The sequence below is a fragment of the Nocardia sp. GCM10030253 genome, assembly GCF_042675075.1.
Lineage (GTDB): Bacteria > Actinomycetota > Actinomycetes > Mycobacteriales > Mycobacteriaceae > Nocardia.
Window position 1 is genome coordinate 172,390 of the sequence record NZ_JBHTDL010000003.1, and the last position, 54,982, is coordinate 227,371.

55 protein-coding genes and 1 pseudogene (2 of these 56 running past the window's edge) are annotated in these 54,982 nt (G+C 66.0%); 32 read left to right on the forward strand and 24 right to left on the reverse strand.

Annotation, left to right across the window (positions count from 1 at the left end):
• Both ACFQZZ_RS03195 and ACFQZZ_RS03200 read left to right on the forward strand, forming a co-directional pair.
• On the forward strand, positions 1-158 hold the 3' portion of the coding sequence (locus tag ACFQZZ_RS03195) for an MBL fold metallo-hydrolase (protein WP_378673593.1). The gene continues 796 nt to the left of window position 1, outside the view; the window shows 158 of its 954 coding nt (coding positions 797-954); its start codon lies beyond the left edge, outside the window; it ends in the stop codon at positions 156-158.
• A gap of 42 nt (positions 159-200) precedes the next feature.
• On the forward strand, positions 201-2,885 hold the full coding sequence (locus ACFQZZ_RS03200; RefSeq protein ID WP_378673596.1) for a LuxR C-terminal-related transcriptional regulator: 2,685 nt from the start codon (positions 201-203) through the stop codon (positions 2,883-2,885).
• A 39-nt stretch (positions 2,886-2,924) separates the two neighbouring features.
• On the opposite strand, the gene ACFQZZ_RS03205 is transcribed toward ACFQZZ_RS03200, so the two are convergent.
• Entirely contained in the window at positions 2,925-4,016 is a 1,092-nt protein-coding gene (locus ACFQZZ_RS03205; RefSeq protein ID WP_378673598.1) for an RNA ligase (ATP), read from the reverse strand.
• A 105-nt stretch (positions 4,017-4,121) separates the two neighbouring features.
• Positions 4,122-5,099, reverse strand: coding sequence for an NAD(P)H-dependent flavin oxidoreductase (locus ACFQZZ_RS03210; protein WP_378673601.1), 978 nt, complete (start codon positions 5,097-5,099; stop codon positions 4,122-4,124).
• A gap of 391 nt (positions 5,100-5,490) precedes the next feature.
• Between ACFQZZ_RS03210 and fadD5 the strand changes: the two genes are divergently transcribed.
• Together fadD5 and ACFQZZ_RS03220 are read left to right on the forward strand one after the other, a co-directional pair.
• Entirely contained in the window at positions 5,491-7,062 is a 1,572-nt protein-coding gene (gene fadD5, locus ACFQZZ_RS03215) for a fatty-acid--CoA ligase FadD5 (RefSeq protein ID WP_378673604.1), read from the forward strand.
• A 55-nt stretch (positions 7,063-7,117) separates the two neighbouring features.
• The gene (locus ACFQZZ_RS03220; protein WP_378673607.1) at positions 7,118-7,723 is read left to right on the forward strand and encodes a cysteine hydrolase; all 606 of its coding nucleotides are present in this window, start codon (positions 7,118-7,120) and stop codon (positions 7,721-7,723) included.
• Between the two features lie 39 nt (positions 7,724-7,762).
• Here ACFQZZ_RS03220 and ACFQZZ_RS03225 read toward each other — a convergent pair whose 3' ends face one another.
• On the reverse strand, positions 7,763-9,187 hold the full coding sequence (locus ACFQZZ_RS03225) for a PLP-dependent aminotransferase family protein (protein ID WP_378673609.1): 1,425 nt from the start codon (positions 9,185-9,187) through the stop codon (positions 7,763-7,765).
• A gap of 64 nt (positions 9,188-9,251) precedes the next feature.
• Between ACFQZZ_RS03225 and ACFQZZ_RS03230 the strand changes: the two genes are divergently transcribed.
• Positions 9,252-9,590 (forward strand): cupin domain-containing protein, encoded by a 339-nt coding sequence (locus ACFQZZ_RS03230; protein WP_378673612.1) that lies wholly within the window; start codon positions 9,252-9,254, stop codon positions 9,588-9,590.
• Here ACFQZZ_RS03230 and ACFQZZ_RS03235 read toward each other — a convergent pair.
• Complete coding sequence (locus ACFQZZ_RS03235; protein WP_378673615.1) at positions 9,549-10,190, reverse strand: TetR/AcrR family transcriptional regulator; 642 nt, start codon at positions 10,188-10,190, stop codon at positions 9,549-9,551. The two genes, ACFQZZ_RS03230 and ACFQZZ_RS03235, sit on opposite strands and share 42 nt — an antisense overlap.
• 132 nt (positions 10,191-10,322) lie before the next feature.
• Between ACFQZZ_RS03235 and ACFQZZ_RS03240 the strand changes: the two genes are divergently transcribed.
• Positions 10,323-11,033, forward strand: coding sequence for a methyltransferase domain-containing protein (locus ACFQZZ_RS03240; RefSeq protein ID WP_378673618.1), 711 nt, complete (start codon positions 10,323-10,325; stop codon positions 11,031-11,033).
• A 7-nt stretch (positions 11,034-11,040) separates the two neighbouring features.
• On the opposite strand, the gene ACFQZZ_RS03245 is transcribed toward ACFQZZ_RS03240, so the two are convergent.
• Positions 11,041-13,413, reverse strand: a complete 2,373-nt coding sequence (locus tag ACFQZZ_RS03245; RefSeq protein WP_378673621.1) for a flippase-like domain-containing protein — start codon at positions 13,411-13,413, stop codon at positions 11,041-11,043.
• A gap of 298 nt (positions 13,414-13,711) precedes the next feature.
• Between ACFQZZ_RS03245 and ACFQZZ_RS03250 the strand changes: the two genes are divergently transcribed.
• On the forward strand, positions 13,712-14,611 hold the full coding sequence (locus tag ACFQZZ_RS03250) for a polysaccharide deacetylase family protein (RefSeq protein WP_378673624.1): 900 nt from the start codon (positions 13,712-13,714) through the stop codon (positions 14,609-14,611).
• 54 nt (positions 14,612-14,665) lie between these two features.
• Positions 14,666-15,529 (forward strand): SDR family NAD(P)-dependent oxidoreductase, encoded by an 864-nt coding sequence (locus ACFQZZ_RS03255; protein ID WP_378673627.1) that lies wholly within the window; start codon positions 14,666-14,668, stop codon positions 15,527-15,529.
• 15 nt (positions 15,530-15,544) lie between these two features.
• Here ACFQZZ_RS03255 and ACFQZZ_RS03260 read toward each other — a convergent pair whose 3' ends face one another.
• Positions 15,545-16,336, reverse strand: coding sequence for an SDR family NAD(P)-dependent oxidoreductase (locus tag ACFQZZ_RS03260; RefSeq protein WP_378673630.1), 792 nt, complete (start codon positions 16,334-16,336; stop codon positions 15,545-15,547).
• Complete coding sequence (locus tag ACFQZZ_RS03265) at positions 16,323-17,114, reverse strand: 2OG-Fe(II) oxygenase (RefSeq protein ID WP_378673633.1); 792 nt, start codon at positions 17,112-17,114, stop codon at positions 16,323-16,325. The genes ACFQZZ_RS03260 and ACFQZZ_RS03265 overlap by 14 nt, the downstream gene beginning before the upstream one ends.
• A gap of 87 nt (positions 17,115-17,201) precedes the next feature.
• On the opposite strand from ACFQZZ_RS03265, the gene ACFQZZ_RS03270 reads away from it, so the two are divergent.
• Positions 17,202-17,801 (forward strand): GDSL-type esterase/lipase family protein, encoded by a 600-nt coding sequence (locus ACFQZZ_RS03270; protein ID WP_378673636.1) that lies wholly within the window; start codon positions 17,202-17,204, stop codon positions 17,799-17,801.
• On the opposite strand, the gene ACFQZZ_RS03275 is transcribed toward ACFQZZ_RS03270, so the two are convergent.
• Positions 17,744-19,306 carry an ABC1 kinase family protein gene (locus ACFQZZ_RS03275; RefSeq protein ID WP_378673638.1) on the reverse strand — a complete coding sequence of 521 codons (1,563 nt, stop codon included), beginning with the start codon at positions 19,304-19,306 and terminating at the stop codon, positions 17,744-17,746. The two genes, ACFQZZ_RS03270 and ACFQZZ_RS03275, sit on opposite strands and share 58 nt — an antisense overlap.
• 107 nt (positions 19,307-19,413) lie before the next feature.
• Between ACFQZZ_RS03275 and ACFQZZ_RS03280 the strand changes: the two genes are divergently transcribed.
• On the forward strand, positions 19,414-20,199 hold the full coding sequence (locus ACFQZZ_RS03280; protein WP_378673641.1) for a GntR family transcriptional regulator: 786 nt from the start codon (positions 19,414-19,416) through the stop codon (positions 20,197-20,199).
• A gap of 153 nt (positions 20,200-20,352) precedes the next feature.
• On the forward strand, positions 20,353-21,324 hold the full coding sequence (locus ACFQZZ_RS03285) for an oxidoreductase (RefSeq protein ID WP_378673644.1): 972 nt from the start codon (positions 20,353-20,355) through the stop codon (positions 21,322-21,324).
• A gap of 117 nt (positions 21,325-21,441) precedes the next feature.
• Here the strand turns inward: ACFQZZ_RS03285 and ACFQZZ_RS03290 are convergent, their stop codons facing one another.
• The gene (locus ACFQZZ_RS03290; RefSeq protein ID WP_378673646.1) at positions 21,442-21,615 is read right to left on the reverse strand and encodes a hypothetical protein; all 174 of its coding nucleotides are present in this window, start codon (positions 21,613-21,615) and stop codon (positions 21,442-21,444) included.
• Between the two features lie 357 nt (positions 21,616-21,972).
• Between ACFQZZ_RS03290 and ACFQZZ_RS03295 the strand changes: the two genes are divergently transcribed.
• Positions 21,973-22,941, forward strand: coding sequence for a DUF5996 family protein (locus ACFQZZ_RS03295; protein WP_378673648.1), 969 nt, complete (start codon positions 21,973-21,975; stop codon positions 22,939-22,941).
• A gap of 82 nt (positions 22,942-23,023) precedes the next feature.
• Here ACFQZZ_RS03295 and ACFQZZ_RS03300 read toward each other — a convergent pair whose 3' ends face one another.
• Positions 23,024-23,455: a DUF4254 domain-containing protein gene (locus ACFQZZ_RS03300; protein ID WP_378673651.1), complete on the reverse strand. Its 432-nt coding sequence runs from the start codon at positions 23,453-23,455 to the stop codon at positions 23,024-23,026.
• Between the two features lie 880 nt (positions 23,456-24,335).
• On the opposite strand from ACFQZZ_RS03300, the gene ACFQZZ_RS03305 reads away from it, so the two are divergent.
• From ACFQZZ_RS03305 to ACFQZZ_RS03320, 4 genes are all read left to right on the forward strand, one after another.
• Complete coding sequence (locus ACFQZZ_RS03305) at positions 24,336-25,223, forward strand: helix-turn-helix domain-containing protein (RefSeq protein ID WP_378673653.1); 888 nt, start codon at positions 24,336-24,338, stop codon at positions 25,221-25,223.
• Entirely contained in the window at positions 25,213-25,425 is a 213-nt protein-coding gene (locus ACFQZZ_RS03310; protein WP_378673655.1) for a DUF397 domain-containing protein, read from the forward strand. Before ACFQZZ_RS03305 ends, ACFQZZ_RS03310 begins: the two co-directional genes overlap by 11 nt.
• A gap of 160 nt (positions 25,426-25,585) precedes the next feature.
• A complete protein-coding gene (locus tag ACFQZZ_RS03315; protein WP_378674066.1) occupies positions 25,586-25,816 on the forward strand; it encodes a DUF397 domain-containing protein in 231 nt (76 codons plus the stop codon).
• 38 nt (positions 25,817-25,854) lie between these two features.
• On the forward strand, positions 25,855-26,067 hold the full coding sequence (locus tag ACFQZZ_RS03320) for a DUF397 domain-containing protein (protein WP_378673658.1): 213 nt from the start codon (positions 25,855-25,857) through the stop codon (positions 26,065-26,067).
• A 196-nt stretch (positions 26,068-26,263) separates the two neighbouring features.
• Here ACFQZZ_RS03320 and ACFQZZ_RS03325 read toward each other — a convergent pair whose 3' ends face one another.
• The 7 genes from ACFQZZ_RS03325 to ACFQZZ_RS03355 all read right to left on the reverse strand — a co-directional run bounded on the left by ACFQZZ_RS03325 (position 26,264) and on the right by ACFQZZ_RS03355 (position 32,758).
• Positions 26,264-26,665 (reverse strand): hypothetical protein, encoded by a 402-nt coding sequence (locus ACFQZZ_RS03325; RefSeq protein WP_378673661.1) that lies wholly within the window; start codon positions 26,663-26,665, stop codon positions 26,264-26,266.
• 258 nt (positions 26,666-26,923) lie between these two features.
• Positions 26,924-27,304, reverse strand: coding sequence for a hypothetical protein (locus ACFQZZ_RS03330; RefSeq protein ID WP_378673664.1), 381 nt, complete (start codon positions 27,302-27,304; stop codon positions 26,924-26,926).
• 8 nt (positions 27,305-27,312) lie between these two features.
• Complete coding sequence (locus ACFQZZ_RS03335) at positions 27,313-27,876, reverse strand: DUF3558 domain-containing protein (protein ID WP_378673666.1); 564 nt, start codon at positions 27,874-27,876, stop codon at positions 27,313-27,315.
• 403 nt (positions 27,877-28,279) lie between these two features.
• Positions 28,280-29,404: an NAD(P)H-dependent flavin oxidoreductase gene (locus ACFQZZ_RS03340; RefSeq protein WP_378673669.1), complete on the reverse strand. Its 1,125-nt coding sequence runs from the start codon at positions 29,402-29,404 to the stop codon at positions 28,280-28,282.
• Positions 29,405-29,605: 201 nt separating this feature from the next.
• Positions 29,606-30,967, reverse strand: coding sequence for a wax ester/triacylglycerol synthase family O-acyltransferase (locus ACFQZZ_RS03345; protein WP_378673672.1), 1,362 nt, complete (start codon positions 30,965-30,967; stop codon positions 29,606-29,608).
• 134 nt (positions 30,968-31,101) lie between these two features.
• On the reverse strand, positions 31,102-31,746 hold the full coding sequence (locus tag ACFQZZ_RS03350; RefSeq protein ID WP_378673674.1) for a class I SAM-dependent methyltransferase: 645 nt from the start codon (positions 31,744-31,746) through the stop codon (positions 31,102-31,104).
• A 115-nt stretch (positions 31,747-31,861) separates the two neighbouring features.
• On the reverse strand, positions 31,862-32,758 hold the full coding sequence (locus ACFQZZ_RS03355; RefSeq protein ID WP_378673676.1) for a DMT family transporter: 897 nt from the start codon (positions 32,756-32,758) through the stop codon (positions 31,862-31,864).
• 470 nt (positions 32,759-33,228) lie between these two features.
• On the opposite strand from ACFQZZ_RS03355, the gene ACFQZZ_RS03360 reads away from it, so the two are divergent.
• The 4 genes from ACFQZZ_RS03360 (at position 33,229) to ACFQZZ_RS03375 (ending at position 37,834) form a co-directional block, all read left to right on the forward strand.
• Complete coding sequence (locus ACFQZZ_RS03360) at positions 33,229-34,266, forward strand: alpha/beta hydrolase (RefSeq protein WP_378673679.1); 1,038 nt, start codon at positions 33,229-33,231, stop codon at positions 34,264-34,266.
• Between the two features lie 220 nt (positions 34,267-34,486).
• Entirely contained in the window at positions 34,487-35,758 is a 1,272-nt protein-coding gene (locus tag ACFQZZ_RS03365; protein WP_378673682.1) for an SGNH/GDSL hydrolase family protein, read from the forward strand.
• Positions 35,759-35,952: 194 nt separating this feature from the next.
• Positions 35,953-37,095, forward strand: coding sequence for a N(5)-(carboxyethyl)ornithine synthase (locus tag ACFQZZ_RS03370; protein WP_378673685.1), 1,143 nt, complete (start codon positions 35,953-35,955; stop codon positions 37,093-37,095).
• 229 nt (positions 37,096-37,324) lie between these two features.
• Positions 37,325-37,834, forward strand: a complete 510-nt coding sequence (locus ACFQZZ_RS03375; RefSeq protein ID WP_378673688.1) for a hypothetical protein — start codon at positions 37,325-37,327, stop codon at positions 37,832-37,834.
• Between the two features lie 300 nt (positions 37,835-38,134).
• Here ACFQZZ_RS03375 and ACFQZZ_RS03380 read toward each other — a convergent pair whose 3' ends face one another.
• Entirely contained in the window at positions 38,135-39,847 is a 1,713-nt protein-coding gene (locus ACFQZZ_RS03380; RefSeq protein WP_378673691.1) for a cutinase family protein, read from the reverse strand.
• A gap of 159 nt (positions 39,848-40,006) precedes the next feature.
• Complete coding sequence (locus ACFQZZ_RS03385) at positions 40,007-40,573, reverse strand: PadR family transcriptional regulator (protein WP_378673694.1); 567 nt, start codon at positions 40,571-40,573, stop codon at positions 40,007-40,009.
• A 120-nt stretch (positions 40,574-40,693) separates the two neighbouring features.
• On the opposite strand from ACFQZZ_RS03385, the gene ACFQZZ_RS03390 reads away from it, so the two are divergent.
• From ACFQZZ_RS03390 to ACFQZZ_RS03415, 6 genes are all read left to right on the forward strand, one after another.
• Positions 40,694-40,846 (forward strand): hypothetical protein, encoded by a 153-nt coding sequence (locus ACFQZZ_RS03390; protein WP_378673697.1) that lies wholly within the window; start codon positions 40,694-40,696, stop codon positions 40,844-40,846.
• On the forward strand, positions 40,843-42,324 hold the full coding sequence (locus ACFQZZ_RS03395; protein WP_378673700.1) for a phytoene desaturase family protein: 1,482 nt from the start codon (positions 40,843-40,845) through the stop codon (positions 42,322-42,324). The genes ACFQZZ_RS03390 and ACFQZZ_RS03395 overlap by 4 nt, the downstream gene beginning before the upstream one ends.
• A gap of 12 nt (positions 42,325-42,336) precedes the next feature.
• Complete coding sequence (locus ACFQZZ_RS03400) at positions 42,337-43,473, forward strand: 2Fe-2S iron-sulfur cluster-binding protein (protein ID WP_378673702.1); 1,137 nt, start codon at positions 42,337-42,339, stop codon at positions 43,471-43,473.
• 46 nt (positions 43,474-43,519) lie between these two features.
• Positions 43,520-44,296, forward strand: a complete 777-nt coding sequence (locus ACFQZZ_RS03405; protein WP_378673705.1) for an SGNH/GDSL hydrolase family protein — start codon at positions 43,520-43,522, stop codon at positions 44,294-44,296.
• Positions 44,297-44,524: 228 nt separating this feature from the next.
• Positions 44,525-44,989 (forward strand): MarR family winged helix-turn-helix transcriptional regulator, encoded by a 465-nt coding sequence (locus ACFQZZ_RS03410; RefSeq protein ID WP_378673708.1) that lies wholly within the window; start codon positions 44,525-44,527, stop codon positions 44,987-44,989.
• A 24-nt stretch (positions 44,990-45,013) separates the two neighbouring features.
• Entirely contained in the window at positions 45,014-45,496 is a 483-nt protein-coding gene (locus tag ACFQZZ_RS03415; RefSeq protein ID WP_378673711.1) for a hypothetical protein, read from the forward strand.
• 94 nt (positions 45,497-45,590) lie between these two features.
• Here ACFQZZ_RS03415 and ACFQZZ_RS03420 read toward each other — a convergent pair whose 3' ends face one another.
• On the reverse strand, positions 45,591-46,001 hold the full coding sequence (locus ACFQZZ_RS03420; RefSeq protein WP_378673714.1) for a DUF6223 family protein: 411 nt from the start codon (positions 45,999-46,001) through the stop codon (positions 45,591-45,593).
• A 216-nt stretch (positions 46,002-46,217) separates the two neighbouring features.
• Here ACFQZZ_RS03420 and ACFQZZ_RS03425 point away from each other — a divergent pair, with 216 nt between their 5' ends.
• Together ACFQZZ_RS03425 and ACFQZZ_RS03430 are read left to right on the forward strand one after the other, a co-directional pair.
• The gene (locus ACFQZZ_RS03425; protein WP_378673717.1) at positions 46,218-47,324 is read left to right on the forward strand and encodes a sensor histidine kinase; all 1,107 of its coding nucleotides are present in this window, start codon (positions 46,218-46,220) and stop codon (positions 47,322-47,324) included.
• Positions 47,321-47,977 carry a response regulator gene (locus tag ACFQZZ_RS03430; protein ID WP_378673720.1) on the forward strand — a complete coding sequence of 219 codons (657 nt, stop codon included), beginning with the start codon at positions 47,321-47,323 and terminating at the stop codon, positions 47,975-47,977. The genes ACFQZZ_RS03425 and ACFQZZ_RS03430 overlap by 4 nt, the downstream gene beginning before the upstream one ends.
• A 139-nt stretch (positions 47,978-48,116) precedes the next feature.
• Here the strand turns inward: ACFQZZ_RS03430 and ACFQZZ_RS03435 are convergent, their stop codons facing one another.
• Positions 48,117-49,115: a helix-turn-helix transcriptional regulator gene (locus ACFQZZ_RS03435; RefSeq protein WP_378673723.1), complete on the reverse strand. Its 999-nt coding sequence runs from the start codon at positions 49,113-49,115 to the stop codon at positions 48,117-48,119.
• 62 nt (positions 49,116-49,177) lie between these two features.
• Between ACFQZZ_RS03435 and ACFQZZ_RS03440 the strand changes: the two are divergent.
• Positions 49,178-49,726, forward strand: a pseudogene (locus ACFQZZ_RS03440) (DinB family protein); the annotation flags it as partial.
• A gap of 30 nt (positions 49,727-49,756) precedes the next feature.
• Positions 49,757-50,149, forward strand: a complete 393-nt coding sequence (locus ACFQZZ_RS03445) for a RidA family protein (RefSeq protein WP_378674070.1) — start codon at positions 49,757-49,759, stop codon at positions 50,147-50,149.
• A gap of 46 nt (positions 50,150-50,195) precedes the next feature.
• Here the strand turns inward: ACFQZZ_RS03445 and ACFQZZ_RS03450 are convergent, their stop codons facing one another.
• The 3 genes from ACFQZZ_RS03450 to ACFQZZ_RS03460 all read right to left on the reverse strand — a co-directional run bounded on the left by ACFQZZ_RS03450 (position 50,196) and on the right by ACFQZZ_RS03460 (position 53,584).
• Entirely contained in the window at positions 50,196-51,374 is a 1,179-nt protein-coding gene (locus ACFQZZ_RS03450; RefSeq protein ID WP_378673726.1) for a serine hydrolase domain-containing protein, read from the reverse strand.
• A gap of 315 nt (positions 51,375-51,689) precedes the next feature.
• On the reverse strand, positions 51,690-52,367 hold the full coding sequence (locus ACFQZZ_RS03455; RefSeq protein ID WP_378673729.1) for a response regulator: 678 nt from the start codon (positions 52,365-52,367) through the stop codon (positions 51,690-51,692).
• The gene (locus ACFQZZ_RS03460) at positions 52,364-53,584 is read right to left on the reverse strand and encodes a sensor histidine kinase (protein ID WP_378673732.1); all 1,221 of its coding nucleotides are present in this window, start codon (positions 53,582-53,584) and stop codon (positions 52,364-52,366) included. The genes ACFQZZ_RS03455 and ACFQZZ_RS03460 overlap by 4 nt, the downstream gene beginning before the upstream one ends.
• 164 nt (positions 53,585-53,748) lie before the next feature.
• Here ACFQZZ_RS03460 and ACFQZZ_RS03465 point away from each other — a divergent pair, with 164 nt between their 5' ends.
• Both ACFQZZ_RS03465 and ACFQZZ_RS03470 read left to right on the forward strand, forming a co-directional pair.
• On the forward strand, positions 53,749-54,165 hold the full coding sequence (locus tag ACFQZZ_RS03465) for a DUF6220 domain-containing protein (RefSeq protein ID WP_378673735.1): 417 nt from the start codon (positions 53,749-53,751) through the stop codon (positions 54,163-54,165).
• On the forward strand, positions 54,162-54,982 hold the 5' end (the start) of the coding sequence (locus ACFQZZ_RS03470) for a multicopper oxidase family protein (protein WP_378673738.1). The gene runs 1,147 nt beyond the window's last position; only the first 821 of its 1,968 coding nucleotides appear in the window; it begins with the start codon at positions 54,162-54,164; the stop codon falls past the right edge of the window. The genes ACFQZZ_RS03465 and ACFQZZ_RS03470 overlap by 4 nt, the downstream gene beginning before the upstream one ends.

Sequence of the window (54,982 nt, forward strand, 5' to 3'; positions counted from 1 at the left end):
AGCTGATTCGAGAGAAGGCGCCGATGCCGGGGCAGTTGTTCGACGCCGACCGCGATGCCGCTTTCGCCACCATCCACCGGTTGCACGCGTTGCCCGACGGCGTCGAAATCATCGCGGCCCACGACTACACGGCCGTCGCCGCGCTGGCGGCCGAATAGTCCCGTTTGCTGATTTTCCGCAAGCCGCTTAGGTTGACGTACATGCTTTACGGTCGCGCTGGAGAAATACAGCAGATCGGGAGCTTGCTGGACGGGGCACGCCACTCCCGTAGCGGCGCGATGGCCATCATCGCGGAGGCGGGTGAGGGCAAGTCGGCGCTGCTGCACCATGCCGAGGAATTGTCCGGGGCCGGTTGGCGGGTGCTGCGCTGCACCGGTATCGAAAGCGAATCCGAGCTCCCCTTCGCCGGCCTGCACTTGTTGCTCAACCCGACGCTGGACCGGATCGAGGCCGTGCCGAGCCCGCAGCGCGACGCCCTACGCGGTGCGCTGGGTTTGGGTCCGGCCGAGCAGGCCGACCGGTTTCTCGTCGGAGTCGCCACGCTGTCGCTGTTGGCCGAATTGTCCGCCGAGGGCCCGGTGCTGTGTTTGATCGACGACGCGCAGTGGCTCGATCGACCATCGGCCGACGCACTGCTGTTCGCGGCCCGGCGGCTCGGCGCCGAAGGCATCGTGATGCTGTTCGCGGGGCGCACCGAATTCACCGCACCCGGTCTGCCGGAATTGCGGCCGACACCCTTGGACGGAACCGACGCGGGCACCCTGCTCGCGGACTTCTGGCCGGACCTGGCCCCGGCGGTGCGTCGCCGGGTGCTCACCGAGGCATCGGGCAATCCACTGGCGCTGCTCGAATTGCCGCGCATGGATCTCGATTCGCCGCATCTCGGACCTTTGCCCCTGCCGTCACGCCTGCAGACCGGCTATGAGCAGTACATCGCGAATCAGTCCGAGGACGCCCGCACCGCCATGCTGGTGGTCGCCGCCGAGGAGACCGGCGACCTCGGTTTGGTGCTGCGAGTGCTGACCGAAATGGGGCTCACCGCAGACGCGCTCGCCGAGGCAGAGCGCTCCGGCATGGTCGGCGTCATCGCACCTTCGGTGTCGTTTCGGCACCCGTTGAAGCGTGCCGCGGCCTATCACAGTGCGTCTTTCACCCAGCGGCTCGCCGTGCATGTCGCCATCGCCGCGGCACTCGCCGACGATCCGGACCGCAGTGCTTGGCACCGTGCCGCGGCCGCGACGGGACCGGATGAAACCGTCGCCGCCGCTTTGGAAGTCGCCGCCGATCGGGCCCGCGAACGAACCGGTCATGCCACGGCCGCGGCGGCGCTCGAGCGCGCGGCGTCGCTCACTCCGGACCCGGTCGTGCGCGCTCGACGGCTGATGTCCGCGGTCGAAACCGCCGCGGAGGCCGGCCGGACCGACCGTGCCCTCCGCCTTGCCGAGCAGGCCGAGCGATTGCATCTCGAGCCGAGCCAACGCGGCAGGATCGTCGGGGTGCGTGGGCTCATCGAGTTCGAGCACGGCTCATTGCGCAAGGCGCACAACCTGTTCATGGAGGCCGCCGAGCACCTCGCGGAGGTCGATCCCGAGCGTGCCGCCTGGAGTTTGATCGAAGCGGGGCGCGCGTCGTGGACCGCGGGTGACCTCAACGGGGTCTATCGGGCTCGGGACCGGATGGCGGCATTGCCGCTCGGTGAGCAGGGCACGGTGCTGGTTTCCTCGGTGGACGGGCCGCTCTTGCTGCATTCCGGCGATCGGGCACGCGGCGTGGCGCAGATCCGCCAGAGTGTGGCCTTCAGCCGCATGATCCCGCTCGAGATGATCTCCATCCGGCTGGCGTACGCGCTGCAGGCGGCACTGATCGGCGATATGCAGGACGCGCGAGACCTATTGGCGGAGTTGGCCGAGTTACTCCGCAACCGGGGCATGGTCGGCTGGTTGCCCGCGGTCGGCTGCACGCTCGCGACGACGGAGATGATTCTCGGTCGCTTCCGCGAGGCGGAGCTGAACTCGACACAGTACGGGCGGATCGCCGCCGATATCGGCCAGCCGAACCGAGTCACCCACGCGGAAGGAAATCTGGCGATCATCGCGGCTGTCCGCGGCGACGAGCAGCGCTGCCGCGAACTCGCCGCACGCAATTTGCGCGAGTCGACGGGCGACTACAGTGCCATCGATGCCGCGCATTTCGAATGGGCGCTCGCATTGCTCGATCTGGGTTTCGGGCGCTACGAGCTCGCGCTCGATCGACTGGAGGGGCAGTACCACTCGCCGCATCGAGCGCGGGGCCAGTGGATCGATCTGCTGTCGGACCTGGTGGAAGCGGCCGCACGGATGCGGAGTCCGGAGCGTGCTTTCGAGGCATTGGCCGACATCGAGGAGTGGTCGGCAGCCATCGGTTCGCCGTGGGCCGAAGCGTTGATGCTGCGCTGCCAGGCGCTGCTGAGGGGCGACGGCGAGCTGTTCGCCAAGGCGCTGAAATTGCATGCCTCCGCGGAGCGTTGGTACGACTACGCGCGCACCGGCCTGCACTACGGCGAATGGTTGCGCCGTGAACGCCGCGCGGGCGAGGCTCGTACCCACCTGCGCAAGGCGCTGGAGATCTTCGATCGCCTCGGCGCGGCGCCGTGGGCCGAACGTGCCCGTACCGAACTGCGGGCGGCGGGGGAGGGCGCGGTCCCGGAGCCGGAAACGGATCTGGCCGTGGTGCTAACTCCTCAGGAATTCCAGGTGGTCCGGCTGGCGGCCGCCGGAGGGACGAACAAGGAGATCGCCGCCCAGCTGTTCCTGAGCCCGAAAACCGTCGGTCACCACCTATATCGAGCATTTCCCAAGCTGGGTGTAGCCAGCCGCGTCGAACTCGCCCGCCTCAACCTCCACTGACCCGCCCGCGCTCGGCCCGAGCGCGGGCGAGGCCACCGGTTACTCGTACTCGGTGCCGCCGTCGCGCAGCAGGTACGCGTTCGACACGATCTTGCCGATAGCGCGCCCACCGAGTACCGCCGAATAGCGTTCCACCGCAGGCCGAACCACGAGGCCCTCGCGAATATTGGCCCCGGTATCGGTGACGGTCTCGGTGCCCTCCGCGAGTCCAAGCAGCAGATCGACGTCGTAGGGGCCGTCGTAGAGCACCGGAACCCGCGGCAGTGTGATCCCGAGTTCACCGAGCAGCGAACCGATTTCGTCGTGTGCTAGCCAACGCAGCGGCGTGCCCGCCGCCTCGACCGCGATATCGAACAACGCGTATCCCAACGTCTCGTCCCGGCTCGCCGCGGCACCGTAGTGCAAGTCCTGCACCCCAGCGCCGAACACCTCGCCGAACATACCGATCCGCGAAAGATCGAGCGCCTCCGAGATTTTCCGTGCCGCCTCGACCAGCTCGAACCGCCGCACCGCCCGCCAGTACAGGTTGCTGTCGGCGACGGTCAGCGCCAACGACTGTCCGCCGATCCCCTTGGACGAGACATGAACTCGGTCATCGCCCTGGACATAGGTCATCAGGCACGCGCTGCCGTGGATCTTTTCGGTCGCGACAATCACCTCGCCCGCCGCGAAGATATCCGGGTACCGCTTGATGTTCTCGACATCAATCCACCGAATCAGATCCGGCGCCGATTCCACCTGCCCCGACATCGAAACCGGGACCGGCGGAACCCACTTGGTCACCCCGAGTAGCTCCGCGAAATCGGTCCGCTCGGCCTCGGCCCGCGCGAGGTCCGCCTTGCCCACCAGCCCGGGCAGGCAAACGATCCCCTGCGAAACTTCGCCGCGCAACCGCACAGTCTTCACCCGATTGCGGGCGCTACCGGCCAACTTCCCGGTCAGCCCGAGCTCCTCGATCAGCCCATCGGGCAGAATCGCCTGCTCGGGGATGTACAGCGCGTAATCCCCGGTCGCGAACTGCCCCTTGGCGATTACCGCCCGATAGAGCCCGACCTGGGCAAGCTCGAGTCGATCGGCATTCGGATGCGGATGAACAACAAGCCGTTCCGCCGTAACCTGCAAGGTAGACATCGCCGACCCCCTTCTTCGACCGCCGAGCTTACGTTCCGAGAACGCCGACAGTCGAAGGGTTTTCGTGCTCGGGGCCGGAGGCTCGGCTCGAACGGGGTGCGGGGGTCAGCCGACGACGACGGCTCCGGCCAGGCGGGCGGTGATGAGCTCTTCGGCTTCGGCGACCATGCGGGAGATGAGTTCCGCACAGGTGGGGATGTCGTGGATCAGACCCTGGCAGAGGCCTGCCGACCAGATGCCCGCGTCGAGGTCGCCCTCTTCGAAGACGCGGCGGCCACGCGCGCCGGAGACGAGGTCGCGGACATCGTCGAAAGTGCCACCTGCCTTTTCGATTTCGACGACCTTGCGGCTGATCTCGTTGTCGGCGACGCGGGCGGTGTTGTGCATGGTGCGGAAGATGAGCTGGGTATCGCGCTCGGAATTGGCGACGATCTGCTCTTTGACTTTCTGCGCGATCGAGGATTCCTGGGTGCACAGGAAGCGGGTGCCCATGTTGACGCCGTCGGCGCCGAGCGCCAGTGCGGCGACCAGGCCGCGCGCGTCGGCGATGCCGCCGGAGGCGACCATCGGAATGCGCAGTTCGCGGGCGGCGGCGGGGATCAGTACCAGGCCTGGGATGTCGTCCTCACCGGGGTGGCCCGCGCACTCGAAGCCGTCGATGCTGACGCCGTCGACGCCGATGCGCTCGGCCTTGAGCGCATGCCGCACGCTGGTGCACTTGTGCAGCACCTTGATGCCCGCGTCCTTGTAGTACGGCAGGAACGGCTCGGGGTTGCTGCCCGCGGTCTCGACGATCTTGATGCCGCTGTCGATGATGGCCTGCACGTATTCGGCGTACGGCGGCGGGTTGATCGACGGCAGGATCGTGACGTTCACACCGAACGGCTTGTCGGTGAGCTCCCTGGTGCGCTCGATCTCGCGGCGCAGGTCGTCCGGAGTCGGCTGGGTCAGCGCGGTGATGAAGCCGAGCCCGCCGGCGTTGGCGACGGCCGCGACGAGTTCGGCCCGGCCGACCCACATCATGCCGCCCTGCACGATCGGATGCTCGACGCCGAAGGTCTCGGTGAACCTGGTACGCAGCATTGCGTTTCTCCTATGCCTTGCGCGGGCGCGGTGCTCGCCTGAAACGGGTGGACGCCGTCGTCCGGGGGCCGACGGCTGGAGCCATCCGCCCTTCGGCATTGATGGTGACACGGGAATCACCTCGCATTCAACTCTTAAGTGAGCCGACATTCGCATCATCACTACCCATTCGTGCGATCCATGGTCTTGTCTAAGGCTCGCTGGAGCCGATGAATATGCAGTTAGAAGACGTTTTGTTGCGTGGAGGCTTGCGCTGAGGTGATTAACGATGATTCATATCTTGGTCTCTTGATCGATCGGTAAGTTAGTTGTTATTCTGATCTCAGTTCAGCCCGTCAGCGCTGTCGGACACCCCCGGCGGACATCTGACGGTCCGAGAGGAGTTCGTGGCATGACCACTGGTGTACAGCCGCTCGACGAGCCGATCAGGTCGCGGCGAAACCACTGGAACAACCAGATCGCGTCGCATGCGCAGATGCGGCCGGACGCGGTCGCGATTCGGTTCCGTGGGGTGGACACCACGTGGCAGCAGCTCAACGAGCGTTCGCTGAAGTTCGCCGACGCGCTCGCCCGACGCGGCGTCGGTTTCGGCGATCGCGTGCTCATTCTCGCGCTGAACTACCCCGAGTACCTCGAAGCGGTCTTCGGTATCAACGCCATCGGCGCCATCGCGGTGCCGGTGAACTTCCGCCTCACCCCACCCGAGGTCGCCTACATAGTCGGCGACAGCGGCGCCAAGGCGATCGTCACCGACACCATGCTGCAGCCGCTGGCCGCGGCCGTGCGTGGACAGACGCCCGCGTTGGAGACCTGCATCGTGATCGGTGGCAAGACCGCCGACGGTGTGTTCGGCTATGACGACGTGCTGGCCGAAGGCGGTACTGCGCACACTCCGCTCGACGTCCCCGAGGACACCCCGGCGCTGATCATGTACACCTCGGGCACCACGGGCAGCCCCAAGGGTGCGGTGCTCTCGCACGCCAACATGAACGCCCAGTCACTGACCTGCATCCGAGCCATGGACCTCGGTCCCGAATCGGTCGGCTTCTGTACCTCGCCGTTGTTCCACATCGCCGGAATCGGCAGCCTCGCTCCGTATTTCCTGCTCGGCGGCAAGACCGTCCTGCACCCGCTCGGCGCCTTCGATGCGACCGACTTCCTCGACGCGGTCGAGCGCGAGCAGGCAACCGCGGCTTTCTGCGTGCCCGCCCAATGGCAGCTGATCTGTGCGGAGCCGACGGTCAAGGACCGCAAGCTCGCGCTGACGATGCTCAGCTGGGGTGCGGCCCCGGCCTCCGACACGGTGCTGCGGGCAATGGCGGACTGCTTTCCCAACGCCGCCAACGTCGCCGTGTTCGGCCAGACCGAAATGTCTCCTATCACTTGCGTACTCGAAGGCAAGGACGCGATTCGCAAGCTCGGCTCGGTCGGCAAGCCCATCCCGACCATTCAGGCCCGCATCGTCGACGACGAGATGAACGATGTCGCGCCCGGTGCGATCGGCGAAATCGTCTACCGCGGACCGACTCTCATGTCGGGCTACTGGAACAAGCCGGAGGCGACGGCGGACGCCTTCGCGGGCGGCTGGTTCCACTCCGGTGACCTGGTCCGCGCCGACGAAGAGGGCTTTCTCTACGTCGTGGACCGCAAGAAGGACATGATCATCTCCGGCGGCGAGAACATCTACTGCGCCGAGGTGGAGAACGTGCTTTTCGCGCATCCGAAGATCCGCGAGGCCGCGGTGGTCGGGCGGGCGCACGAGAAGTGGGGCGAGGTCCCGGTCGCCATCGTCGCCCTTGTCGATGCGGCCGCGGAGCTCACGCTGGCAGAGCTGGAGCCCTTCCTCAACGAGAACCTGGCGCGCTACAAGCACCCGAAGGATCTGGTCGTGGTGGCCGAGCTGCCTCGCAACGCCAGTGGCAAAGTCGTGAAAGTCCAACTGCGCAAGGATTATTCGTCCTGACGGTTAGGACGATAATCGGGTAGACATCCGTTGGGCGGGTGCGTAAGGATCAGTCATGGCTACTCCCCGCATCCGCGCGGCTGTTCTCGCGTTGCACTGGCAAGTGAATGTCATTCGGCCCGAAGGGTTTTTCGGACCGATGCTGGCTGGCCCCGTCGCGGCCAGCGGTGTCGTGCCGCGCGCGACGAACTTCCATAACGTGGCGGCCGAGCGCGACGTGCCGGTGGTCTTCACCCGCTTCACCATTCCGATCGGCGAAGGCGAACTGGTGCGCAATACCGGGTTCATGCGCACCGTCGGTGCGGCCCAGACCGATTTCCGCCCGGATTCCCCGGCCAACCAGCTCATTCCGGAGATGATCGAACAGCCGACGATCGTCTTCGACAACCAGAAGCTCTCCGGCCTCGCGGGCAGCAAGCTCGCGGACTGGCTCGCCGACCAAGGCATCGACACCCTGTTCCTGACCGGCGTCGCCACCAATCTCACGGTCGAGCAAACCGCCCGCCACGGCACCGATCTCGGCTTCACCGTCCATCCGATCGCGGACTGTGTCGCCGCGCCGACCGCCGAGGCAGCCGAGGCCTCGCTGGCGAACCTCGAATTGACCACGGCAGGCTGCCTCACGGCCGACCAGGCGCTGGCTCTGATCGATCGCCGCTGATCTTCCTGCCACCTCCTTCGAAAAGCGAACGAGCTGGTCCTACATCGCGAGAACGGGTGGTGCGGTGACGGGCCGCCGCGGCGGACGGTAGGTGCGCCAGGCCTCGGCGAGGCGATCGACGGCCGTGCTGAGCGTCTCCGGTGGATGCAGGAAGTGGATCCGCAGGTGGCTTTCGGAGCCGCCTGTCGGATCGAGTCCGCTGCCTGCCAGGATCGAAACCCGGTGGCGTAGTGCGGCTTGCGCGAAGGAGACGCCGTCACCGTGTGGTAGCCGGACCCACAGGGTCTGGCCGCCTTCCACCGGCGGCACCTCCCAGTCGGGGAGACGACGTGCCAGCTCCGCGCGCAGATGGTCGTGACGCATTTTGCGCTCGGGTGCCTGTTGGTGCAGCAGGCCATCGAGGCGGGGCAGCAGTTCGGCGGCGGCGAGTTGGGCGGGCAGGTTGCCGCCGAGGTCGTGTACGGCACGCAGTCGAGCCAGCTTGGTGATGACGGGGGCGGCCGCGCGTATCCATCCGACGCGCAGTCCGCCCCAGACGCTCTTGCTCAACGAACCGATGGTGATCACGGCGTCCGAGAAGGCGGCCAGCGGCGGCGGTGTCTCGTGGCCCGGAAAGCCGAGCGCGGCGAGAACTTCATCGTCGATCAGCGGTATCCCTTCGTCGGCAGCGGCTTGCGCGAGGCGGCGACGAGCGAGCGCGGACAGGACCGAACCGGTCGGGTTCTGAAAGGTGGGGATCACATAGGCCATAGCCGGACGGTCGTCGCGTACCGCGGCCGCGAAACCGCCCAGCCCGGGTGGCAGCCCGGACAGTACCGCCGCTTCCTCTCGGAATGCCTCCATGGCGCCGGGGTAGGTGGGTGCTTCCACGAGCACTCGATCACCCGGCCGGAGATAGGCCCGCGCGAGCAGCGAAAGCGCCTGCTGGCCACCGGTGGTCACGAGGATTTGCGCGGGATCGGTCGGCACGCCGCGACCGCGGTAGTACTCGGCGACAGCGTGACGCAGGACAGGATGCCCGGAGGGGTAGTAGCCGATGTCGTCGGTGGTCGCGGCCAGCGCGGGCAGCATCGCCGCATAGGACTCGGCCAGCTCCGGAGGGGGACGGTCCGGCGCCGCACAGGCAAGCGAGATCACGTCGGATCGTGGTTCGAGCAGGTCGAGAAACATCGGCTCGCTCGTGGTTCCCGGCGTGTCCACCCGAGGGGTACCCGCCACCCTGGTGCCGCTGCCCTGTCGTCGCACGATCCGGCCCTCGTCGGCCAGCAGGTCGTAGGCCGAGACCACGGTGCTACGTCCGACCGCCAAGGCGTTGGCGAGTACACGGTCCGGTGGCAGCAGTGCGCCAGCGGGCAGTTCGCCGTCGTCGATCAGTCGTCGCAGCCCCGTGGCAAGCAAGGCATACAACGGGCCGCGGCCTGCCGACCAGCGGCCGAGGCGTTCTATCACGTTGATTGGATCCATAGGCAAACCAATTATGCTCGATTGGCGCTGGATCGGCGGTCCGCACGGCCCGACGATGGTTCGCATGACAGCAGCAAGCACCACCGGACCCGTTTCGATCACGGCGGCCATCGCGGGACTGCCTGGGCCGTTCCAGCAGCGCGAATTGGCCGTCGTCAACGACACCGTGGTCCGCGTCGCTCAGTTGGCGGGTGAATTCCCCTGGCACCACCACGACGAGGACGAACTCTTCCTGTGCTGGGACGGGTCCTTCCGTATCGAGTTGGCGGGCCGGGATTCCGTCACGCTCCATGCCGGCGAGCTGTTCGTGGTGCCAAGGGGAATTCGGCACCGCCCAGTCGCCGAGGGGATCGCGCACACGCTATTGATCGAGCGCCCCGAGACTGCGCAGTACGGCAACTGACTCCACCGCGTCGGCTTTCGAGTCATCGACGGGTGCCACCACCCGCACCCGGCCGACGAGGCCGGGGCCGATCAGCTGCTCGAAGCGCTGATAGGCCTCGGTCGCCGACAGTGGCGACTCGGTATCGGCAATCGCACCGAGCAGGCCGACCACGCCCCAGGACATGAAGGTCACGGTGGTGGTGAGCTCCCTTTCGTCCATGTCCAGCCGTTTGGACAGCTGCTCGGTGAGGATTGCCGCGACCATGCGCCGGGTCGCGTGCAGCAGCACCGCGCTGCTCTTTCGTCCGAGCATCGCCTCGTACACCTCGGGATTTTCGGCAGCGAGACGGAAGAGCGTGAAGACCGGCGCCAGCGGCGCGGTATCGCGTCCGGTACGGCACGCGGCCACTGCGGCACGTAGGTACTCGGTGCTGCTCACCAGCAGCAGATCGTCCTTGTCGCGGAAGTGTGCGTAGAAAGTCGATCGCCCGACGTCGGCGCGCTGCAAGATGTCCCGCACGGTGATCCGGTCGTAGCCGTGTTCCAGCATCAGCTCGATCAGGGCGCGATGCAGCTGGCTCTTGGTACGCCTGACCCGGCGATCCTTGCTGTCGCTCATAGCTTCATTCCGTGCATAGGGCCTCCCGAAAGCCTTGGCCTTCCGAACAGAAGGCTGGAATCCGTTCCGAACGGAACAGATTCCGCCGTTTTGCCTCTGGTCGATCTGGCAGTTCCTCCAGATCATGAACATATGACCCGAAACGAACAACAGTCTGCCATTACCCGTTTCGATGACGACAATGAAGTCGGCGTCCTACTGACGAAGCCGCGCGGTTATCGCGCTTTCAAGACCGCCTTCCTGCTCGGCAGGAGCAGTGCACTCAACGCTCGTCTCATCGCGCTGATCGGCGCGCTTCCCGGCGAGCACGCGCTCGATATCGGCAGCGGGCCAGGTGATCTCGCTCGCGCGCTTGCGGTGCGGGTCGGCCCGAGCGGCCGAGTGATCGGCGTCGACCCGTCGCCGCAGATGGTCGCCTACGCGACCGAACGCACTCGCGGACAGTCGAACTGCCGATTCGAACTCGGTCCCGCCCAGTCACTACAGCTGGCTGACGCTTCGGTCGACGTGGTGACCTGTACCTTCGTGATGCACCACATCCCGGAGGCGCAACGTGCCACGGCGATCGCGCACATGTTCCGCGTCCTACGGCCCGGCGGCCGACTGCTGCTTGCCGATACGCACCCGACCGGCCGGGTGCTGCCCGCCGTGATCAAGGGTATGGCTCGGTACGCAGGGCGTCGTACCCACGATGGCGCCGCGGTCGGTCGTCGCGCAGATCCGTTGGCGGCCATCGATATTCGACGTTACCGAGAAACCCTGGTGGAGGCCGGATTCCGGACCGTGGATTTCACCGAGGTCAAACCCGCGACGGGAGCGATACTCGCCATCAAAGACTCGTGAGCGGCCACTAGATCATGTTTTTCTTGGCCAGCCACCGCATGGTCGGCCAGCCGCAGAACACCGGCAGCCAGCAGGTGAGCACGCGGTAGAGCAGCACCGAGGGTATGGCGATGTTCACGGGGAGGCCGAAGGCGCCGAGGCCACCGATCAGGGCGGCCTCGACGGCGCCGACGCCGCCCGGAGTCGGCGCCGCGGAGGCCAGCGTGCCGCCGATCATGGTGACGATGGTGACGGTGATGAACGTGGTGCCGCCACCGAATGCCTCGACGCTGGCCCACAGCGCCCCGGCCTGGCCCAACGTGATCGCCGCGCAGCCGAGGATGATGATCAGGAACCGCTTCGGATCGCGGGCGAGTTCGCCGAGTTCGCCGAGCACCTCCTGCAATTGCGGTCGGACCGAATTGTTCAGCCAGCTCCGCAGTTTCGGCACGAACATGAAGGTGCCGATGATGCCGACACCGACGCCGGCGGCCAGATAGAGCACGGTGGCGTCCGGCACGAAATGCGACAGATCCGCCGAAGTGCCCGCCGCGATGCTGAAGACGACCAGCAGGCTCAGGTGCGTGATGATCTGCACGGCCTGCTGCAACGCCACCGCGGCGGTGGCGCGCACCGCGCCGAGCCCGCCCTTCTGCAGGAATCGCACGCTGAGCGCGAGCCCGCCGACCCGGGCCGGCGTTGTCGTCGCGGCGAAGGTGTTGGCAACCTGCATGATGACCAGATTGCGGAAGCTGACCAGTCCCGAAGCGCAGGCCCACAGCGCCGCCGCCGCACCGACATACGTCAGTGCCGACACCGCCAGACCCAGCAGTGCCCACCACCAATTCGCGGTTTTCAGCTGGGTGAAGAAGGTCGGCACCGCGCTGATGAAGGGGTAGGCGACGTAGACGAGTGCGAGCAGCAGCACCAACTGGATGATCTGGTTGCGGGAGAACCGGGTGATCTGCTCGGCCTGAATCTTTTCGTGCCCGGTCTGCTTGCGCACCTCGTCGCGCGCCGAGGACAGCACCTCGTTCCAGTCCGGGATCGCCTTGCGGATCCCGGAAGGCATGGCGGACTTGGTCAATCGACTGGCCGCGGTCACCACCGCGTGTTCGCCGAGAGTGTCGATGGCGGCACGCACCGCGGGTTCCTTGCCGAAGATCGCCGTCGTCGACACCAGCAGCTGCGCGACATCCGATTGCAGCTGCGCCGCGGACGCGCCGTATTCGGCGACGGCGAAGCCACTGAACAGTGTGGTGCCGTCGTCGATTCGGATCTCGCTCGGCCGGAGATCGCCGTGCGAGACCTGGGCACGATGCAGTGTGTCGAGCGACTTCCACACGCCGGTCAGCACGTCGCCCGACAGCTCGGCGATCGGTTTGCCGCGCGGAACCGTGTGCGCGTAGAGCATCCAGCCGCGTTCGAGCGACGCGACGGCGACCGGGGTTTGCGCGGCCAGCCCCAACTCGCCGATGGCGATCGTCATCAGGGCGCGATGCTCGACCGCGCGGTGCATGGATCCGTGCAGCGCCGCGGTTTCGCTGGCGCGGAAGGTGATCCACCGCCACAACTGACGCAGTGCCCCGAAGCTGCGCTGATTCTTGCCGAACATCTCGACCATCAACTCGCGCTCGGGACCGTCGACAGCGGCGGCGAGCACCAGCGGACCCCGGCCTGCCGGATGCACGACGGTGAACGCGGTAACGGTGTGCCCGCGCTTGGCAAGCACCCGCACCGCGGCATCGAGCGGAACCTCCAGCGCGGGAGTACCGACCACCAGCACGATCACCGCGCCGACGAGCCAGCCGACCGCGAGCCCGAACATCGCCCTCGCGGGCACCACCGCGCTGACGACCAGATGGATCGGCGCGAATGCCAGCAGCAGGAACCACAGCCAGCGCCGCGGCCGCGTCGGCAGCCACGGGCTCGACACGGTGAGCACCGCTGCCAGCATGGCGATCCAGCGCGGATCGTCGAGGAACTGGGACAGGAAGGTATCGAGCCGGTCGGGCACCTGCAGATGCCATTGTGGCGTGGAGAGTCCGGTCCCGGTGATCGATAGCAGCAGTCCGGCGACCAGACCCGCGGCGGCATAGCCCGCCAGCAGCTTCCACTGCCTGCTGATGATCAGCTCGATAAGGATCGCGAACGGCAGCGCGAGAATCGCCATGCCGTAGACCAGGTACACCAGATTCGACTGGTCGGGATTGAGGAACGCGACGATGCCCGACACCGAGTGTTCCAGTGCCAGCCATTCCGGCCGGGTGATCATCGAGGCGGCGACGACAACACTGACCCACAGCGCGGCGAGTACGACACGGATGATGTCACTGGTCCGCCGGATCAGCGGTTGCAGCAGGCTGCCCGTAACCGGGATGTCCCGCCCGTCGACTCGCATGTCGTAGCCCTCCTCCGCCTCTCCGCGTCTTTGCCGGTCGTAGGGTGCGCTTAACGTACCGTTGCGGGCCGACCGTTTACGGCATGGCTCCCCCCGCCTCTCCGCGACTCTTGCCGGTCGTGAGCGTCGCGACAGTTTCATCGCGGACGGGTCATGTCCGCCGGGCAGGGTACTCACCGGCATGTCGTCCACCCGCCGAGAAATCCTCAGGGCTACCGCGTGGTGGGCTGTGTTGTGGCCGACGTCACTCGGATGTGAGGTTGATCCTCACATCAGTGTGAGGTTCGAGCATGGGTAGATGGACAACGACCTCTTCGACTACAGCCCGATCGTCGACCGCGCGCCGATCCACTGGCCGGGCGGTGCGCGCGTCGCCTTCTACGTCGGGCTCAATGTCGAGCATTACCAGGTCGATCGGCCCTCGACCAGCATCTTCGCCGGAACTGCCGGCCTGGCGCCGGATCCGCTGAACTACGGCTGGCGCGATTATGGGCCGCGCGTCGGGTTCTGGCGCATGCTGGAGACTCTCGACCGACACGGCATTCGCGCCAGTGTGCTGCTCAATTCCGATGTCGCCGAACATAATCCGCAGATCATCGAGGCAGGCCGGGCCAGAGACTGGGCCTGGCTCGCGCACGGTAAGAACAATTCGATCTTTCAGGCCGACATGTCGGTCGACGAAGAGCGCGCGTACCTGACCGACATTGTGCGGACCATCGAAAAGGCAACGGGCCGCAGGCCGCACGGCTGGATGGGTCCCGCGCTCACCGAGACCTTCCGCACCCCGGAGTTGCTCACCGAACTCGGGCTCAGCTACGTGCTGGACTGGACCAATGACGATCAGCCGTATCCGCTGAATGTTCCTGGCCTGTTGAACGTGCCGTATTCGGTGGAGCTCAACGACATCAGTCTGTTCGTCGGCAAGAGCATGACCGGGCCCGATTTCGTACAGATCGTCAAGGATCAGCTGGACCAGCTCTACGCCGACTCGGCCGAAAGCGGCCGGGTGATGGCGTTGGCGTTGCACCCGTTCGTCATCGGTCAGGCGTTCCGCAGCAAGTATCTGGACCAGGCGCTCGAGTACGTGGCGAACCATCCCGGGGTGTGGCTGACCACCAGCGACGAGATCGCCGAGCACTACTCGAGCGCGTGGGGGCTTGCCGAATCCATCCGATCCGAAGACGATCAGGTCAGTTGAGACCGGCAGCCGGACACTCGTCCGAGCGCCGCACGCGACGTTCGGAGGACAGTAATGGCAGCGCAGGACAGGGATCTAGCAGGTAAGACGGTCGTGGTGACCGGAGCGAGCTCCGGCATCGGCGCCGAGGCGGCCGCCAAGCTGGTCGCCCGCGGCGCCACCGTCGCGGTGGTCGGACGGTCGCCGGAGCGGACCGCCGAAGTGGCGCAGCGGGTCGGCGCGGAAGCCTTCCTCGCCGACTTCGCCAGGTTCGAGGAGGTACGCAAGCTCGCCGACCAACTGCTCGACCGCTACGAACGCATCGATGTGCTGGCCAACAACGCGGGCGGGGCATGGGCGAAGCGGACCGCCACCGACGACGGCAACGAGCTGACCTTCCAGGTCAACCACCTGTCCCCGTTCCTGCTGACCGCGCTGCTGCTGGACCGTCTGGTGCGCTCGCAAGCGCGCGTGATCAATACCTCGAGCATGACCTACCGGATGGCGAAGCTGAATCTCGACACCGTCAACGCGACAACGGGCTCGTTCAACCAGCTGGGCGCCTACGGCGCGTCGAAGCTCGCGAACATCCTGTTCACCAGGGAACTCGCCCGCCGGACCGAGGGCACGGGCCTGGTCACCGCGGCGTTCCATCCCGGTGCGGTCGCGACCCATGTATACGACAACGCCCCGCTCGGCCTTGGCGCATTGATTCGTTCCCCGCTCTCGCGGCCTTTCTTCATCCGGCCTGAGAAGGGCGCGGATCCGTTGGTGCGCCTGGTGACAACATCGGATGCCGAGTCGATCAACGGCAAGTATTTCCATCGCTTCAAAGAGGAAGCGCCGAGCAACAAGCAGGCGGTGGACCAGGACTTGGCGCAGCGGCTGTGGACGATGTCGGAGCAGGTCACCGGTCTGGCGCCGAATTCGACCGAGTAGCAGTCGGATCGGGCCTCAGCTCGGCTGGTCGCCGGCACGGGAGTGCCTGCCGCCGGCCGAGCTCTCGGGCTCGCCGCCGACGCCGAAGACGCCGCCGGTCATGGTGCCCCTGTCGAGCTCGACGATCGATTGCACGACCTGCTCGGTCGGCACCGTCGAGGGAAAAGCCTTGGGCGCGATCGCATTCGCGCGCACACCGAACTCGTCGAACTCGGCGGCGAGGTGACGGGTCAGCCGATTGAGCGCGGCTTTGGAGGACGCGTAGAGCGCCTGCCCGCCCGGGTACACCTCGGATCCCGAGATGCTGGAGACATTGACGATATTGCGGTTGTGCCTGCGGTTCTCGTCCCCGGCGTGCACCCAGGACCGCTGCGCCAGTCGCGCCGACAATCGCAGTGGCACACCGACATTGACCGCGAAATGCGGCTCGAATTCATTCAGCGTGGCATCACCGTCGACGATGCCGCGTGGCTGCAATGTGGTGTGGGCCGCATTGTTGACAAGCAGGTCCACCCGCCCGAACCGGGCGAGGGTGAGGTCGACGACCCGCTCGACCTCACCCTGCTCGGTCAGATCGGCGCGGATCACGAAGATACGCGAATCATTCTCCGGCACCGGTGTTTCCGGTGCGAACGGGTCGACGAACCATTCGTGCTGCGAGGGCGCGGCCGGAATCCGGTTGCGGCACACCGCGACGATGTCGTATTCGGTGTAGGCCGCCCGGCAGAAGGCATCGCCGAGCCTGCCGCCTGCGCCGGTGAGCAGGCACACCCTGCGTTCCTCGCGTGCGAAATCACCACTGCGCAATGCGGTCTCCTCCCCACCGTCGCACCACATCGCTTTTCGGCCGATGCAGCCACATCACCACGCTGTTGCGGGCGGCGGCATTGTTGCCGACGAACGTATGCCACGACCGCGGCGCGCATTCGAAAAGCACCATGGAATTGTCCAGCGGCGGAACGGTCAGCGCAGGCACCGGGCCGCTGCCCGCGATGTGCTCGTACAAGGCCGTCTCCCCGCCGTCGCCCACTGTCCACCCCGGGTTGCCGAGGTAGAACTGCACCGCCACCGCGCGCACAGTTTCCCGGGCGGTGATCGCCGAATCCCTGGCGCCGGTCTTCAGGTCGACCGTGGCGTCGGGCGTCCGTATTTCGCCGGGCGCCGGCGCCGGGCCTGCGAACCAGGCCGGATTCAGGTCGTTGTGCGGCCACTCCGAGGGACTGCCTGCCGGGTGATGGTGCAGTGAGCCCTCCACGTCTCCGGTCGTTGCGACGCCCGTGACCCCGGTGATCAGGTCGTGCCACTCCCGCGTAAGGAACAGCGCGAGCGGCCCCTCGCGCAGTGTTGCCAGCGGCACCCCGCTCGCGCGGTATCCGTTGGTGACCTGTGTGAACGCCTCCGGCTGCTGCCGAAGCACCCGCTGGAATTCCTCGGTCAGCCGCTGGAAGAACTCGGGGACGAACACATCCCGCGCGTACACGTGCGGAAACGGTCCGGCGCGGCGAATCCAGCGCCGGTGGGCGAACAGCTCCACGAACCATGGCGGTGCCGTCGGCGCAGCGCGCAGTGCTTCCCCTGTCGACATCAATCCCTCCCGGATGAACACCGCGATCCTATTGCCTGCCCGTGCCCCGGTGCGCGCTGGTCGGCCGGGCGTTGCGAGGATCGCGCCGTGAGTCGTGACCTTCGTGTGTGTTTTGTCGGTGATTCGCTCGTCGCCGGGGTCGGCGACCCGCGGTGTCTGGGGTGGGCGGGCCGTCTCGCCATGCAGGCCCACACCGCCGGAATCCCGATCGTCAGCTACAACCTGGGCATCCGCAGGCAGAAATCCACGGACATCCGTGCACGCTTCCTGGCCGAGTGTGTCCAGCGACTGCCGGAGGGCGTCGACGCGCGGATCGTGCTGTCCTTCGGCGTCAACGACACCATGCAGGTGGATGGGCAGCGCAGAGTGTCGTCGGACCAGTCTGCCGCCAACCTCGGTGAGATCCTGCGGCAGGCCGCCGAGCGCGGCTGGCCGGTGCTGATGGTCGCGCCGCCGCCGATCGATGACGTCGAACACAATGCCCGCACCGCCGCACTCGACGAGCGATTCGCGGAAATCTGTGCGGCCGAAGGGGTCCCGTATGTCCGGATCCATCAGCAGCTGCGCGAGAGCGCGGTGTGGATGCGTGAAGTGCGGGATGGCGACGGCGCGCACCCCGGGGCGGCTGGCTACGACGAGCTGGCCGCATCGGTTGCGCCGCAGTGGTGGGAGTGGTTGTCCCGCTGAGTGATCCGTTGGCCGGTCAGCCAGCCGACGGACTGACGCGGAATAGACGTGTCGGCCCGCTGCCTGCGCACCGCGGCCAGGTCCACCGGCAGCCCGTCGTCGGGTACTGGCGGGACGAACGCCGCCAGCACTTCCGGCATCCAGCGGCCCACTTCGTCGCGGTAGGGCCCCTCGGTCCCGAGCTGGCACAGCACCCCGATCAGGGTGAGCGCCGAGCGGGCGAACGGCGTGAAGTACGGGGGCATGGTCGTCTGCCGGACGCTGTTGGACAGTCGTGGATTCGTCACGCGCAGTACCTGTTTGCGCAGCCACGGAGTGGTCATACGGTAAGTCGAGTGTTTGAACGGTTCGGTGCACGGCACGACAAGGGCATAGAGGGCCTCGACGTCGAATTCACGGCCGGCCTGGACGAATCCGTGGCGTCGGGTCGCCGCCTCCAACTCTGTTGGACCGCCGTTGAACAGGGCGTTGCAATAGTCCGACGCCAGTTCCTCGAAGCCGTCGGGCGGCCACGTCGAGCAGGCCCCGAAATCGACGACACCGAGCCGGCCGTCGGGCAGGATGCGGAAATTTCCAGGATGGGGGTCGCCATACAACAGGCCGGTGCGCAGCGCACCGGAAGCCACGAATCGCACCATCAGCATGCCGACTCGGTCGCGCTCGGCCTGTGCGCCGGAGGCGATGATGCGCGGAACCGGAGTGCCGTCGAGCCATTCGGTGATGAGCACATCGCCGCACTGCTCGATCACCTGCGGAATGTAGATGTCCGGATCGTCGGCGTACTCCGTGGCGAACACCCGCTGGTTCTCGGCCTCGGCCGCATAGTCGAGTTCTGCACGGACGCAGGCGCAGATCGCCTCGGTGACCGCCTTGACGTCGGCGCCGGGCAGGAAAACGGCGGCCAGAGTAGAGATCCGGCGCAACTGCTCCAGATCGTTCTCGATTGCCTGCCTGCCACCGGGATACATCACCTTCACCGCAACCGGCCTGCCGTCGCGCCATATCGCGCGATGGACCTGGCCGAGCGATGCGGCGGCAGCGCGTCGGTCGTCGAATTCCCTGAAATACCAACGCCAGTTGTCGCCCATGCTCGCCACCATCGCCGCGTGCACGCTCGACGGCAGCATCGCGGGCGCGGAATCCTGCAGCCTGCTCAATGCGATGCGGTACGGCTCGGCGATCTCCGGCGGCAGGGCCAGCTCGTAGATCGCGAGGAGTTGGCCGAGTTTGGCGGCGCACCCCTTCAGTTCGCCGAGCACCTCGAAAATGTGCTGGGCCGTGCGCAACTGGATGTCCCGGTTGACTTCGCTCGCCGACCTGCCCAGTGCGCGCTTGCCGACGCCCGCGGCCTGCCTGCCTGCGAAGGCCACCGGCAGCGTCGCGAGCTTCGCGCTGCGAACCGCCTTGCGAACCGGTGGTTTGCCATTGGTCCCTGCCGCGAACAGGCGTGTGCGTCTACCGGCGGATTCGCCGTTTTGTTGACCGCTGCCTCGTCGAATGGTCATGACTCACCTCACACTGTGCGCAGATCAGTGTTACACACGTGCGGTCCGGCATAGGAGGGCTTAGACTGTCTGGGACGTATTGGAACTGAGTCGAAAGGTGGCATCCGATGGGATCCCAGACGGTAGTCGCCGACGTTGCCGATGAGCTGGCACGCCGGGTTGCCGCGGGGGAATATCAGCCAGGGGATTTGATGCCGTCGGTCCGCCAGGTCGCCGAGGAATTCGATATGAATCGCGCGACCGCACAGTTGACCCTCGGTCGGCTGGAGTCCTACGGATTCGTCGAAGCGCGCCGGGGCAAGGGGTTCACCATCCGTGACGTCCGGGAGGCGGGTGGCATCGATGTGTACCGGCACCTGTTCCGGTTCTCCATCCCGATGCCCGATACCGCGATCGAAATGTTCCGCGACATCGTCGAGGTGGAGCGCGGGATCGTCATGGAGGCGCTGCTTGCCTACACCGGCAGCGAACAGGAGATCGATCCGGCTGAATTGAAGGCCGATATCGACCAGCTGGAATCACTTGCCCGGCTGGAGGTTCCGGACTTCCGCCAGATCCTCGCGATCGAAGTCGCGCTGGTGCGCAAGTTGCTGACCGCGCTCGGGCTGAGTATGCAGCGGGCGGTCCTGAATTCCATCGGTGAGATGGTGCTCGAGGTACCCGAGGCGATCGATGCCTATTTCGCCGGTGCCGCGGACCTGCATGTGCTGGTCTGGCGGGCGCTCGTCGCGGTGTGGGACTCCGGTTCCGGGCCATCGGATGCGCAGCTCGCGCTGTTCGAGGATCTTTTCGGGATGTATCACGAGAAGGTGACTGCCCGGTTCGAGGAGTTGCTCGACGGTGCCGACACGGCTGACGGCCACGCGGACGATGGGCACGCGGCAACGGCCTGACGGTGTCCGCCGCAGTCCTCGCCGTCCGATTCAACTGTCTGAGCCGGAATTGGTCGCTTATCGTAGGATCATGCTCGAAATCGGTCTAGTATTCGTCGTCGAGCATGATCATCCCACTGGACCGATTGTCTGAGACGAAATGGAGTGCGTGTCTTGACCGGCTCGCTACCAATTCTCCCGCGCCGCTGGACCGTTGCCGATATCCCCGACCAATCGGGGAAGACCGTGGTGGTCACCGGTGCCAACAGCGGCCTCGGGCTGCGCACCGCGGAAGCTTTGGCGGGCAAGGGCGCCCGCGTCCTGCTTGCCTGTCGTAACCAGCAGAAGGCCGCCGCGGCGCTGGAGGAGGTGACCGCGGTGGCCACCGGTCCGAAACCCGAAGTGCTGCCGCTGGATCTGGCCGATCTGGCCTCGGTGCGGCTCGTGGGCAAGCAGATCAATGACACGGTCGAAAGGCTCGATCTGCTGGTGAACAACGCGGGGGTGATGGCGACTCCACGCGCGCGGACCGTTGACGGCTTCGACGCCCAGTTCGGCACCAATCATCTCGGCCACTTCGCGCTCACCGGCGCCGTACTACCCGCGTTGCTGCGGGCCGCGCGGCCGCGGGTGGTGACCGTATCGTCAGTGGCCGCCTGGGGCGGCGTGATCAACTGGCTCGATCCGAACTGGCGGTGGTTCTACCTGCGCTGGTCCGCCTATGGCCAGTCGAAGCTCGCCAACCTGCTGTTCACCGCCGAACTCGACCGTCGGGCCCGCGCAGCGGGTACCGAGTTGCGCGCCGTGGCCGCGCACCCGGGTTTGTCGGCGACCCATCTCTATGACCTGAATGGTGAAAAGGGCGCCGCGGGAATGTTGGCCGCGATCCCGCAGGCCATTCTGTTCGCACTGGCCCAGCCCGACCGAATGGGTGCGCTGCCGCAGTTGTACGCGAGCACCGTGCCGGATCTGCCCGGAAATGCTTATCTGGGACCGGGATTCGAAGTCGCCGGATATCCGCGGCGTACGCTTCGGCACCCGTTGGCGCACAGCCGCTCGGCCGCCCGGCGGTTGTGGCGACTGAGTGAGAAACTGACCGACGTGCACTACGATTGGGATTCGGCCGGGCAGGGGACGGCCGAATAACACTGCGGCAGTGCGTGATCGGTGGAGATGGCGGGTAGCCACGATCGGCTCCCGCCATCTCCCGCCTGCCTGGACCGCCCGCGCTGTCCGGCCGGTAGCTGCCTGACCCAGCGGCTTTCAGCGATTCGCCACCGCGGCAGCGGCAAGGACCAGCGCGGCGACGATCATCAGGGCGAGAACGCCGAGTACCACCAGGTTCCGGCGGGACGGCAGGTCAACATCGCCGCGGTACTGGCAAGCCTGCGAATTATGGCTGCCGCCCTCACAATCGGGATTGCTGCACGAATACATACCGACCTTTCGACGATGCTCTGGCTACCGGACTCATCGAACACGGTGCCGCGGACAGCGCTTCGAGCAGGCAGGTGGGATGCCGGGACAACGCGTACGCGACGCCGAGAACTCGCCACTGCGACCTGCAGGAGAGCGGCTTCCAGCTCGGAAATCAGTGCTGCGGACATACCATCACTCCGATGGTCAGCGGCCCATTGAAGTGCCCAATCTGAAGAACGTATCGTCTGAGACAGTTGCGGCAGCTCTGATTGCAGGACTGCTCGTTCGGCGGCGTATTCCCGCGGTATTGCCCACCGCGGATCAATTCACAGCGATTGTCTGGCAACATTTCGGACGCGGCCGTACCGTTTCGATATGGACTCTGTCGAGCCGCTACCCGCTATACCGTTGGAATCCTGGCGTCCCACCAAGGAGACGCTGCACCGGTTCGCCCAGGTCGTCGGCAAGGTCGCGCTGGCCAAGGGCATTCGGCGCAACCACTGGTGGCACCTGACCTATCGGCTCACTGCGCGCGGCTGGGAAACGGTCCCGCTCGGCTCCGCTCGCAGCGGGCCGGTATTCGCCTGTGCCTTCGACTTTTTCGACCATGTGCTGCGAATAGCGACCGACCGTGGCGTCGAGGTCGAGATCGATCTGCAACGGCAGTCCGTCGCCACCTTCTACGGCGACGTGATGAATGGTCTGCGTGATCTCGGGATCGATGTCGTGCTGCCACACCCACATCCGTTCGATCTGCCGGACCTGGCACGCCCGTTCGAAGACGACACCGAACACGCCGAGTACGTCCCGGAGCTGGTGCAGCGGGCCTTCCGGGTGCAGAGTCAGGTCGGGCGGATACTCGAGGAGTTCAGCGCGACCTACTCCGGCAAGATCAGTCCCGTGCAATTGTTCTGGCACACTTTCGATCTCGCGGTGCAGCGGTTCTCCGAACGGCGGATCGATATGCCCGCCACGGTCGATTCGGTGACGCGTGAGGCCTACTCACGCGAGGTCATCAGCGCGGGATTCTGGTTCGGCGATGACAAGGTCCCCGAACCGATGTTCTATTCCTACACCGCACCCGAGCCCGCCGGGCTGACCGATCGCCGACTGCCCGCCGGCGCGCGTTGGGTCCCGTCCGGGTCCGGGCATGCCGCGTATTACCCCTACGACGAAGCGCGCCTGTCTCCGGATCCGGTCGGCGCCGCGCTCGATTTCTTCCAGTCCGTCTACGCGGCCGGATCCGAGCTCGCCGGGTGGGATGCCGCCCAGCTGGTCTGCTGGGGCGGCATAACTGATCCGGTGCTGGAGAAGGAACGATCATGGCCGGAATGGCCGGAGTGATTACTGGATACGGAATGTGGCGGGGTGCCATGCTTTCGACCGCGTGCGGTCCGACGATACGCAACCCGGTGCGCGCCATGTATTACGGTGCGCCGGGCAAGCGGCGGTGCCCCACGGACACTTCATCTTTCAGATCTTCGTAGCCGATCGCCAGTTCGGCGAGCCTTTCCCAGGCGTCGCCGAGTTCCGAGTTCGAACCGCTAGCCAATGCCGCAAAAGCACCGGCAGTGAACTGGCCGAGCCGGTCGACCACCGCTCCGATGGTTTCGGTATGTACGCGTGCCGCGCCGAGGGACGGCGGGAGTTGCCCGGTGACCCAGTAGTCGATTTCGCGGACCAGGCGCGTGCGTTCGTGGTCGATCTCGTCGACTCGGTCTCGGCTGGCACCAACTCGTTGTTCGTGTAGTTCGGCCAGCTCTCTGGCCGAACGCAGTAGCGGGTGGTCGTTGTTCGCGTCGCCACGACATGCGGCCAGGAGCAGGTTCTTCCCGGGCAGCGGTGCACTGTGAGTCACTGTTCACGCGCCAGAGCAGTCCGTGTAGCCTTCGCGTCAACGCCCGCGCTAGCCCTGTGTTCGCGAAAACTGCTGTACCAGTGATGAAGTGCCACGTCTATGCCTCCGAATGGAGCCGGATGGCGTCGGCACGGTCTTCGACCACTGGCATCGGGCCACCAGCCCGCCGCTCATACGCGGGCTGGACCGCCGCCTGCACCGTTGCGCGGATCGATGCGACGACCATCAGCCCGGACGGGCGGAATGCGCAGCGCGGTGGCTCGACCCAGCACCGGAATTGCGTGCACTGATCGGTCGGGGAAGGCAGTGCGATAACGCCACCCACGCGCACTATCGAGACATTCAGCCGGAACATCTCAGCGAACAAGCTGTCGTCATTCGGTAGATCAGGACGTACCAAAAAGCTCCATCTGCTCGAGCGAGGGTGCGCAATGATCGGACCGATATGTTGTCGGCGGCGTTGAAGTTCCAGCCGCACCGCGTGTCCGAGATGATTGGGCATCATCACCGCCCATACAATTCCCGCTCTGACGACGATCCGGCCGAGCTGTGGCGGGTCCACGATCGCGGGCAGGTCGCACACCTGCCGGTAGTACCGACAGCGGGACAACGGAGTGTCCCCGAACTCTTGCTGGTCCATTCCAGACCTCGCCTTGCATCAGTGGGTGCTTGGTGCGCTCGATGGGGATAAGAGGCGGGCCCGCCGGGCACAGGTCTCAGAACACCGCTCGACCCAAGGGTGGGCAGGCGATTCTGGGATATCCAGAAGAAGACGGCCAAACTGCCTGCGGCTGAACCATGTAGTGCGGGATCCTTACCCGGAGCGCGACCAAGGTAGGCCCAAGGACAGACCGAATCGAATCCACACGGAGCCTTTGAGATGCCCGAGATCGAAACCACCGTTCCCCGCCGCCAACTCGGCCGCTACCTTCGGGAACTGCGTCTACAGTCCGGCATGACCATCGCCGAGGCGGCCCAGCTGATCGAACGGGGCTCCAGCACGCTACAGCGGCTCGAAAAGGGCACGGCCGACCGGATCAGAGTCCTGGATGTGGAGGCGCTGTGCCGCGTGTACGGAGCCGACGAGACGACCACTGCCGCGCTCATCGGCTTGGCTCAGCAGGCCAAGGCGAAGTCGTGGTGGCATGAGTTCGGTGATCTCATTCCCGAGAACTTCGACGTGTACATGGGGCTCGAAGCAGCAGCGCGTCGCCTCACGTCATACCAAGTTGAGCTGGTTCCTGGTCTGCTTCAGACCAGCGACTACGCCCGCGCTGTAATCCGGTTGGGCGTACCGGACGAGACCGAAGCCGATCATGAACGCCGAGTGCAGATGCGAATGCATCGACAGGTACTGATCACGCGGAAGGCTCGTCCCGCAGCTGTCGACATTGTGTTGCACGAGACAGTGCTGCGACGCGTCATCGGCGGACGCAGGATCATGAGTGCACAGCTCAGGCATCTTGCCGACACCGGCACCCGACCAAACGCGACGATCCGAATCTTGCCCTTCACAGCCGGAGTCCCCAGCGGCAAACTTACCGGGCCGTTCACCATTCTCGACTTCGGTACTGATGCCAAGGGCGAAAAGGTGGAGCCGACAGTTGTTTACGCACCGAGCTTCACCGGAGATATGTACCTGGAAAAAGAAGATGACTTGCGTCGGTACGATCAGGCGTACGAAGCGATCCAACGCGCAGCGCTGGACGCTTCTGACAGCAAGGACCTGCTGCGGCAGGTAGCGAGGGAGTATGAGCGTGAACGTTGACCTATCCGGGGCGGAGTGGTTCAAGAGCAGACGTAGCGACGCCACCAAGGACTGCGTCGAGGTCGCGTTCCTTGATGGAGGCCACGTCGGCCTGCGCGACTCCAAGAACCCGACCGGCCCCGTGCTCGTGTTCACTCCCAGCGAATGGGACGCCTTCACGGGCGGCGTGGAGGATGGCGAGTTCAATCGCCCGTCAGTCTGAGATCCGTGAAGAGCTGGGCAATAGCCTTAACTCGAGACGAGTTCAGTGTCTGGCTGGATTGCGGTGACCAGCAGGAACCTGCTTCGGCAGGGAGCGAGGGAGTACGAGCGTGAACGTTGATCTAGCCGAAGCGAAGTGGTTCAAGAGCAGCCGCAGCTCAATGGGGAAGGACTGCGTAGAAGTCGCGTTCCTCGATGGGGGCCATGTTGGCGTTCGTGACTCCAAGAACCCGACCGGTACCGCGCTCGTCTTCACCCCCGGCGAATGGGGATGCCTTCACCGGTCGTGTGCAGGACGGCGAGTTCAATCCCCCGCTAGCCTGAGAACCGTTAAGAGCTGGGGCAAAAGCCTTCACTCGAGACGAGTTCAGTGTCTGGCTAGATCGCGTTGACCGGCAGGAGCTTCGGCAGGGAGCGAGGGAGTACGAGCGTGAACGTTGATCTAGCCGAAGCGAAGTGGTTCAAGAGTCGGCGAAGCGGCCCTTCAAAGGACTGTGTAGAGATTGCATTCCTTGATGGGGGCCATGTTGGCGTTCGTGACACCAAGAACCCGACCGGTACCGCGCTCGTCTTCACCCCCGGCGAATGGGATGCCTTCACCGGTCGTGTGCAGGACGGCGAGTTCAATCGCCCGCTAGCCTGAGAACCGTTAAGAGCTGGGGCAAAGCCTTCACTCATATGAGTTCAGCGCCTGGCCGCGAGGTTGCAGGGCAGGCGAGTTCGACGATCTGACGGCCTGAGCGGTGCGAACAGGCGGCCTGCACTCGTCCTACTCCACATCGAAGACGGCCGAACCACGTGGCACGGCGCTACCCGGAAAGGGTCACTGGCCCGAACTCTTAGCCCAATAGCGGCTTAGGTGAGTACAACTTGGGCTCGAACAGTGCTTTGGCTCCGGCGCGTGTGTAGAGCTTTCGTTGCAGCGTGCGCAGGACCGTAATCGCTTCGGCATCGCGAAAAGTGCTGACCAACTGAAACTCGATGCCCGCGCCGAGCAGGTCACTGCCGAAAGCCAGCTCGCTCAGAAACAGCACTCTGGCGGTCTGTACCTCGGTTAACCTCGCACGGTCGCTGACTGCGCGTCGGAGCTTGCTGACCTCGTCGTTGAACTGATCACGATCGGGAAATCCCAGTGCACGCACAGGTATCGGCGCATCGTGCGACACTCCGGTCCAGCTGGCCAGAGCCGCGTCCACGAATTCGCGCTCCATGGGCGTCAGTGTCGCCATATCGAATTCCATTGTCACCTCTCAGGGTTGTCGAACGTCACCGATTGCCGCCAAGCTTTCCTTGCGGCGTACCTCCGGTGCCGCCGGTATCTCTAGGAGGTCCGAGTGATGGATCGCTGGTTTGCCCTGTGAGGCGAATGATGCCCCTTATCCTGCCTGTCGACACCGACTGCGCATGATCGAATCAGCCTGTGTTGCAAATCTATTGGATCATGCGGCCGGAATTCGCCACAGCCGCACGATGCCGGATGGGGCTCGAGGTCGTAGGAGTTATTGCGGGATGTCTATTCCGGCGAACTGGTCGGCGCGGGTTTGGTCGATCTCGACGAAGTTCGACATTGCCTTGGCGACAACTTCTTTCGCCATTTTTACGGTCTCAATGTGCTGCTGGAGGACGGTGTCTATGGACTGGTCGGCACCAGTCGCCTTCAAGCTGAACTTCTCTTCCAAAGCCTTACTTGATGGGAATGGCCCGAACCCGGTGAGGAACGTCACGCTGCCCGCCAACTGGAATATTGCGTCAAGCCGGTCGAGGTAGTCGTCACATACCTTGTCCAAACCCTTACCGACATCTGGGTGCAGAGATATCTCGCCAGCATTGGCCAGGTCGAGGACCTTACGCCACTCCGCTGGATCGACGCCGAACTCCATAATTCCCCCTAGCTCCCCGGCAGGTATCCGGCCAGATCGTCGACATGCCGACGCGCCTCGACGCACGGTTCACCCTGTTTGCCAACCGAAGGGCGGGTCGACACCTCGAATGACACTGTTCCTTGCGGCATCTCGATTGCAATGCCGCACCTGAGCCGCTTAGTATCGCCGACGCGGAGGAATTCGACCGCCTGGTGTGAGCCGATAGTCCGCGGTGTGAAACCCTCGAAGTCACGACGTTGCTTGAAGTCGTTGAGTGTTGGTGTCCCCGAGTAGATCGTCAACTCGTACCACTGCGCCGAGGCTCGCCAACTGCACTCCTTCCAGCCATCGAAGTCGACACCTGCGACATCCTTTTTCTTGCTTGCAGGATCGAGCCCAGTAGCCGATATCGCCGAATCTGGCAGATCGCATGGATTCCACAGTGCAGCGTCGGGATCGGCGGATGTCGTCGACGCAGCCGTCGACGCCTGACTCACCGCGCCCGTTGTGGTCGGGACTGGGCTGGTGGAGTCTTCACACCCGGCCAATAACAAAGCGGTGCCGATCGCGAGGACAAGACCGCGCAGCACATTCCCCCTGCTTGTCATCGGTTCCTCACCGCCGGTGGCGTGCCATGTCGGTGGGGCCGGACCGGCTCATCCGCCCCCTGTCAGCTCCCCGTTGACGGTACTGACCGGTAGACGCGTGGTGCAAGCACACCTCAGCGGGGGAGTGGCCGCGATCCGGTCGACCGAGGGTGTGCGGTGCTCCAGCCGCGTGGAAATCCTGGTGCTCCACTATGGAGAGGCCGCATCGGTTCGCTCAGGTCGTCTGCACGGTCGCGGTTACCGAGGGTATTCGGCGCAACTGCTGGTGGCATCCGACCCGTGGGGATGCCGCCCAGCTGTCTGCTGGGCGGCATTCACCGATCCGGTGTCAGGAGGAGAAGCGCTCGTGGCCGGAATGGCCGGAGTGATTGTCCCGCAGTGAAACTCAGAGCGAGCCGTTGAGCTTGTTGAGGCGGTCGCACGCCTCCACGTACTCCTGGATCAGGCGGCCGACCACATCGGCGGAGCGCTCCACCTTCGTCATCATCCCGACCACCTGGCCGACCGGGTTGAAGTTCACGTCCTTGGCTGCCTCGGGATAGCGGTGCCCGCGCTTCACGCCGTCCAGCGCCACCATCATTTGCAGCGGCATGGGCAGCGGGTCGGGGTTCTCGGTCTGCTCCCATGCTTCGGTCCAGTCGTTCTTCAGCATGCGGCACGGCTTACCGGTCCACGACCGCGAGCGCACGGTGTCGTGGCTGGTGGCGTCGATGTAGGTCTGCATCTGCGCGGGCGGCACATTTGCCTCCTCGACGGTCAGCCACAGCGACCCGGTCCAAGCGCCCGCGGCGCCCATCGCCATGGCCGCGGCGACCTGACGGCCGTTGCCGATGCCGCCCGCCGCCAGCATCGGCATATCGCCGATGGCGTCGACAACCTGCGGCCACAACACCATCGACGCGATCTCGCCGCAGTGCCCGCCGCCCTCGGTGCCCTGGCAGACGACGAAATCCAGGCCCGCCTTCTTGTGATTGAGCGCGTGCTTCACCGATCCGCAGAGTGCGCCGATCAGGCGGCCTGAGTCCTGGATCTGCGCCACGACATCCGGCGGCGGCGTGCCGAGTGCATTGGCCACCAGCTTGGCTTTGGGGTGGCGCAGGATCACCTCGATCTGTGGCGCCACCGTGGTCGCGGTCCAGCCGAGCAGCTGATTATGGTGCTCGCTCTCGGGCAGATGCGGGACATTGTGGTCGGCAAGGATCTTCTCGGCGAAATCGCGGTGCCCCTGCGGAACCAGTTCCGCCAGTTTGGCTTCCAGTTCGTCGGGGCTCAGCCCGTCGATGCCCTTGCCCTCGTATTTGGACGGGATGACCAGGTCGACGCCATAGACGCCGTTGACGTGCTCATCGAGCCACGCCAGCTCTACTTCCAGTTCCTCGGCGGTGAAACCGACAGCGCCGAGCACGCCGAGCCCGCCTGCGTTGCTGACCGCGGCCGCTACGTCGCGGCAATGGGTGAAGGCGAAGATGGGGAACTCGATCCCCAGCCGATCGCAGATTTCGGTACGCATGGCGTGCTGATCTCCCTAGAGGCTAGAACGGGTTACATAGTTGCCCTGCCGTGTTCCAGTCCGGCAGGGCAGGTGATCCCCCTGGCCAGCCGAACGAGCCCCATACCGCGAGTATCGCCATGGCGCGGCAGCGGGCCCGTCGACTGGCGAGTGCACCATATTTCGACAGTAACACGTTCTAGTTTTGCTGGGATAGACCTTCTAGAGAGCCGCCTGCTCCAGGCCGGTCAGCGAATCCTCCAGGTGATCGAGCAGACGGTGCAGCTGCGGCACACTACGGCGGCAGCCGACCAGACCGAAGTCGAGATTGTCGGCGTTGGTGGTGAGGGTGATGTTCACCGCCTGGCCGTCCATCGGAATCGACATCGGGTAGGTGGCATCGAGGCGGGCGCCGTTCCAGTACTGCGGTTCGCGCGCGCCGGGGACATTCGAGATGACGATATTGAACGGCGGGTTGGTCAAGGAGACGACGCCGGGTAGCAGCGTCAGCGCGAGCGGACTGAGCATCACCGCCGACAAGGCCATCGCCTGAACGCTCGACAGCGAGTTGTAGACCTCTTTGCTGCGGCGCATCGACTCGCTCACCACCCGGAGTCGTTCGATCGGGTCCGCGACATCGGTGGCCAGGTTGCACAGGATCGCGCCGACCTTGTTGCCGTTGGCATTCTCGTCGTCGTCTTCGGCCCGCAGCGACACCGGAACCATCGCGATCAACGGCTTGTCCGGCAGGGCATTTCGCTCGATCAGATAGGAGCGCAGCGCACCGGCGGACATGGTGAGCACGACATCGTTGACGGTCGAGCCGGTCGCCTTCTTGACCTGCTTGACTCGCTCCAGCGGCCAGGACCGGACCGCGCACTGGCGCGCACCGCCGATCGGCACATTGAACATCGAGCGCGGCGCCTCGAACGGGAGCGTCAATTGCTGCTGAACCAGCGCGGCACGGGCTACCCGCACCGCGGCAGGCGCGGAATTCGCCGCCGACAACAGGTTTCGCGCCGCATTGCCGAGCCTGGACCCGGAGGGTGCGGCCTTGCGCGGGCGGTTCGAGCGCGGCAGATGCCACGGCACCCGCGTCTCGGCGGAGTTCGGATCATTGGTCAGCGTCCGCGCCAGCACGCGCTGCGCGGCGACGCCGTCGATCAGTGCGTGGTGCATCTTCGAATAGAGCGCGAAGCGACCGTCGCCCAATCCCTCCACCAGGTGGATCTCCCACAGCGGACGATGGCGGTCGAGCAGCGTGCTGTGCAGGCGGGAGGCCAGGTCGAGCAACTGGTCGAATCGGCCGGGGGCGGGCAGGGCCGCTCGTCGGAGGTGGTATTCGAGGTCGACCTCGCGGTCCTGGGTCCAGCCGAACTGCGGTGCGCCGAGCCAAGTCGCGGGGCGCTTACGGAATGTCGGGTGGAACTCCCTGTCCGCCATCAGCTTCTCGTAGGTCAGCTGGGCGAAATCCGTACCGGCGTCCTCGGGAGCCTCGAACAATTGCAAGGAGCCGACATGCATCGGATGTTCACGCGATTCGGCGAGCAGGAAGATGGCATCGATCGGTGAAATGAGTTCCATGGTTGGTCGCCCCCTGACGACAGTGGGTCTGGTGTGTTTGTGAACCGACCACGTTGTCGTACGGGTCCGCGCGGCCATGAATCCCGGCGCGACGACTCAAACCTACCTGGCCCGAGTGGTTCGCGTTCGCCGAATCATAGATCCTTCGCTACCAGCAGGTACGCCTGCTGGAAACGCTCACCGGGCGCCGGTTCTCGCACCAGTTGCGCGACCGTCACGAACCCGGCCGCACGCAGTAGTCCGGCCAGTCGTCGCGGCGACCAGCGGTAGGCGCGAATCACCTTGTGGTCGAACGCTTCCACCACATCCGGAGCGTCCGTCGCCTGAAAGGCCAGCAGCGCGTGCCCTTCGGCACCGAGTACCCGATGAAACTCGGTCAACACCTCCGGCACCCGCTCGGGCGGCAGATGAATGATCGAGTACCAGGCCACGAGGCCCGCGAGGGTGCCATCACCCAGCGCGAGATTCTCCATCGACCCCTCGTCGAACCGCAGCTCCGGATATTGCTGCCGCGCCAGCCGGATCATCTCCGGCGACAGATCGATCCCGAAGGCATCGATCCCGAGGCCGGTCAGATGCGCTGTCACTCGACCGGGTCCGCATCCGATGTCGGCCACCGCGCCGGAACCCTTGCCCCGCACCAGCTCCGCGAACGCCGCGAGCATGGCGCGATCGAGCGGGCTCGCCGCGAGCTGGTCCTTGACGAAGTCCGTGTACAGCTCCGCGACATCGTCGTAGGCGGCACGGGTGGTGGCCGTATCGGCACGCGAATCCAACACGCTGTGCAGCGTACCTACGCGGGGTCGAAGGCCTTGGCGACCGCCAGACTGTCTTCGTAGATGTGGCGGGTGATCAGACCGCGCTCGACGGTCAGGTGCAGCGCACCGCTGGCGACTACTTGTCGGGTAAAGGCGCGGCGTGCACGAGATCCTGGTCTGTTGCGGTGCGGGTGCCTGCGGTGCCGAGCACGCACCCGAGGATGACCAGGGGGAATCCGATCGCCATTCCGATGGTCAGCGGCTCGTCGAGCAGGGTCACGCCGAGCAGGATCGCCACCGCGGGGTTGATGTAGGTGATAACCGTCGCCCTGGCCGGGCCGACCTCACTGATCAGTGCGAAGAACACCAGGAACGCGGCGGCCGTGCAGATCACCGCGAGGCCGAGTACCGACCACGCGGCGTCGGCGGTGATGTGCGTGGGCCACTGCAGGCTCGCGAACGGCGCGTAGATCACGGCGGCCAGGATCAGCGAGGCGGTGACCACGCCGAGCGGTGGCAGATCAGCCAGCGCGCGGTTGATGATGATCGGACCGATCGCATACCCGAGCGTGGTGAGCGCGATCGCGCCGATGGCTGCCGGATGTGAGAGGTCGACGTCGAGACCGACCAGGGCGGCGACGCCCGCGAATCCGACGATCAGTCCGATGGTGCGGCGGGCGTCGAAGCGATCGTGGCCGAGCTTCGTCACGATCACCACCGCGATCAGCGGCACCGCGGCGATCAGCAGACCGACGGTGGAACTGTTCAATGTGGTCTCCGCGTACCCGATCAAGAACCACGGCCCCGTGATCTCGACCAACGTGTACAACAGCAGCGGCCGCCACCGCCGAAACACCGGCGCAAGCGTCTTGCTGTACAACGCGATCGGTAACAGGATCAGCGCTCCGATAAGCGTGCGGCCGAACGCCACCACCGTCGGATCGAGGTCACGTACCGCGACGCGGATCATCGCGTAGGGCACACCCCAGATGACGCCCATGGCCAGGAACAGCACCCACCCGCGCCTGGTCATCGTGCGACCACTTCTTTATCGAGCATGCTCCGCTCACTTTCCGCTCGAACGGGAGCCTATCCGGAAGATCCCATCATCCGACACCGGTTCAGCGCGGGCTTCCCATCACCGACTGGACGGCAACGCGGGTCGCCTCGAGGACGGCGGTTGCGGGCGGTCTGTGCTCGACGCGGATCTCGACGTTCGATGCCCATCTCGACTCGATAATCGGTGGGGCAGAGGCTGTTCGGTTGCGCGAGGTGCTGACGAAGATCATCGGCGGGGCGGTGCTGACCTACACTCAGGGCGGTGCCGAGACTGTCGGCGTGCTGCGTGCCGACTGATTTTCCTGCCGGACAACCGGATTCGGCCGCATGAACGGGTTTCCGGACCGGTGGAGGTAACGGCTTCCGGTCGGATCTCGATCAACTTCTCGGGCCCGTGGTGTTGCGGTGCCCTCGGAATCGAAGGGGAGGGTCTTGAACCGTCGAATGGGTAGACGAGTGGCGCTGGCGGCGATATCGGCCACGATCGCGCTCGGCATCGGTGAATTTCCCGCGTCGGCGGAACCGGCTCAGAGCCCCGGCGTGGTGCAGCCTTCGGTGAAATCGGCGGACGGCTCGTATGTCGAGCGGATCGAGTGGCAGGACGAGCGGAACGTCCGCCTGCGGATTCATTCCGCGGCGATGAACGCCACCTTCCCCGTCGACGTGCTCCGGCCGAGTGACACCTCCGCGCCGCGCCCGACGTTGTACCTGCTCAATGGCGCTGGCGGTGGCCAGGATTCGGCGACGTGGAAGCGCAACACCGATGCGCTGACCTTCTTGGCGGACAAGAACATCAACGTCGTGCAGATCATCGGCGGGCAGTGGAGCTTCTACACGGACTGGCTTGCGGCCGACCCGGAGCTGGGCGTCAACAAGTGGCAAACCTATGTCACCGAAGAACTTCCGCCGCTCATCGACGCGGCGCTCGGCACCAACAAGGTCAATGCCCTTGCGGGCCTGTCGATGGCGGGCACCTCCGTGCTCAATTTCTCCATCGCGAAGCCCGGCCTGTTCCGCAGCGCCGCTGTCTACAGCGGCATCAGCCAGGTCAGTGACCCGGTCGGTCAGCAGATGGTCAAGGCGACCGTCGAGATCTGGGGCGGCGGCAACACCGAAAACATGTGGGGCCCGGTCGGCAGCCCGCTGTGGGCCGCGAACGATCCCATCGTGAATGCCGAGAAGCTCCGCGGCACGAACTTGTTCATCTCCACCGGCAACGGCATCCCCGGTATCTACGACCTCCCCGGCGGCAAGTTCCGCATGGAATCGCCCGCGGAAACTCCGCAGGTGGTCGCGATCGGCTCGGTCATCGAAGCGGGCGTCAACTGGTCCACCCACAATCTGAACGCCCGCCTCGACAAACTGAACATCCCTGCCACCTTCGTCTACCGCGACAGCGGCACCCACTCCTGGGGCTACTGGCAGGACGACCTGAAGGCGTCCTGGCCGGTGCTCGAGAAGGGGCTGTCCGCCGCTCCGTAGCGGCGACGAAATCCGCAGCCGAAAACAGGCGCCGCTCTGAGCTGTTCCCCAGCTCGGAGCGGCGCTTTTTCGCGTCCAACGTCAGTTCGGTGCACCCTCTAACCTGGGCGGATGCCCTCAGCTCAGAAATCTAATGGGACTGGGGTGTCATTAATGACCTGAGTCGTGCTACGGTCTGTTCTGTCTTAACGGAACCTGATTCCCGATAACGGAGTGCGACATGACGATCACAAGCGCATCGCTGCGTAACTGGAAGAAACTGCTGGCTGCCACCGCCGTGGGAATCGCCGTCGCGGGCGCCGTCGGAATCGCGCAGTCCGACGGCCCTGCCGAGGCGCGTGACTGGAGTGCCGCGTGGGCGGTGCCCATGCAGCTGCCCAGCGCAGGCTTCGAACCGAACTGGTCCACCGACGGCTTCACCGACCAGACGGTGCGGCAGGTGGTCAGGGTGACCGGCGGTGGCACCGAAGCGCGGATCACGCTGTCCAACCGCTACGGCGCGGACAAGCTGCAGATCAACGCCGCCACCATCGCCCGCACGAGCCAGGCCGCATCGGTGGCGCCGGAGACGATTCGGCCGCTGCGGTTCGACGGCTCGGAATCGGTGACGATCGCGCCCGGCGCCGTGGCCACCAGTGACGCCGCCGAATTGCGCCTTGCCCCATTCGAATCGGCGACCGTGACGCTGTACCTGCCCGCGCAAACCGGACCGGCGACCTTCCACGCCCAGGGCTACGCCACCAGCTACCGCGCGAGTGGCGACCATGTCGGCGATACCAGCGGCGCGGCCTTCACCGAGTCCACGCACTCCTGGTACTACCTGTCGGACCTCCAGGTCACCGGCGGGACGAAACCTGCGGGCACGGTCGTAGCCTTCGGCGACTCCATCACCGACGGTTACGGTGCGGGCAATGACACCAATAGCCGCTACCCCGACCTACTTGCCGACCGCCTTGCCGAGGCCGGTGCGCCCCGCGCGGTCCTCAACTCCGGAATCGGCGGCAACCTGGTCCGCAACGACTCCCCCTGGTTCGGCGAAAGCGCGCTGAAGCGGTTCGACCGGGACGTGATCGCCAAGCCGGACGTGTCCTCGGTGATCATCCTGGCCGGCCTCAACGACGTCGGCTTCTCCGAGATCGACCTCCCGACCTACAAGCCCAATCCGGCTGTGTCCGTCGACGAGCTGATCAAGGGATACCGCGAGCTGATCGCCCGCGCCCACCAGGCCGGTATCTCCGCGATCGGTGCCACCCTGCTCCCGATGAAGGGCGCCGAGTACTACACCGACACCTCGGCCGCGAAGATCCGCCAGCTCAACGAATGGATCCGCAACAGTGGCGAATACGACACCGTCGTCGATTTCAACGCCGCACTGGCAGACCCGACCGACCCGGAACGCCTCGCCCCCACCTACGACTCGGGCGACCACAAGCACCCCAACGCCGCAGGCTATGCCGCAATGGCAGCCGCGATCGACCTGAAAACCCTGTAGTGCGAACGATTTACCGTGTGCGGGCCGAGCAGCCAGTTCGGCCCGCACACCTGCGTGCAGATTCGATGTGTGTCAGCGGTCTCGTTTGCTGTTGTCGCCGCAGCGGCTGGGAGTTGCCGCAGCGACAGTTCGCCGCACCACCTGGGAAATGTTCATCGGTCGGACGGCCAGGGCCAGGCGCGTAGGCTCGTTTGGTGAAGCAACTAACTGTCGGTCTCGTGGCTACCTCCCGCAAGGAAGACGAGCACCGGCTGGCGATCCACCCGGCGCACTTCGACCGGATCGACCCAGGGCTTCGCGATCGCGTTCTACTCGAGCGTGGCTACGGAGACCGATTCGGCTACACCGACGAGCACCTGGCGCCGCTGGTCGGCGGCCACCGCACGCGCGAGGAGCTGTTCGCCGAGTGCGACGTGCTGCTGCTGCCCAAGCCGCTGGCCGAAGACCTCGAGAACCTGCGCCCCGGACAAGTCGTATGGGGGTGGCCGCACTGTGTGCAGGACGAGCGGATGACGCAGCTGGCCGTCGACCGCGGCCTGACCCTGATCGCCTGGGAGGCGATGAACCACTGGACGAAGGAAGGCAACTTCAGCGTCCACGTCTTCCACAAGAACAATGAGCTGGCCGGCTACTGCTCGGTCCTGCACGCACTGCAACTCCGCGGGGCCAGCGGGGACTACGGGCGGCGGATGCGGGCGGCGGTGATCAGCTTCGGTGCGACTGCTCGCGGCGCGGTGCGCGCCCTCTCGGCGCTCGGGATCAGCGACGTGACCGTGTTGACGCAGCGCAGCGTTTCGGCGGTTGCCTCACCGTTCGCGTCGGTGCGGATGCAGCATTTCGAGCGCGACCCGAGCAACCCGAGCCGGACCCTCGCGCTGAAGGCGCCGGAACCGGGACCGCTGGCGGAGATGCTGGCCCAGTACGACGTGGTCGTCAACTGCATCCTCCAGGACACCGAGGAGCCGCTGATGTTCGTGCTGAACGAGGATCTGAACCTGTTCGCGCGCGGGACGCTGTTCGTCGACGTTTCCTGTGACGAAGGCATGGGATTCGAGTGGGCCCGCCCGACGACCTTCGCGGACCCGATGTTCACTGTCGGCGACGACCTGCATTACTACAGCGTCGACCACAGCCCCTCGTTCCTGTGGAACTCCGCAACCTGGGAGAACTCCGAGGCGCTGCTGGAGTACCTGCCGATCGTGATGGCAGGCCCCGACGCCTGGGACGGCAGCGAGACGATCCGACGCGCGATCGAGATCCGCGACGGCCGAGTCCAGAACCTGCGGATCCTCTCGTTCCAGGGCCGTGCCGCGTCCTACCCGTACGCGGTCGTCTGACCTGGTTGGTCACCGATCGCTGTCGCCGGGCGGACGTTCGAGGATGAGGTCGACCGCGCGGGCCCGGACCTCGTGGCGGGTCGACCGCCGTGTTCGGCGGCCAGGAAATGCTCGCCGATCCGCAGACAGAAGGCCAGCAGGCATCACATCCCGCTGCATATGCGCAACCGTATATTTGGGCTAACCTTCTGATATACGCCACCGTATATCAGAGTGAGAGGTAATCGAGATGACAGTCGATCGCCGAGATGGCTTGACCGAGAATGGGTCCGAGCTGGTCGTCTTCCAGCAGCACGAAGTTCCCGAGGCAGTCCGTGCGCTCAGCACGATCGCAGACCCCGACTACGTCGACCTGTTCACCCTCGTGACAAGTGACGCCTCGTCCTGGTCACCGGAGCAGTGGGCGCGCGCGGCATTCGAAGACGTCGCGGGCCTCGCGGGACAGTTCATCTGGCGGGCACTGCTCGGCCTGCGGCTCGAGCGGCGACCATCGCATGTGGCCGGTTGGACGATCGTTGATCGCGGCGACAACTGGCTGACCCTCGAGGCCCGTTCCTGGATGCTCACCGGCAATCTCGTGATCCAGGTCGAACGCGAACACCTTTCCCTGGCTACCTTCCTCCGCTACGACAAGCCGATGGGCAAGCGCGTCTGGGCAACCCTGTCCGCCAAGCATCGGAAAGTGGCACCCGGCCTGCTACGCGACGCGCACCGAGTCCGGCAGGCGGGATCGCGCTGATCTCCGTAGTGTGCCCTGCTTATCGGCATTTCGAGCTGCGGCGCGTGGCGCTTCCCACAGGCTGAGCGATCGTCGAAACCCATTGTTCCGGCTCCACCTCGGGCGGCGCTATCGCCGATATGCCAGGACCTCGATACCCGGGTGGCGCGACAGCGCCTGGAGCTCGAAGTGGTGACACGGCTCGCCGGAACAGGGCAATCCGGCGATTCCGCCGAGTCCACTCGTGCCGCGGGAACCCGTGCAGCGCAACGGTTGACCCTGCCCGACGCTCGGTGAGTCGGGCAGGGCCCCTCGTTTCAGCTAGCCGACGGGAGCCGCCGAGGGCGCACTGGTGGTGGTCGGCGCAGCGGATTCCGTTGTCGTAGTGGTCGGCTGGGTGGTGGTCGGTTGGGTGGTGGTCGGCTTCGTGGTCTCAGTGGGCGCTGCGACCGAAGACGGAGCCGGTGGGGTTGTTACTTCCGGTGTGACCGTCGGGCTCGGGGTCTCGGACGGCGGCGTCGAAGTCGTCGGCACCGTGGTCGTCGGTTCGCTGCCGATAGCGGTCTTCGTGGGGGTGGCGCTGGTGGTCGTCGGTGACGCGGCCGCTGCCTTGGTCGGTTCACTCGTCGGTGCCGACGAGGTGGCCGCCACCGCCTTGTATACGGCGGCGAGGTCCGCCGCTTGCGGCTTGGCGGTCGTGTCGACCGGCTCGCCCGCCTGCGCCTGCTTCGCCAGGTGTGTCAGCCAGGCGGCCGCGTACTCGGCGGATGTCAGTGGCTTACCGTCGGCGGGGTTGGCGTCACGCCAGTAGTCGAAGTGGTGGCCGGTGTGGTTCGGCCCGAGCGTGAGCTGGTACGGGTCGCTCATGACGACGGGGATCGTGTTCTGGTTCGTCACGATGAGACCGACGATCTCGTTCAGCACCTTCTGCGGCAGGTAGGCCAGCGGCGACATCTCGTTGGTCGCGATCGACTGTGCCTTCGCCGGGGTCTTCGGTGTCGCACCTGGCTTGTAGGCCGGATCCGACACCTTCAGCAGTACCTCGAGAAAGGTCTCGTCGCTCTGCATCCAGTTCGGCTGCGACTGAATGTCAGCAAACGCCGCAAGCGCGATACGGCTCAGGGCGACAGCGACGTCCTGCCCGGTCGCCGGCGTGAGCCCCTCTCGTTCGAGTGCGTCGACGTTCAACTGTCGGCCCACATTGACCGCCAACTGCAGCAGTGAAATGTTCTCCGGTGCCGCGCAGGTGAGATCGCCCTCGGAGCAGAACGATGCGATCTTGCCGTTCAGCGCACCGAAGTCACCGCTGGTGCCCGGCAGTGCACCCTGACCAGGTGCCGGTTTCGTGCCGTTCTGATATTGCTGGTCGAAGCCGTCGGGATTGCCGAACGGGTCCTTCGCGCCGGGGAACGGTCCGTCTCCGGCCGAGCGACCCGAGTCGGCGAGGATGACGACACCGACGACATCGGCCGGATCGACAATCCCGTATCCACCGTCCCGGTCGGCGTCCTGGTGTCCGATGTTCATCGCGACGCGGCGCACGACGTCGGCGCCCTCGCTGTATCCGACGATCGAGAACCTCGTGTCGGGGCAGGCCTGCGTGATCTCCCGCATCACCTGCTCCGTATTCGCAACACCGGCGGTGACGGCGTCTTCGTAACTGGCCATGTTCGCCGGATACGCGATGTAGACAGCGGCGTACGCGCCGGGATCGACGGCCCCGGCCGGTGCGTTGACGACCGGATCGACCCATTCGCTGCGATGGTCACCCGACAGCGCGGCGGGCAATTCTTCACCGTTGGCCCCGACAAGCAGCTTCGTGGTCCCCGCGACAGGAGTGTCGCCGCGACCGGCCACCGAGATAGTCACCATGTCGTGGCATTCCGTGACGGACGTGGTGAGCTGCGTATCCCTGGTCTGCGGCGGCGATGTCAGTGCCCATGAGGCGGCGATGACCGCCGCCACGCCCAATGCCGCCGGCCCGGCAACGGCCGATGCGATGCGATGTCGCGCAAGGAACTCGCGTAAAGCCATATCCTGATCCCCATTCGATAACCCGACAAGTGGACCGACAGCCCCCCGACGGGCCATGTGTCTCCAAGAACGTCGTGGTTGGGGAGGTGATCGTTACTGGGGCGGTGATCGGCGGAGCCTCGGGAAGGCGCGCCAGCGGGCTCTGAGGTCCGAGTGCGGCTACGAATGGTGGGCGTGCAGGCGCCGGTCGATGACGGCGATGGCCAGTTCGCTCCAGCGGAGGTTCTCTTGCTCGAAGGAGATGCCACGCAGCAGGGTGAGGTACGGGCCGACATGCTCGGCTTCGAGTAGGTAAGCATGCTCGGTACGTCCGTCGAGCAGGCGGGCGCGCAGCCGTTCGTAGCGGGCCAGCTTGGCTTCGGCCCATTCTTTGCGTTCGGCGACGGCCGCGCGGACGGCTGCCCCGTCGCCGACGTCCATGGCTTGGACCTTGACCATCAGCTCGTCGCGGATCGCGGTCGGCTTGGGTGGCTCGGCGGTGAAGGTGCGCAGGGCTTCCCACCCGGCCGGGGTGAGTGAGTGCAGGCGCTTGTTCGGCCGGCGTTCCTGCTGCACGACGCGGGTCTCGATCAACCCTTCAGCGGCCATGCGGTCGAGCTCGCGGTACAGCTGCTGTGGGGTGGTCATCCAGAAGTTGGCGACCGAGGCGTCGAAACCTTTGGCCAGGTCGTAACCGGACGACTCGCCCTCGATGAGCGCGGCCAGCACCGCATTGCGTAGCGCCATCGGCACACGGTAGCACGTAGGTGATTAATCAAAAAATTGTCTATCCCAGGTCTGGACATCTGCCGTGAATTCTGGATAGTGTTCGAGTCACCTATTCAACAAATTGACCATGAGGTGAGGATGCATTCCTTCCGCCGAGCCGTCGATGCCCTTGACGAGCACGCCATCGCAGCCATGCTTGCCGACGACGTCACGTCCGCCGCGCCGATGGGCGCGCAGTTCGAGCAGATCCAGCGTGAAGCGTTCGCGCAGATCGAAGGCGCGGGCGCATGAGTGATTACGACGCGATCGTCATCGGAGCGGGAAATGCCGGGCTCACCGCCGCCGCGACGCTGCAGCGGGCGGGGGCGCGCACCTTGCTGGTGGAGCGGCACAACGTCCCGGGCGGGTGCGGAACCTCGTTTCGGCGCGGGCGTTTCGAATTCGAGGTGGCGCTGCATCAGCTGTCCGGTGTCGGTGTCGACGGGCAGCGGATGTCGTTGCGTAAGGGGCTGTTCGCGCAGTTGGGTATCGCGGACAAGCTGGAGTTCGTACAGGAGCGCGATCTGTACCGGGCTGTCATTCCCGGGCAGGTGGATTTGATTCTGCCCGCGGACTGGGAAGGAGCGATCGAGGCGATCGAGGATGCGTTCCCGGGCAACGGTATTCGCGCCCGCACCTTCTTCGACCTGGTCAAGGCGGTGACGTTCTGGCAGATCACCGGCAGGCGGGGCATGCCCCCCGAACAGATCGACCCCATGCTGTTCAAGCAGGGGCTACGTCCGCTGAAGGACGTTCTCGATGAACACTTCGACGACGAGCGAATCAAGTTCGCGCTCGGCATCTATTGGACCTATCTGGGCCAGCCGCCGTCGCGATTGCCGTTCCAAGACCTCGCCCTGGTCTTGTTCGCCTACTTCGAGTTCAAGCCGTGGCACGTGCGCGGCGGCTCGCAGGCGTTGTCGACCGCGGTCCTGGACGCGTTCCTGCAGGCCGGTGGCGAGGTCCGGTTCAACACCGCGGTCGAGGCGATCCGCACCGACGGCGGCAGGGTGGTCGGCGTCCGGCTCGACGACGGCCAGGAAGTCACCGCCCCCGATGTCGTGTCGAATGCGTCGCTGCCTGTCACCTACGGGATGCTCGACGACGTGCCCGCCGCGGTGCGCGGTGATCTGGCCAGCCGCCGGATCGGTGTGTCCGGGTTCGTGCTGCACATGGGATTGGACGCCACTCCGGCCGAACTCGGGTTCACCACCAGCACCAGTTTCGTCAACCTCGACACCGATGATGAACGCGTCTATCAGTCGTGGCGCTCATTCGAACCCGCCCGCGGTATCTGCGTGTCCTCCTACGATGTCGCCCCGATCGGGTTCGCCCCCTCCGGTGCCACGCACGTCAGCCTGATGACCCTGCAGTACAGCGACGCGTGGAGCAACGTCGCACCCTCGGACTACGCGCGCACCAAGTTCGCCTACGCGCAAACGCTGCTCGATGTGGTCGAGCACATCGCTCCCGGCATCCGCGACGCCATCGAAGAAGTCGATGTCGCAACGCCTTTGACGATGATGCGCTATCTCGGCCACCCCGGCGGCGCCATCTACGGCTACGACCAGGACGCCTCCGAAGGCTGGCTGTTCCGCAACAGCGAACGCCGAACCCACGTCCCTGGACTGTATCTGGCCGGATCGTGGGCCGGCATCGGCGGATTCCAGCCCACCCTCGAAGCGGGCGCCCGCGTCGCTCGCCGCCTGCTGAGCAACAAAGCCGCGTGAACGGAGCACCTGATGAACCATCCCCTCGCCGACCGATTCGACGGCGCCGCCGAGATTCTCGCCGACATCGCCGCTCGGGTCCCCGACACTCGCGACCACCTGAAACAGACGCGCCGCACCATTGATACCTATCACCCCAAGCGGTTGGACCTGACCGTCGCCGCGATCGTCGAAGAGACCACGACCAGCAAGACATTCCGCCTCGTCGGCCCTGACGACACGCCGCTGCCGCCGTTCCTGGCCGGGCAATACGTCAACGTCTTCACCGACGGCACCAGTCGACCGTTCGCGATCTCGTCCAGTCCCGCGCGCCTGGACCATTACGACCTGACCGTTCGGCGAGTTCCGGGCGGGCGAGTCAGCAACCTGCTGATCGACACGCTCGCCGTCGGCAACGGGCTCCGCACGACCGGGCCGATGGGCACCTTCCACCACAACCCGCTGTTCCACGGCGAGGATGTGGTGTTCCTGGCGGGCGGCTCGGGGGTCGCGCCTGCGATGAGCATGATCCGCGACATTGTCGACAACGACCTCGACCGCACCTTCCAGCTCGTCTACGGGTCGCGCTCGGCCCACGACATCATCTTCCGCGACGAGCTCGACGCGATCGCCGCCGCACATCCCGGTATCCGCGTCGACTGCGTCGTCGCCGACCCCGATCCGGAATGGGACGGACCCATCGGGTTCCTGACCGCCGACACCATCGCCGGGCTGACCGGCGCGCTGAACGATCGCATGGTCTATGTGTGTGGGCCACAAGCCCTCTACCCGTACGCGTTGGAGCAGCTCGCCATGCTTGGACAGCGGCGGCGTCGGATCCGGTTCGAGGCCAACGGCGCTCCCGCCGACCCCACCGCGCAGCCGCACTGGCCCGCCGATGTCGACGCGTCCGAGGAGGTGACGGTGACTGTGGGCGCGACCAGCTTCCGGACGCCGCGCAACCGCCCGCTGTTGGATGCGTTGGAGGATCGGGGGATCCAGGTCGAAGCGGCCTGCCGCTCCGGTGAATGCAGCCTGTGCCGGGTGCGGATCTGCAAAGGTGCGGTCCACAACGCCGACGAGGCTCGACTTCGCCTGTCGGACAAGCAGTTCGGCTACACCCACTCCTGTGTCGCCTATCCGATCACCGACGTCGAAGTCGACATCTGAATCCCAATAGGGCTGGACGCCGAGTGCTAGCCACGAAAGGCCGCCGATGCGAGCGCAAGCCTATGCACGATATGTCGCCCTCGGTGACAGCCAAACCGAAGGAATCGGCGACGGAGACGAACAAGCCGGTTGGCGCGGATGGGCCGACCGCCTCGCCGAACAACTCGCGATCCGCAATCCGCAGCTGCGTTACGCCAACCTAGCGGTCCGCGGTCGTCTCGCCGCTCAGGTCCACGCCGAGCAACTCGATCCGGCTTTGGCACTGAGGCCCGACCTCGCGACCGTCGTCGCCGGAGTCAACGACGTGCTGCGCCCTCGATTCGACCTCGAGGAAGTCGTCGGCCATCTCGAAGCCATGTTCGCCGCCCTCGCCGCGCACGGCACCCACGTAGCGACACTGACATTTCCGGACCTCGCCCGCATCACTCCGCTCGCGCGCCCGTTCAGCGGCCGCGTGACCGCGCTGAACGACCGTATCCGCGAGGCCGCGCATCGCCACGGTGTGACCGTCGTGGAAACGGCCCACCACCCGGTAGTCACCGATGCCCGCCTGTGGAGCCCCGACCGTCTGCACGCGAGTTCCCTCGGCCATCAGCGCATCGCCGCCGCCGTTGCCGAGGCACTGCACCTGCCCGGCAGCGACAACTCCTGGACCCACCCGCTCCCGCCGCTGCCCCCATCAACCGGACTCGCCGCAGCCGCTACCGAACTGCGTTGGGTTGCCGGCTTTCTCGGGCCGTGGCTCGGTCGACGTGTGCGCGGGCGCTCGTCCGGCGACGGCCGCAGCGCCAAACGTCATGATCTGCTGCCCGTCTCGCGCTGATCACGTAGTCGCGCAGAGACTGGCCTCCACCCACGGCCCCGCTGCGATCCGCCTCTATGCGGGGGCCGCAGTCGTCGAGGTAGCTCGCCTTCCTCGAACTCGTTGACCTCCTGCCACTTCCAGCCTTCGGCGAGGTCATCGACCAGACGTGGGGGATTGCGCACTAGTCAATGTATGGCTTGCCATGTATTCTCATGGCAAGCCATACATCAGATCGGAGCGCAGGCAATGGGTTCGGAGAAGCAGCTGATACTCGACCGGCAGACCTCACTGGGATACGTCGTCAATCACCTCGCCCGACTCATGGAGCAGGCGTTACGCGACCGGATCGCCGAGTACGGCGTGGTCCCCGGCCAGTTCGCGCAGCTGCTCGCGCTCTACGAGGAGGACGACACGACGCAAAACGAGCTGTGCGACAAAGTGCGCATCGATCAGTCGACCATGGCGCACACCCTCAAGCGGATGGAGCGGGACGGGTTGATCCACCGGACTCCCGACCCGGCCGATGGACGGCGGGCCCGAATCAGACTGACCGAGCGAGCACGCGACCTGCAGCCCGTGCTGGTACAGGCAGCGGCCGAAGTGAACGAGGCAGCGACCCGCTGCCTGTCCGATGCACAGATCGCAGCCCTTATGCGCACGCTCTCGCAGGTGGTCGACAACTTCGACAGCGGCCGCGCGAGCGACGGCTGACCATCAGAAGAAAGGCGATTCGCAATGCTCAGACGCCTCCATCCAGTTGCGGGCACAGTCGGCCTGTTAACCATTCTGACGTTTTGGATCTCCACCATCACCACCGAGATCTCCGGATCCAGGCATGCCATTACGGTGGTCAAACAGGCAATCCCCTGGGGCCTGCCGGTGCTCGTGCTCGCCCTGGCCTTCGCTGGGGCGAGCGGAGTGCGGACCGCCGGCGGGTCGAACCTACCGTTCATCGCAGCGAAGAGGCGGCGCATGCCCTTCATCGCGGCTAACGGTCTGCTTATCCTCATCCCCTCCGCTATCAGCCTCGATATCCTTGCCTCACAAGCGAACTTCGGCGCTGCTTTCTACTGCGTGCAGACGCTCGAGCTCATCGCCGGAGCCATCAACATCGCCCTGATGTCACTCAATATCCGAGACGGTCTTCGCCTCACCGGCCGTTTGGGGGTAGCACGACAGAATCCCGTTCAGTCCCCGATCGACACCACGGCGCTGTGACCACCGAGATCCACTCCGAGGCTGATGCCGGGGCAGGCCCGCGCGCTGGAAACCTGGTGGGGCGGTCTTGATGAGACCCGAACACGCGCTCGTTTCAGCCGGTGCGGCGTGAGCGGGCCAGAGCCAGCCCGCCGAGGGCCGTGCTGGTCAGCCCCACCATCAGGGCCACGAAGGCCCCGCCCAGCCCGTTGCCGGTGCCGATACCACCGTCGGAGGTGGCCACGATCAGCCCGCCGAGGGCCGTGCTGGTCAGCCCCGCCACCAGGGCCACGATTGCCTTGCTTCCCCTGTTGCCGTTGCCGTTGCGGGCCAGAGCCAGCCCGCCGATGACCACGCCGGTCAACCCCACCAGCGCAGCCACGATGGCCCCGAGTCGCCCGGAGCTCATGGTGTCGACGCTGGCGGCAGCTGGTTGGACCGAGGCGTGCGCGGCCGCCGGTGTGGCAAGCGCGAAACCTGTGAGCAGGGCGGCTGCTACGGCGGTAAGCAGGTGACGGACGGACATGAGGTGCTCCTTCATCGTGGGACTGGATATCGCTTGATCATGTCCGCTGGACCCCCGCCGATCATCCTGCGGGCGAAGGCAATTCGCGCTGCCGCCGATGCCGTAGCCGACTGCTGCGGACGTCGTACAGGGCCGCGAAGATACCGCGTGTGCGGTAGGCGGTTGCTCATCCGTTTGCGGGAGTTGCCCGCGCGAGCATCCGGCTAGGGTGCACACATGAGCAAGGGACGGATCGGAGACTGGGCGATCGCCGTCGGTGTGGCGGCGATCCTGCTGGTCGCTGGGCTGTCCAGACAACACACCCCCACGAATCTCGATCCGGCGGGCTACGCGCTGTTGATAACCGGCGGTCTGGCGCTGGCCGCGCGCCGCGGGGCTCCGGTCACCGTGCTGGCCATGACCGGGTTGTGCGCGCTGGGTTACCAAGCCGTCGGTTTCGACGTGCCTGCCGTCGCGTTCCTGTTCGCCGTGTACGCCGCCGTGCGGGCGGGACACCGCATGATTACGGTGGCGGCGTCGGTGACCCTGCTGGCCGCTCTCCCGCTCGCCGCCCTGGCTTCCCTGCACGACACGGGCGAGGCGTTCGCGCAGGCCCGAGACGCCCTCGAGATCGCCTGGTTGATCGCGGCCGGTGCCGCGGGGGAAGCGCTGCGGCAGGCCGAGCGGCGGGCGGACGAGGCCGAGCGCACCCGGGAGGAGACCGCGCGCCGCCGCGCCGACGAGGAGCGGCTGCATATCGCGCGGGAGCTGCACGATTCGCTCACCCACCAGATCTCGGTCATCAAGGTGCAGTCCGAGGCTGCCGTCCACGTGGCCCGCAAGCGAGGCGAAGAGGTGCCGGAGGCCCTGCTGGCGATCCGGGAGGCCGGTCGTGAGGCGGCCCGGGAACTGCGAGCGACTCTGGAGGCGCTGCGCGACGACAGCACCACCCCGTCGCAAGGGCTCGACCACGTTTCGGAACTGGTGGAACGGGCCCGTACGACCGGCCTGGACGCGACATTGACGATCGAGGGACAACGACAGGCCGTGCCGACCGCGGTGGACCGGACCGTCTACCGGATCGTTCAGGAGTCGCTCACCAACATCGCCCGGCACGCCGCCGCCGCGTCGGCGACGGTCCGGATCGACTACCGTCCCGACACCCTGGTCATACGGGTCGACGACGACGGCAAGGCCACCCCGGACAACGCACCGGTGCCCGGCGTCGGGCTGCTCGGGATGCGCGAACGAGTCACCGCCCTCGGCGGTCGCCTGCGGGCAGCACCGCGCAGCGAAGGTGGCTTCTCCGTACAAGCCGAACTACCCGTGGACCGAACGCCATGATCCGTGTCCTGCTGGTCGACGACCAGCCGCTCATTCGCAGTGGATTCCGCGCACTCCTCGACATCGAGGACGACATCGAGGTGGTGGCCGAGGCCGCCGACGGGAGCGAGGGCCTGGCGCTGGCCAGGGAACACCTGCCCGACATCGCGCTGATCGACATTCAGATGCCGGTCGTAGACGGCATCGAGGCGACCCGGCGCATCGCCGCGGACCCGACCCTGGCCGGGGTGCACGTCGTCATCCTGACCAACTACGGCTTGGACGAATACGTCTTCAACGCGCTGCGCGCCGGCGCGGCCGGATTCCTCGTCAAGGACATCCAGCCGGAAGACTTCCTCCACTCCATACGCGTCGCCGCGCGTGGCGACGCGTTGCTCGCACCGTCGATCACCCGCCGGTTGATCAACCGGTACGTCACCCAGCCGCTCAACACCGGCACGGGGCTGAAAGAACTGACCAACCGCGAACGCGAGGCCGTAGCCCTGGTCGCGCAGGGCCTGTCCAACGACCAGATCGCCGACCGCATGGTGATCAGCCCGCTGACCGCGAAAACCCACATCAACCGAGCCATGACCAAGCTCCACGTCCGCGACCGTGCCCAACTCGTAGTTTGCGCCTACGAATCCGGCCTGGTAGCCCCGCGCAACTTCTGACATCCACGCAGGCCCGCACGCCGACGATCCGCTTGCCGACGTCCTCGCAAGCATCACAAGCTGTGCCTTCGGGAGCCCAGTGAGCGTGCAGGACCTCATCGATAGCGCAAGCGCTTCTCGGCGCTGGCGTGGTCGCGGCTCATGACTCCTCCATGTCCGGCGCCGGTGAGATCGTGGCACCGGCCGACAGCAGTCTCTCCGCCAGCGTGCGACAGCGCTTTCCGAGCTCCGGAGGGTCGAGTATCTCGAAGTCGTGCCCGAGTAGGAGCACGTGCATGAGCACGACGTCGAGGCTGCTGGCGCCACTGAGCACCTCACAGAGCTCGCTCCCTCGTTGTCGTACGACGGCCGCCGACGCCGGAATCTGCGCGCCTACCGTGTCGGCCGACGCGTGTACGAGGAAGCGCGCTTGGTGCGGGTAGACCCGACTCGCCACAGCCTCCTGCACATACGCCGCCGCGTCGGGCGCCGCGCGCGGGCGGAAGCGCCAGGTCCGTGCAGCCACATCGGTTATCCGGTCGACGCGGAAGCTGCGCCAGTCGTCGCGATCGAGGTCGTAGGCGAGGAGGTACCAGCGCCGGTCGGAGGCGACCAGGCGGTAGGGCTCGACCCGCCGCCGTCGCACCTCGCTCCCGGACGGGTAGTCGAAGCCGGCCTCGGCCTCGTCGCGGCAGGCTCTGGCCAGTGTCATGAGCACCTCGGGGTCGACCGGCGTGCGGCCTCCGCCGAACGACTCCACCGAGCCGGCGAGCGCGCGCACCTCGTGCCGCAACCGGGTGGGCAGCACCCGGTCGAGCTTGGTCAGCGCCCTGAGTGCGGCGTCGCCGGCGCCTGCGACCGCGCCACCCGCGCCGACCAGCAGCGAGACCGCGGTGACGATCGCCTCTTCGTCGTCGAGAAGTAGCGGCGGCAGGTCCTGCCCCGGGCCGAGCTGGTAGCCGCCGCCGACACCCTGGCCGGCATGCACCGGATAGCCGAGCGTGCGCAGCCGCTCGACATCGCGTCGTATCGTGCGCGGCGTGACCCCGAGCCGATCAGCGAGTTCGGGGCCGGTCCAGACCTGGCGCTGCTGCAGCAGCCCGAGCAGGGTGAGCACCCGCTCCGTCGTACCCCGCTCGGCACCGCTCGCCACGTCCATGCCGCCCACCCTGCCAGAGATAGCGGACCGATCCTGTCCGCTAGGGATGTCAGGGTGGCTCCATGGCAGACAAACTCGACTGGAACCGGACGCTGCGCGAGCAGTGCGAGTTCCACTGGAACCATCAGCTCCGAGCCCGGCTCGCCGGGCTCACCGACGACGAGTACTTCTGGTCGCCGGTGCCGGACGCCTGGAGCGTGCGGCCACGCGGCACATCGACGGCGCCCGTGCAGGTCGGTGCCAGGGACTTCACGATGGACTACGCATTCCCCGAGCCGGTCCCCGCGCCCTTCACCACGATCGCCTGGCGACTCGGTCACGTCATCGTCGGCGTGCTCGCCGCACGCAACGCGGCGCACTTCGGCGCGCCCGCGGCGTCGTACGAGACCTGGGAATACGCCGGCAGCGCGGCCACCGCGCTCGACCAGCTCGATGCCCAGCTCGACGTCTGGCTGGCCGGGGTGCGCGGCCTCGGCGAGGCCGGGCTCCGGGTCCCGGTCGGCGCGAAGGAGCCCTTCCCCGAGCTATCCATGGCCGATCTGGTGCTGCACATCCACCGCGAGCTGATCCACCACCTGTCCGAGGTCTGCCTGCTGCGCGACCTCTACCTGCACACGAAACCCGGCACTGAGAGGAACCTCATGACCGTAAAGACGACACACCTCGATCCCGAAGAACTCCACAACAACCCTGCCTTCACGCAGGGCGTGATCGCACCCGCTGCCCGGACGCTCTATGTCGGCGGGCAGCTCGGCACCGATAGCACCGGAAACCTGCTCGACGGTATCGAGGCGCAAACCACTCAGGCGATGCGAAACGTGCTGACTGTGCTTGCTGCCGCGGGTACCGGTCCCGAACATGTCGTCAAACTCAACATCTACCTCGTCGATGGGGTCGATGCGCAGGTGGGATACGCAGCGTCGCGATCAGTGTGGGGCAATCACCGCACAGCCATCACGGTCGTTTCCACCGCAGGACACGCTCGCCCGGGCGCGCTCGTTGAGATCGACGCAGTAGCGATCATCCCCGAATAGCACGATCCACAGGCAGAAAAGTCTCACGACGACATGCGTGGGCGTTTCAGCTACCGCACATCGCTTGCTGGTAGAGGGTCGATAGCGCGTCATCGATGGGGTGCGGCTGCGGCTTACCGGAAGGGTCCATCTTGTTCCACCGCACGAGGTTCATCGCGACGGACATCTGCCGCTTGCCGTCATCGCGGGTCAGGGACATCGTTTCGGCCCCGAAGACCGTGCCGTCGTGGCCCCAGAAGGTGCCGCAACCCGGGACCTGGACCTTGTGCAGACCGAGGCCGTAGTTGATCTTCTGTCCGTTTTGGGCGATGACAGGGACGGTCTGCCGCATCTGCGCCAGCGATGACTGGTTCACGATCTCACCTGCGAGCAGCTTGCTGTAGAAGCGGTTGAGATCCTCGACGGTCGATACCAGGCCTGCTCCTGGCAACACCCAGGACATGTTGTAGACGCTGTAGTCGCGCGGCGGGTCGATCAAGCCGTACAGCGCCTCGTACATCCGCGGGTGCGGCCCATCGAGATCTGGCCCGTCCGGAAACGCGGTGTGCTCGAGCCCGGCGCGCTCGATGATGCTCTCGGTGATGTACTTCTCGGTCGTGGTACCGGCTACCTGCTCCAGGAGTTGGCCGAGGAGGAAGTAATTGGTGTTGGAGTACACCCCAGGTGAGCTTCCGGGCTCGCCGGTGGCGGGAGCGTTGACTCCCATCTCGATCAGCTCAGTTGGGCGGAACTGCGTGAACCGGTTGTCATCCAGGCTCTGGGGCGATGCACCCGCAGTAGAAGCGAGGGACGGGAACGCGTATGGGAGGTATTCGGCGAGACCGCTGGTGTGGTTGATCAGCATCCGAACCGTGATTTTCTTACCGCGTTCTCCTGGGACCAAGTCGGGCAGGTAGTCGCCGATCGGCGCGTCGAGTCCGATCCGACCTTGCTCGACCTGTTGCATGATTGCGGCGGCGATGAAGGTCTTGGTGATGCTGCCGACGCGATGGAGCATGTCGTGCTGGATAGGACGGCCGGTCGCGACATCGGCGACCCCGGAAGCGCCGCGCCATACCCGGTCGGCATCACGCACCTCGGCGTACACACCCGGCATCCCCGCGCGGTGAACATCGTCGAGGGCGGACTGCAGCGCCGCGGGATCGAAGCCGGTCGCGGTGCTCGTGCTCTCAGGTGGCGCGGCCCCGGTCTCGTCGGGCGCGGCCGCCGCCCTGCCCGCACTCATGGTCAGAAGCGTGGCCACGCTGGCAAATACCATCAGGCGAATCTTCACGACACCCGCCCTCTCATGATCAATGAGTGCAGCGGGGGCAACGCTTTTGGTTCGAGATCCATGATCATGCCGTCGATGGTCGCGCTGACCAGGCCTGCTCCGCGTCCGGCGGTGGGAGTCGCTGTCTACGTGAATGCACGTAAGGAGATTGCGATCGGCTACGTCGTTCGTCGTAGCCGATCGCGCGTCCGAGGGGTGCTACCGATGCCGGAAGATGCACCGCCGCAATGAACAACTACTCCGCTGCCCGGGACGAACCGCTCATCGCTACGGGGTGAAATGACTCAGCCCGGTCTGGTAGGCAATCACGACCAGCTGCGCGCGGTCGCGCGCGCCCAGTTTCACCATCGCGCGGCTGACATGCGTGCGTGCGGTCGCCGGACTGAGAAACAACGCGGCACCGATCTCGTCGTTGCTCATGCCTTGCCCCACCAGTGCCAGCACTTCGCGCTCACGGTCGGTCAGCACCGCGAGCCGGTCTTCGGCAGACTTGGCGGCCCTGCGCTGCGTGGCGAACTGGCTGATGAGGCGGCGGGTGATCCGGGGTGCGAGCAGCGCGTCACCGGCGGCGATCACCCGGATGGCGTGCAGGAGTTCGGCGGGACCCGCGTCCTTGAGCAGGAACCCGCTCGCGCCTGCCTGCAAGGCCTCGAAGACGTTGTCGTCGGTGTCGTAGGTGGTGAGGATAAGGACTTTGACCTGCTCCATCCCGCTGGTCTCGGCGATCTGGCCGGTGGCGCGTATCCCATCCAGCCGTGGCATGCGGATATCCATGAGGACAACGTCGGGGCGGGTGGCGCGGGCGAGTTCGACAGCTTCCGCGCCGTTGGTGGCTTCACCTACCACCGTGATGTCGTCTTCCAGGTCGAGTAGAACTTTGAAGCCGGAACGGACCAGACGTTCGTCGTCGGCGAGCAGTACCTTGATCGGCGGTGTGGAATTCACAAGCGTGACCCGATCGGTGCGAGCGGCAGGCAGGCGGTGACCTCGAACCCGCCACCGGGACGCGACTTCGCGTCGAGCTCACCGCCGAGCAGCTGGCAGCGTTCGCGCATTCCGACGATCCCGCGGCCGGTCGTTGCCGAGCTGTCGGTGCGAGCCGGGACGTGCGAGGGGTCGCGGCGACCCTCGTCGATCACCCGTATCCGCAAGGCGTCGATGCCGGGTTCGAGCGCCACCGTCACCCGGGTCGGGCCGACGTGGCGGATCACGTTGGTGATCGATTCCTGCACGATGCGATACGCGGCGCTGCCCACCGCGCTCGGTAGCGGCGTCACCGGCGATGTCTGCTCGATAGCGATGTCGAGCCCGGCATCGCGGGCCTTGCCGGTGAGTTCATGAATCTGGTCGAGACCGGGGTAGGGTTCGCGCTCGTCGCCGTCACGCAGGACACCGAGGATGGCGCGCATCTCGTGTAGCGCCCGCGAACTGGTCTGCTCGATGGTGCGCAGTGCCTCGCGGGCCTGCTCCGGTCGCTTGTCGAGCACGTGTGCGGTGACACCGGACTGCACGTTGATGATGGCGATAGCGTGGGCGACGGTGTCATGGACTTCGCGGGCGATCCGCAGCCGTTCGGCGTCGACCCGCGCCCTTGTCTCCTCGTCGCGGGACCGTTCCGCCAGTTCTGCCCGTTCTTGCGCATCGGCGGCGATGACCCGGCGGGATCGGACGGACTCGCCGAGCGTCGTGCTGATCACCGACGCGCCGATCCGGAAGAACACCCAGCCGATGGCCACGCGTGGCTCGATATCCGCTCCGGCGATCAGCCACCCGACGGCAAGGACTGTGATGCCCACACTGGCGACCATCAGCGATCGGCGACCGTCGCCGTAGGCGGCGAGGGTGTAGAGGGCGACGAAGAGTCCGAGGTAGGAAAGCCGGTCGGGGAAGTCGAGACCGAAATAGACCAGGCTAGCCAGCGCCGTGACCGTGAACACCAGGACAGGCCGTTGACGGCGTGCTGCGACGGCCACGCCACTCACGATCAGCAGGGCGTACCCGAAGCCAGAGACCGGACTCGAGACCGGCTCGAGCGGCACCGGGATCGCGGCACTCTGAACCTGAATCACGGTAACGAACAGCGCCAGCAGAACATCCGACAACCAGGCGGGCCGACGCGAGAACCAGGCAGACAGTTGTCGCGACACCGCCCGCAGAACCATGCCGTGACAGTACGGCATCCGCGGAGCCTCGCACGCCCGCTCAGACGAGTGATCGGCTACGACGACCGACGTATCCGATCGCAATTTGTGTACGCATATTCACGTACCCGGCGTCACCCGTCGCCGGAAGCGGAGCAGGCCTGGTCGGCGCGACGATCGACGGCATGAAAAAAGTCTTCACCGGCCTGGCGGCCCTGCTGCTGCTTGCCGTCATCGCACAGTTCTATCTGGCGGCCAGCGGCGCGTTCGACACCGCGCCCATCGAGGAATCCTTCCAGCCACATCGCACGCTCGGAAACGCGATACTCCTCTTCGCGCTCGTGATTACGATCGCCGCCGCTGTCGTCCGGATGCCGGGACGGCTGATCGGACTGGCGGGCCTGGTCGCCGGGTTGGTGATTGTCCAGTCGGTGATCCGGGAAGTCGCCAAATCGTTCGGTGACGGCTCGAGCACCAGCCATTTCATCTTCGGCCTGCACGCGATCAACGGGCTGGTCATCGTCGGCGTGATCGGGATGATCGTGCGGCAATCGCAACGAATATCGTGGAAACCGGCCGAACCCGCGCCAACGGCGTCATGACGACAGCTGCCTGGATCAACCTGGACCATGCCATCGCGCTGCTGAGCGTCATCGCCTGGTTCGCGGCAGGCGTCACCATGTCGCTGCGGCGCGCCAGGCCCGCCCTCGCTCTCCTGGCCGCGGCACTGCTGGTGACGTTGACCAGGGCGGCGTCAGTGACGATGCTGGCCGGTCGGGGCTGGTGGTTCGTCCAAGAGAAGGTGCTGCTCGGGCTGCCCATGCTCGCGGTGGCCGCGCTGGTCGCCACGGTGATCGCTGGACCCCGGCTGTTCGCGCAGGCCACGGGTGCCCGGCTGCCGGAAACCATCGATGCCGCAGGCATCGTCACGCTGCTCACCGCTGCTTACGCCGCATTGGCGGGTTTCGCGGTGACCTTCCTCAGCGGATACCCCCTGGCCCCTGGCATCGTGCTGATCACGATCGCGCTGGTGTTCGCGGGCGCGCTGCTGACCATGCGAGTGCTCGCGACACCGAACGCGGTCGAGGAACCGGACACCGATCCGGACCGGCCGGACGTTTCGCGCCGCCGCTTCCTCGGCGTTGCCGGTGGTGTGGTTGTGGTCGGTGCGGCCGGTACCGGAGTCGGCCTGTCGGTGCGGCCCGCCGCGTCAGTGTCCGACGGAGGTGGTCCCGGTCCGGTGTCGCGCGCGGCCGTATCGGTGACCGAATTGCGGGGCGCCGACACACCGGCACCGGGCGGCGCCCGGCGCGAATACGTATTGGCCGCACGGAAAGCCACCGTGCGCTTGGCGTCCGGACGCGACATCGACGCGTGGACCTTCGATGGCACGGTGCCCGGTCCGCCGATCACGGCCGC

What these genes read in the sequence shown, in the direction of transcription:
- ACFQZZ_RS03460 (WP_378673732.1), bottom strand. Translation starts at nt 53,584, where the DNA reads ATGGTTCTGCGGGCGGTGTCGCGACAACTGTCTGCCTGGTTCTCGCGT.
- ACFQZZ_RS03345 (WP_378673672.1), bottom strand. Translation starts at nt 30,967, where the DNA reads ATGGAACTCATTTCACCGATCGATGCCATCTTCCTGCTCGCCGAATCG.
- fadD5 (WP_378673604.1), top strand. Translation starts at nt 5,491, where the DNA reads ATGACCACTGGTGTACAGCCGCTCGACGAGCCGATCAGGTCGCGGCGA.
- ACFQZZ_RS03450 (WP_378673726.1), bottom strand. Translation starts at nt 51,374, where the DNA reads ATGAGTGCGGGCAGGGCGGCGGCCGCGCCCGACGAGACCGGGGCCGCG.
- ACFQZZ_RS03230 (WP_378673612.1), top strand. Translation starts at nt 9,252, where the DNA reads ATGACAGCAGCAAGCACCACCGGACCCGTTTCGATCACGGCGGCCATC.
- ACFQZZ_RS03330 (WP_378673664.1), bottom strand. Translation starts at nt 27,304, where the DNA reads ATGGAGTTCGGCGTCGATCCAGCGGAGTGGCGTAAGGTCCTCGACCTG.
- ACFQZZ_RS03420 (WP_378673714.1), bottom strand. Translation starts at nt 46,001, where the DNA reads ATGTCCGTCCGTCACCTGCTTACCGCCGTAGCAGCCGCCCTGCTCACA.
- ACFQZZ_RS03275 (WP_378673638.1), bottom strand. Translation starts at nt 19,306, where the DNA reads ATGACCATTCGACGAGGCAGCGGTCAACAAAACGGCGAATCCGCCGGT.
- ACFQZZ_RS03415 (WP_378673711.1), top strand. Translation starts at nt 45,014, where the DNA reads ATGCTCAGACGCCTCCATCCAGTTGCGGGCACAGTCGGCCTGTTAACC.
- ACFQZZ_RS03325 (WP_378673661.1), bottom strand. Translation starts at nt 26,665, where the DNA reads ATGGAATTCGATATGGCGACACTGACGCCCATGGAGCGCGAATTCGTG.
- ACFQZZ_RS03365 (WP_378673682.1), top strand. Translation starts at nt 34,487, where the DNA reads ATGACGATCACAAGCGCATCGCTGCGTAACTGGAAGAAACTGCTGGCT.
- ACFQZZ_RS03390 (WP_378673697.1), top strand. Translation starts at nt 40,694, where the DNA reads ATGCATTCCTTCCGCCGAGCCGTCGATGCCCTTGACGAGCACGCCATC.
- ACFQZZ_RS03250 (WP_378673624.1), top strand. Translation starts at nt 13,712, where the DNA reads ATGGACAACGACCTCTTCGACTACAGCCCGATCGTCGACCGCGCGCCG.
- ACFQZZ_RS03240 (WP_378673618.1), top strand. Translation starts at nt 10,323, where the DNA reads ATGACCCGAAACGAACAACAGTCTGCCATTACCCGTTTCGATGACGAC.
- ACFQZZ_RS03235 (WP_378673615.1), bottom strand. Translation starts at nt 10,190, where the DNA reads ATGAGCGACAGCAAGGATCGCCGGGTCAGGCGTACCAAGAGCCAGCTG.
- ACFQZZ_RS03430 (WP_378673720.1), top strand. Translation starts at nt 47,321, where the DNA reads ATGATCCGTGTCCTGCTGGTCGACGACCAGCCGCTCATTCGCAGTGGA.
- ACFQZZ_RS03205 (WP_378673598.1), bottom strand. Translation starts at nt 4,016, where the DNA reads ATGTCTACCTTGCAGGTTACGGCGGAACGGCTTGTTGTTCATCCGCAT.
- ACFQZZ_RS03435 (WP_378673723.1), bottom strand. Translation starts at nt 49,115, where the DNA reads ATGGACGTGGCGAGCGGTGCCGAGCGGGGTACGACGGAGCGGGTGCTC.
- ACFQZZ_RS03290 (WP_378673646.1), bottom strand. Translation starts at nt 21,615, where the DNA reads ATGTATTCGTGCAGCAATCCCGATTGTGAGGGCGGCAGCCATAATTCG.
- ACFQZZ_RS03295 (WP_378673648.1), top strand. Translation starts at nt 21,973, where the DNA reads ATGGACTCTGTCGAGCCGCTACCCGCTATACCGTTGGAATCCTGGCGT.
- ACFQZZ_RS03400 (WP_378673702.1), top strand. Translation starts at nt 42,337, where the DNA reads ATGAACCATCCCCTCGCCGACCGATTCGACGGCGCCGCCGAGATTCTC.
- ACFQZZ_RS03245 (WP_378673621.1), bottom strand. Translation starts at nt 13,413, where the DNA reads ATGCGAGTCGACGGGCGGGACATCCCGGTTACGGGCAGCCTGCTGCAA.
- ACFQZZ_RS03445 (WP_378674070.1), top strand. Translation starts at nt 49,757, where the DNA reads ATGACCGTAAAGACGACACACCTCGATCCCGAAGAACTCCACAACAAC.
- ACFQZZ_RS03315 (WP_378674066.1), top strand. Translation starts at nt 25,586, where the DNA reads ATGGGGAAGGACTGCGTAGAAGTCGCGTTCCTCGATGGGGGCCATGTT.
- ACFQZZ_RS03340 (WP_378673669.1), bottom strand. Translation starts at nt 29,404, where the DNA reads ATGCGTACCGAAATCTGCGATCGGCTGGGGATCGAGTTCCCCATCTTC.
- ACFQZZ_RS03465 (WP_378673735.1), top strand. Translation starts at nt 53,749, where the DNA reads ATGAAAAAAGTCTTCACCGGCCTGGCGGCCCTGCTGCTGCTTGCCGTC.
- ACFQZZ_RS03265 (WP_378673633.1), bottom strand. Translation starts at nt 17,114, where the DNA reads ATGTCGACAGGGGAAGCACTGCGCGCTGCGCCGACGGCACCGCCATGG.
- ACFQZZ_RS03410 (WP_378673708.1), top strand. Translation starts at nt 44,525, where the DNA reads ATGGGTTCGGAGAAGCAGCTGATACTCGACCGGCAGACCTCACTGGGA.
- ACFQZZ_RS03395 (WP_378673700.1), top strand. Translation starts at nt 40,843, where the DNA reads ATGAGTGATTACGACGCGATCGTCATCGGAGCGGGAAATGCCGGGCTC.
- ACFQZZ_RS03385 (WP_378673694.1), bottom strand. Translation starts at nt 40,573, where the DNA reads ATGGCGCTACGCAATGCGGTGCTGGCCGCGCTCATCGAGGGCGAGTCG.
- ACFQZZ_RS03360 (WP_378673679.1), top strand. Translation starts at nt 33,229, where the DNA reads ATGGGTAGACGAGTGGCGCTGGCGGCGATATCGGCCACGATCGCGCTC.
- ACFQZZ_RS03210 (WP_378673601.1), bottom strand. Translation starts at nt 5,099, where the DNA reads ATGCTGCGTACCAGGTTCACCGAGACCTTCGGCGTCGAGCATCCGATC.
- ACFQZZ_RS03375 (WP_378673688.1), top strand. Translation starts at nt 37,325, where the DNA reads ATGACAGTCGATCGCCGAGATGGCTTGACCGAGAATGGGTCCGAGCTG.
- ACFQZZ_RS03405 (WP_378673705.1), top strand. Translation starts at nt 43,520, where the DNA reads ATGCGAGCGCAAGCCTATGCACGATATGTCGCCCTCGGTGACAGCCAA.
- ACFQZZ_RS03425 (WP_378673717.1), top strand. Translation starts at nt 46,218, where the DNA reads ATGAGCAAGGGACGGATCGGAGACTGGGCGATCGCCGTCGGTGTGGCG.
- ACFQZZ_RS03220 (WP_378673607.1), top strand. Translation starts at nt 7,118, where the DNA reads ATGGCTACTCCCCGCATCCGCGCGGCTGTTCTCGCGTTGCACTGGCAA.
- ACFQZZ_RS03225 (WP_378673609.1), bottom strand. Translation starts at nt 9,187, where the DNA reads ATGGATCCAATCAACGTGATAGAACGCCTCGGCCGCTGGTCGGCAGGC.
- ACFQZZ_RS03305 (WP_378673653.1), top strand. Translation starts at nt 24,336, where the DNA reads ATGCCCGAGATCGAAACCACCGTTCCCCGCCGCCAACTCGGCCGCTAC.
- ACFQZZ_RS03355 (WP_378673676.1), bottom strand. Translation starts at nt 32,758, where the DNA reads ATGACCAGGCGCGGGTGGGTGCTGTTCCTGGCCATGGGCGTCATCTGG.
- ACFQZZ_RS03380 (WP_378673691.1), bottom strand. Translation starts at nt 39,847, where the DNA reads ATGGCTTTACGCGAGTTCCTTGCGCGACATCGCATCGCATCGGCCGTT.
- ACFQZZ_RS03255 (WP_378673627.1), top strand. Translation starts at nt 14,666, where the DNA reads ATGGCAGCGCAGGACAGGGATCTAGCAGGTAAGACGGTCGTGGTGACC.
- ACFQZZ_RS03200 (WP_378673596.1), top strand. Translation starts at nt 201, where the DNA reads ATGCTTTACGGTCGCGCTGGAGAAATACAGCAGATCGGGAGCTTGCTG.
- ACFQZZ_RS03280 (WP_378673641.1), top strand. Translation starts at nt 19,414, where the DNA reads ATGGGATCCCAGACGGTAGTCGCCGACGTTGCCGATGAGCTGGCACGC.